45 protein-coding genes and 1 tRNA gene (1 of these 46 running past the window's edge) are annotated in these 57,671 nt (G+C 70.2%); 20 read left to right on the top strand and 26 right to left on the bottom strand.

What is annotated here, in order from left to right; all coding sequences use genetic code 11:
* The 5 genes in view from rbsK to ACIBJB_RS00210 are tightly spaced (at most 8 nt apart) and all read right to left on the bottom strand, a layout consistent with a single transcriptional unit that may run on beyond the window.
* Positions 1 to 547, bottom strand: partial view of a ribokinase gene (gene rbsK / locus ACIBJB_RS00230; protein WP_398924922.1) — the 5' portion only. It extends 347 nt beyond the left edge of the window; the window shows 547 of its 894 coding nt (coding positions 1-547); its start codon is at positions 545 to 547; its stop codon lies off the left edge, out of view.
* Entirely contained in the window at positions 544 to 1,902 is a 1,359-nt protein-coding gene (locus ACIBJB_RS00225; protein ID WP_398924920.1) for an ADP-ribosylglycohydrolase family protein, read from the bottom strand. Before ACIBJB_RS00225 ends, rbsK begins: the two co-directional genes overlap by 4 nt.
* Positions 1,890 to 3,056 carry an ADP-ribosylglycohydrolase family protein gene (locus ACIBJB_RS00220; RefSeq protein ID WP_398924918.1) on the bottom strand — a complete coding sequence of 389 codons (1,167 nt, stop codon included), beginning with the start codon at positions 3,054 to 3,056 and terminating at the stop codon, positions 1,890 to 1,892. The genes ACIBJB_RS00225 and ACIBJB_RS00220 overlap by 13 nt, the downstream gene beginning before the upstream one ends.
* Before the next feature lie 8 nt (positions 3,057 to 3,064).
* A complete protein-coding gene (locus ACIBJB_RS00215) occupies positions 3,065 to 4,615 on the bottom strand; it encodes an ADP-ribosylglycohydrolase family protein (RefSeq protein WP_398924916.1) in 1,551 nt (516 codons plus the stop codon).
* Entirely contained in the window at positions 4,612 to 5,712 is a 1,101-nt protein-coding gene (locus tag ACIBJB_RS00210) for an ADP-ribosylglycohydrolase family protein (RefSeq protein WP_398924914.1), read from the bottom strand. The genes ACIBJB_RS00215 and ACIBJB_RS00210 overlap by 4 nt, the downstream gene beginning before the upstream one ends.
* A 274-nt stretch (positions 5,713 to 5,986) precedes the next feature.
* Here ACIBJB_RS00210 and ACIBJB_RS00205 point away from each other — a divergent pair, with 274 nt between their 5' ends.
* The 3 genes from ACIBJB_RS00205 to ACIBJB_RS00195 all read left to right on the top strand — a co-directional run bounded on the left by ACIBJB_RS00205 (position 5,987) and on the right by ACIBJB_RS00195 (position 13,157).
* On the top strand, positions 5,987 to 6,718 hold the full coding sequence (locus ACIBJB_RS00205; protein ID WP_398924912.1) for a VIT1/CCC1 transporter family protein: 732 nt from the start codon (positions 5,987 to 5,989) through the stop codon (positions 6,716 to 6,718).
* A gap of 378 nt (positions 6,719 to 7,096) precedes the next feature.
* A complete protein-coding gene (gene gltB / locus ACIBJB_RS00200; protein ID WP_398924910.1) occupies positions 7,097 to 11,704 on the top strand; it encodes a glutamate synthase large subunit in 4,608 nt (1,535 codons plus the stop codon).
* On the top strand, positions 11,697 to 13,157 hold the full coding sequence (locus ACIBJB_RS00195; RefSeq protein ID WP_398924908.1) for a glutamate synthase subunit beta: 1,461 nt from the start codon (positions 11,697 to 11,699) through the stop codon (positions 13,155 to 13,157). The genes gltB and ACIBJB_RS00195 overlap by 8 nt, the downstream gene beginning before the upstream one ends.
* 103 nt (positions 13,158 to 13,260) lie before the next feature.
* Here the strand turns inward: ACIBJB_RS00195 and ACIBJB_RS00190 are convergent, their stop codons facing one another.
* Together ACIBJB_RS00190 and ACIBJB_RS00185 are read right to left on the bottom strand one after the other, a co-directional pair.
* Complete coding sequence (locus ACIBJB_RS00190) at positions 13,261 to 14,202, bottom strand: chitosanase (RefSeq protein ID WP_398924906.1); 942 nt, start codon at positions 14,200 to 14,202, stop codon at positions 13,261 to 13,263.
* Positions 14,199 to 15,116 (bottom strand): rhomboid family intramembrane serine protease, encoded by a 918-nt coding sequence (locus tag ACIBJB_RS00185; RefSeq protein ID WP_398924904.1) that lies wholly within the window; start codon positions 15,114 to 15,116, stop codon positions 14,199 to 14,201. Before ACIBJB_RS00185 ends, ACIBJB_RS00190 begins: the two co-directional genes overlap by 4 nt.
* 181 nt (positions 15,117 to 15,297) lie before the next feature.
* Here ACIBJB_RS00185 and ACIBJB_RS00180 point away from each other — a divergent pair, with 181 nt between their 5' ends.
* The gene (locus tag ACIBJB_RS00180; RefSeq protein ID WP_398924902.1) at positions 15,298 to 16,935 is read left to right on the top strand and encodes a cytochrome bc complex cytochrome b subunit; all 1,638 of its coding nucleotides are present in this window, start codon (positions 15,298 to 15,300) and stop codon (positions 16,933 to 16,935) included.
* On the opposite strand, the gene ACIBJB_RS00175 is transcribed toward ACIBJB_RS00180, so the two are convergent.
* Together ACIBJB_RS00175 and ACIBJB_RS00170 are read right to left on the bottom strand one after the other, a co-directional pair.
* Positions 16,913 to 17,911: an acyl-CoA dehydrogenase family protein gene (locus tag ACIBJB_RS00175; RefSeq protein ID WP_398924900.1), complete on the bottom strand. Its 999-nt coding sequence runs from the start codon at positions 17,909 to 17,911 to the stop codon at positions 16,913 to 16,915. The two genes, ACIBJB_RS00180 and ACIBJB_RS00175, sit on opposite strands and share 23 nt — an antisense overlap.
* On the bottom strand, positions 17,911 to 19,050 hold the full coding sequence (locus tag ACIBJB_RS00170) for an acyl-CoA dehydrogenase family protein (RefSeq protein ID WP_398924898.1): 1,140 nt from the start codon (positions 19,048 to 19,050) through the stop codon (positions 17,911 to 17,913). The genes ACIBJB_RS00175 and ACIBJB_RS00170 overlap by 1 nt, the downstream gene beginning before the upstream one ends.
* Before the next feature lie 47 nt (positions 19,051 to 19,097).
* Here ACIBJB_RS00170 and ACIBJB_RS00165 point away from each other — a divergent pair, with 47 nt between their 5' ends.
* Genes ACIBJB_RS00165 through ACIBJB_RS00155 form a run of 3 tightly spaced genes read left to right on the top strand, consistent with a single transcriptional unit; the run spans position 19,098 to position 21,686 of the window.
* The gene (locus ACIBJB_RS00165) at positions 19,098 to 19,883 is read left to right on the top strand and encodes an SDR family oxidoreductase (protein WP_398924896.1); all 786 of its coding nucleotides are present in this window, start codon (positions 19,098 to 19,100) and stop codon (positions 19,881 to 19,883) included.
* 13 nt (positions 19,884 to 19,896) lie between these two features.
* Positions 19,897 to 20,511, top strand: coding sequence for a TetR/AcrR family transcriptional regulator (locus ACIBJB_RS00160; RefSeq protein WP_028808079.1), 615 nt, complete (start codon positions 19,897 to 19,899; stop codon positions 20,509 to 20,511).
* 17 nt (positions 20,512 to 20,528) lie between these two features.
* Positions 20,529 to 21,686, top strand: coding sequence for an acetyl-CoA C-acetyltransferase (locus tag ACIBJB_RS00155; RefSeq protein WP_328975861.1), 1,158 nt, complete (start codon positions 20,529 to 20,531; stop codon positions 21,684 to 21,686).
* 141 nt (positions 21,687 to 21,827) lie between these two features.
* Here ACIBJB_RS00155 and ACIBJB_RS00150 read toward each other — a convergent pair whose 3' ends face one another.
* From ACIBJB_RS00150 to ACIBJB_RS00135, 4 genes are read right to left on the bottom strand one after another with little or no spacing between them, the layout of a single operon-like run.
* A complete protein-coding gene (locus ACIBJB_RS00150; protein ID WP_398924894.1) occupies positions 21,828 to 22,877 on the bottom strand; it encodes an NAD(P)H-dependent flavin oxidoreductase in 1,050 nt (349 codons plus the stop codon).
* Positions 22,877 to 23,593, bottom strand: coding sequence for a CoA-transferase subunit beta (locus tag ACIBJB_RS00145; protein WP_398924892.1), 717 nt, complete (start codon positions 23,591 to 23,593; stop codon positions 22,877 to 22,879). The genes ACIBJB_RS00150 and ACIBJB_RS00145 overlap by 1 nt, the downstream gene beginning before the upstream one ends.
* Positions 23,574 to 24,395, bottom strand: coding sequence for a CoA transferase subunit A (locus ACIBJB_RS00140; protein WP_398924890.1), 822 nt, complete (start codon positions 24,393 to 24,395; stop codon positions 23,574 to 23,576). Before ACIBJB_RS00140 ends, ACIBJB_RS00145 begins: the two co-directional genes overlap by 20 nt.
* Positions 24,392 to 25,135, bottom strand: a complete 744-nt coding sequence (locus ACIBJB_RS00135) for an enoyl-CoA hydratase family protein (RefSeq protein WP_398924888.1) — start codon at positions 25,133 to 25,135, stop codon at positions 24,392 to 24,394. The genes ACIBJB_RS00140 and ACIBJB_RS00135 overlap by 4 nt, the downstream gene beginning before the upstream one ends.
* A gap of 54 nt (positions 25,136 to 25,189) precedes the next feature.
* On the opposite strand from ACIBJB_RS00135, the gene ACIBJB_RS00130 reads away from it, so the two are divergent.
* The gene (locus tag ACIBJB_RS00130; RefSeq protein WP_398924886.1) at positions 25,190 to 25,939 is read left to right on the top strand and encodes an SDR family oxidoreductase; all 750 of its coding nucleotides are present in this window, start codon (positions 25,190 to 25,192) and stop codon (positions 25,937 to 25,939) included.
* 1 nt (position 25,940) lies between these two features.
* Positions 25,941 to 26,846 carry an SDR family oxidoreductase gene (locus ACIBJB_RS00125; RefSeq protein WP_398924884.1) on the top strand — a complete coding sequence of 302 codons (906 nt, stop codon included), beginning with the start codon at positions 25,941 to 25,943 and terminating at the stop codon, positions 26,844 to 26,846.
* An 18-nt stretch (positions 26,847 to 26,864) separates the two neighbouring features.
* Here ACIBJB_RS00125 and ACIBJB_RS00120 read toward each other — a convergent pair whose 3' ends face one another.
* Positions 26,865 to 27,746, bottom strand: coding sequence for a hypothetical protein (locus ACIBJB_RS00120; RefSeq protein WP_398924882.1), 882 nt, complete (start codon positions 27,744 to 27,746; stop codon positions 26,865 to 26,867).
* Positions 27,747 to 27,783: 37 nt separating this feature from the next.
* Positions 27,784 to 29,553: a beta-galactosidase family protein gene (locus ACIBJB_RS00115; RefSeq protein ID WP_398924880.1), complete on the bottom strand. Its 1,770-nt coding sequence runs from the start codon at positions 29,551 to 29,553 to the stop codon at positions 27,784 to 27,786.
* Between the two features lie 98 nt (positions 29,554 to 29,651).
* Between ACIBJB_RS00115 and ACIBJB_RS00110 the strand changes: the two genes are divergently transcribed.
* From ACIBJB_RS00110 to ACIBJB_RS00080, 7 genes are all read left to right on the top strand, one after another.
* Positions 29,652 to 30,524 carry a helix-turn-helix domain-containing protein gene (locus ACIBJB_RS00110; protein ID WP_398924878.1) on the top strand — a complete coding sequence of 291 codons (873 nt, stop codon included), beginning with the start codon at positions 29,652 to 29,654 and terminating at the stop codon, positions 30,522 to 30,524.
* Between the two features lie 844 nt (positions 30,525 to 31,368).
* Positions 31,369 to 31,719 carry a chorismate mutase gene (locus ACIBJB_RS00105; RefSeq protein ID WP_059206094.1) on the top strand — a complete coding sequence of 117 codons (351 nt, stop codon included), beginning with the start codon at positions 31,369 to 31,371 and terminating at the stop codon, positions 31,717 to 31,719.
* 138 nt (positions 31,720 to 31,857) lie between these two features.
* Entirely contained in the window at positions 31,858 to 32,412 is a 555-nt protein-coding gene (locus tag ACIBJB_RS00100) for a two-component system response regulator (protein ID WP_398924876.1), read from the top strand.
* Between the two features lie 56 nt (positions 32,413 to 32,468).
* Entirely contained in the window at positions 32,469 to 34,964 is a 2,496-nt protein-coding gene (gene pepN, locus ACIBJB_RS00095) for an aminopeptidase N (protein ID WP_398924874.1), read from the top strand.
* Positions 34,965 to 35,080: 116 nt separating this feature from the next.
* Positions 35,081 to 36,475 (top strand): pyridoxal phosphate-dependent decarboxylase family protein, encoded by a 1,395-nt coding sequence (locus tag ACIBJB_RS00090; protein ID WP_398924872.1) that lies wholly within the window; start codon positions 35,081 to 35,083, stop codon positions 36,473 to 36,475.
* A complete protein-coding gene (locus ACIBJB_RS00085) occupies positions 36,472 to 37,896 on the top strand; it encodes a lysine N(6)-hydroxylase/L-ornithine N(5)-oxygenase family protein (protein ID WP_398924870.1) in 1,425 nt (474 codons plus the stop codon). The genes ACIBJB_RS00090 and ACIBJB_RS00085 overlap by 4 nt, the downstream gene beginning before the upstream one ends.
* Before the next feature lie 50 nt (positions 37,897 to 37,946).
* Positions 37,947 to 39,107: a GDSL-type esterase/lipase family protein gene (locus ACIBJB_RS00080; protein ID WP_398924867.1), complete on the top strand. Its 1,161-nt coding sequence runs from the start codon at positions 37,947 to 37,949 to the stop codon at positions 39,105 to 39,107.
* Here the strand turns inward: ACIBJB_RS00080 and ACIBJB_RS00075 are convergent.
* Complete coding sequence (locus ACIBJB_RS00075; protein WP_398924865.1) at positions 39,104 to 40,903, bottom strand: bifunctional metallophosphatase/5'-nucleotidase; 1,800 nt, start codon at positions 40,901 to 40,903, stop codon at positions 39,104 to 39,106. The genes ACIBJB_RS00080 and ACIBJB_RS00075 overlap by 4 nt on opposite strands.
* A 127-nt stretch (positions 40,904 to 41,030) precedes the next feature.
* On the opposite strand from ACIBJB_RS00075, the gene ACIBJB_RS00070 reads away from it, so the two are divergent.
* Both ACIBJB_RS00070 and pyk read left to right on the top strand, forming a co-directional pair.
* Positions 41,031 to 41,726, top strand: coding sequence for an SIMPL domain-containing protein (locus ACIBJB_RS00070; RefSeq protein WP_398924863.1), 696 nt, complete (start codon positions 41,031 to 41,033; stop codon positions 41,724 to 41,726).
* A gap of 145 nt (positions 41,727 to 41,871) precedes the next feature.
* A complete protein-coding gene (pyk, locus tag ACIBJB_RS00065) occupies positions 41,872 to 43,308 on the top strand; it encodes a pyruvate kinase (protein WP_398924861.1) in 1,437 nt (478 codons plus the stop codon).
* 6 nt (positions 43,309 to 43,314) lie between these two features.
* On the opposite strand, the gene ACIBJB_RS00060 is transcribed toward pyk, so the two are convergent.
* Both ACIBJB_RS00060 and ACIBJB_RS00055 read right to left on the bottom strand, forming a co-directional pair.
* Complete coding sequence (locus ACIBJB_RS00060) at positions 43,315 to 44,100, bottom strand: helix-turn-helix domain-containing protein (protein WP_398924859.1); 786 nt, start codon at positions 44,098 to 44,100, stop codon at positions 43,315 to 43,317.
* 86 nt (positions 44,101 to 44,186) lie between these two features.
* Positions 44,187 to 44,269, bottom strand: a tRNA-Leu gene (locus ACIBJB_RS00055).
* Positions 44,270 to 44,363: 94 nt separating this feature from the next.
* On the opposite strand from ACIBJB_RS00055, the gene ACIBJB_RS00050 reads away from it, so the two are divergent.
* Entirely contained in the window at positions 44,364 to 45,020 is a 657-nt protein-coding gene (locus ACIBJB_RS00050; protein ID WP_031041938.1) for an ANTAR domain-containing response regulator, read from the top strand.
* Positions 45,021 to 45,095: 75 nt separating this feature from the next.
* Here ACIBJB_RS00050 and ACIBJB_RS00045 read toward each other — a convergent pair whose 3' ends face one another.
* The 8 genes from ACIBJB_RS00045 to ACIBJB_RS00010 form a co-directional block, all read right to left on the bottom strand.
* Positions 45,096 to 45,812 carry an ABC transporter ATP-binding protein gene (locus ACIBJB_RS00045; RefSeq protein WP_062038154.1) on the bottom strand — a complete coding sequence of 239 codons (717 nt, stop codon included), beginning with the start codon at positions 45,810 to 45,812 and terminating at the stop codon, positions 45,096 to 45,098.
* Positions 45,809 to 46,633 carry an ABC transporter ATP-binding protein gene (locus tag ACIBJB_RS00040; RefSeq protein WP_398924856.1) on the bottom strand — a complete coding sequence of 275 codons (825 nt, stop codon included), beginning with the start codon at positions 46,631 to 46,633 and terminating at the stop codon, positions 45,809 to 45,811. The genes ACIBJB_RS00045 and ACIBJB_RS00040 overlap by 4 nt, the downstream gene beginning before the upstream one ends.
* Before the next feature lie 5 nt (positions 46,634 to 46,638).
* Positions 46,639 to 48,408 (bottom strand): branched-chain amino acid ABC transporter permease, encoded by a 1,770-nt coding sequence (locus tag ACIBJB_RS00035; RefSeq protein WP_398924854.1) that lies wholly within the window; start codon positions 48,406 to 48,408, stop codon positions 46,639 to 46,641.
* A gap of 5 nt (positions 48,409 to 48,413) precedes the next feature.
* Positions 48,414 to 49,343 carry a branched-chain amino acid ABC transporter permease gene (locus ACIBJB_RS00030; RefSeq protein WP_266380431.1) on the bottom strand — a complete coding sequence of 310 codons (930 nt, stop codon included), beginning with the start codon at positions 49,341 to 49,343 and terminating at the stop codon, positions 48,414 to 48,416.
* Between the two features lie 133 nt (positions 49,344 to 49,476).
* Positions 49,477 to 50,703 carry a branched-chain amino acid ABC transporter substrate-binding protein gene (locus tag ACIBJB_RS00025; RefSeq protein WP_398924852.1) on the bottom strand — a complete coding sequence of 409 codons (1,227 nt, stop codon included), beginning with the start codon at positions 50,701 to 50,703 and terminating at the stop codon, positions 49,477 to 49,479.
* Between the two features lie 227 nt (positions 50,704 to 50,930).
* Positions 50,931 to 51,617 (bottom strand): hypothetical protein, encoded by a 687-nt coding sequence (locus tag ACIBJB_RS00020; protein ID WP_398924850.1) that lies wholly within the window; start codon positions 51,615 to 51,617, stop codon positions 50,931 to 50,933.
* Between the two features lie 151 nt (positions 51,618 to 51,768).
* Positions 51,769 to 52,230, bottom strand: a complete 462-nt coding sequence (locus tag ACIBJB_RS00015; protein ID WP_398924848.1) for a PaaI family thioesterase — start codon at positions 52,228 to 52,230, stop codon at positions 51,769 to 51,771.
* A gap of 53 nt (positions 52,231 to 52,283) precedes the next feature.
* Entirely contained in the window at positions 52,284 to 54,563 is a 2,280-nt protein-coding gene (locus ACIBJB_RS00010) for an FdhF/YdeP family oxidoreductase (protein ID WP_398924846.1), read from the bottom strand.
* 168 nt (positions 54,564 to 54,731) lie between these two features.
* Here ACIBJB_RS00010 and polA point away from each other — a divergent pair, with 168 nt between their 5' ends.
* Positions 54,732 to 57,458, top strand: coding sequence for a DNA polymerase I (gene polA, locus ACIBJB_RS00005; RefSeq protein WP_398924844.1), 2,727 nt, complete (start codon positions 54,732 to 54,734; stop codon positions 57,456 to 57,458).
* The last annotated feature ends 213 nt before the right edge of the window (positions 57,459 to 57,671 follow it).

Below are 57,671 nucleotides of genomic sequence, written 5' to 3'. Positions count from 1 at the left end.
CGTTGGGGACCAACAGGTCGGTGGCGGCGAGGAGTTCGGGTGGGAGGGGCTGGGCGGGGGCGGGTGTGAGGATCGTGCGGACGCCGTGGGCCCGGGCCGTCTGCGCGCCGGCGAGGACCGCGGCCAGGGGGATCTCCAGCTGGAGGAGCAGGGCGTCGGCGGAGGCGATCAGGCCCTCGTCGCCGGGGACGAGGTGGTCGACGGTGCCGTTCGCGCCGGGGATGACGACGATCGCGTTGCCGCCCGCGTCGTCCACGACGATGTGCGCGGTGCCGGAGGGGCCCTCGACGGTGCGCAGGTGGTCGGTGGTCACGCCGGAGTGCTCCAGGGTGGAGCGCAGCCGGGCGCCGAAGCCGTCGTTGCCGACCGCGCCGATCATCGAGACGGTGGCGCCGGCGCGGGCCGCTGCGATCGCCTGGTTGGCGCCCTTGCCGCCGGGGATCGTACGGAACTCTCTGCCGGTGACGGTCTCTCCTCGCCGGGGTGCCTTGTCGACGTAGGTGACCAGGTCCATGTTCGTGCTGCCGAGCACGGCGATGTGGGTCATGGGCGAGCAGCCTCCCGGTGGGTGAGGTGGGCCAGGGTGTCGAAGCCGGTGCCGTTGAAGTCGGCGACGGAGGTGGCCAGACGGTTCTTGAGGGGGGTGGTCCAGCGGTCGGGGAGGTGGGCGGGGTTACCGGCCAGGAGTCCGGCGATGCTGCCGGTGGTGGCGCCGTTGGAGTCGGTGTCCCAGCCGCCGCTGACCGCTCTGCAGATCGAGCCGGTGAAGTCGCCGTTCGCGTGGGTGAGGGCGGCGGCGATCAGCGCGGTGTTGGGGATCGAGTGGACCCAGTGGTGGGTTGCGGCGTGGATGGCGTGGAGTTCGTCCACGACGTGGTCGAAGTCGTCGTGCCGCTCGGCCAGTTGGACGGCGTGGGTGATCGCCTTCGCCAGCCGGGAGTGCGGGGGGATCACGGTGAGGCCGGCGCGCAGGCAGGTGTGCATGTCGGGGGTCGTCGTCGCCCGGGCGATCACCGCTGCGATGAACATGGCCGCGTAGACGCCGTTCGCCGTGTGGGTGAGGGTGGCGTCCCGGTGGGCCTGTTCGGCCGCGGCGGCCGGGTCACCGGGGTTGGTCCAGCCGTGCACGTCCGCGCGGATGAGGGCGCCGATCCATTCGCGGAAGGGGTTGCGGTGGCGGGCCGTTCTCGGGGGTTCCAGGCCCTGGAGGAGGTTGCGGTAGGCGAGGCGTTCGGCGGTGAAGGTGCGGCCGGCGGGGAGCTCGGCCAGCCAGAGTCCGGCGACGTCCGTGGTGGTGAAGCGTCTGCCGTGGCGTTGCAGCAACAGGAGGTTCAGAAGGGGGTAGTTGAGGTCGTCGTCCTCGGGCATGCCGTCGATGTTCTCGGCGAGGGAGGTGGTGGCCGAGCGGCGGTTCCAGGGATGGGCGGCGAGGAGGTCCGCCGGGACACCCTTGGCCGTGAAGTAGGTGTCGAGGGGCCAGTTACCGGTCGATCGGGCGAGTTGGCGGATGGCTTCCAGGGGGAGCTTCTCCACCGGTTTGCCCAGGAGGCAGCCAACCGCCCGGCCCAGCCAGGCCGCTTCCAGACCGGCCCGTGTGGGGGGTGCCGCGGGGGTGGGCGACGGCCACTCCCTGCAGCGGGCCTTGATCGCCGTGAGGTCGGTGGGTTCGTGGTCCGCCAACGCGCTGGGCAGATCCGCCAGTTCGTCCAGCAGGTCTTCCGCCAGTTGCCGCAGGTACCTGGACGCGGGCTCCGCGGAGGCGCCCGCCCGGGTCGGCGCCCCCTTGCCGCCCGCCGCTCTCCATCTCGCCGCGATCGCCGACGGCTCCCGGCCGTCCTGGGCCGCCTGGCGGAGTTCGTGGCCGATGAGGTCCTCGGGCTGGACCCAGGTCAGTCGGAGCATCTCGGGCCTCCGAGTTCCGCGAAGGCCGCCTCGTGGGTCCTGCGGTGGGTCACGTCCCTGTCGAAGATCTCCCGGGTCACGGCCGTCAGCGTTGTTGCCGGTTCCCACAGGTCCAGGCGGCTCGCTTCCGAGACCGTCTTGGACCAGTCGTCCGGAACCGGGGAGCCCAGGGCCCCGGCGAGGGCGCCGGCCATCGTGGCGATCGAGTCGCAGTCCCTGCCGTAGTTCACCGCGCCGAGGACCGCTCGGCGGTAGTCGCCCGCGGCCACGAGCACCATGGCGAGGGCGATGGGGAGTTCCTCGATCGTGTGGAGGCGGGAGGGGCGGCGGGCGCCGAGGGAGGGGGTGCGGTAGTCGGGGCCGACCGTGTCGTAGGGCGCGACCGCCTTCCGCAGCGGGAGCAGTGCCGACTCGAAGTCCGTGTGCTGGGTGGCCACTTCGCAGACCTGCTCGATCGCGGTACGGGTGCCGTCCTTCGCCACGGAGAGGCAGGTCGTCACCACCGAGTCCGGTGTCGCGCCCGGTGCCGCCGCCGCCGCGACGGCCGCCGCGAAGACTCCCGCCGCCTCTCGGCCGTACGACGACTGGTGGGCGCCCGCGATGTCCAGGGCCTCGGTGTAGGCGGCCTGCGGGTTGGCCGCGTTGACCAGGCCGACAGGTGCCATGTACATCGCCGCGCCGCAGTTGACGATGTTGCCGACGCCTGCCTCGCGGGGGTCGACATGGCCGTAGTGGAGACGGGCGACCAGCCATTTCTCGGCGAGGAAGATCCGCTGGAGGGGGAGGGCCGTTGCCTCCAGTTCCGGGATCCAGCGCGGGTTCGTCATCAGGTCGGGGACCAGGTGGTCGGCGATCGCGTAGGCGTCGAGGTGGTCGCGGACCCGGTCGTAGACCCTGATCAGGGCGTGGGTCATCAAGGTGTCGTCGGTGACGTGGCCGTCGCCCTTGTGGTACGGCGCGATGGGGCGGGCGGTGCGCCAGGCGTCGCCGTTCCAGGGACCGACGATGCCGTGGACGCGACCGGCGTGACGTTCGAGGATCTGCTCGGGGGAGTAGCCCTCGACGGGACCGCCGAGGGCGTCGCCCACCGCCGCGCCCACGAGGGCTCCGGTGATCCGGTCCTCGAGGCTGATTTCTGAGTTTTTGGGCGTCATGCCCGGAATCATCCTCCTGGGAGGGGCGGTTGTGCGGCTACCAGGAGTTCGGCGAGTTCTACGAGGTCCGTGCCGGTGAGGCGGGGGAGGGCGCAGCCGGAGAGTGTCCGGCAGGTGTTCCGCCAGGTGTCGGGGATCGCGCCGGCGCCGCCCAGCGCCCCGGTGAGCGCGCCCACCAGGGCGGGGGCCGAGTCGGCGACCCGGGAGAGACAGGCCGCGGCGGGGATCGCCTCGGCGATACGGCCCTGTGCGGCACTGGCCAGGGCCAGGGCCACGGGGACGGTTTCGGCGGCCGCGATGCCGTAGCTGTAGACGTGGTCGACGATCTCGTGTTCCAGGGCGGGGATCAGGGCGAAGGCGGTGTCCGCGGACCGGGCGAGGTGCAGGGCGTGGCGGGCGTTGCGGCCGATCTCCGTCTCCTCGGGGAGTTCGGTGAGGGCGGCTGTCACGCAGGCCTCGAGGGGGGTGCCCGTCAGGGCCAGGGAGACGGCCGCGGCCATCGCCCGTGCTCCGTGGACGCCGTCTCCGTCCTGGGTGTAGCGGGCGTCGAACTCGGCCAGGTCCGCGGCGAGTCGGGGGTCGCCGGGGTGGGCGACGGCGAGGACACAGGCTCTGATACAGGCCGCGTCGTCGAAGTAGTGCGGGTTGTCGTGGCCGGTGGCGGGTGGACGCAGTCCGGTGGCGAGGTTGCCGAGCCCCGCTCTGACGGAGATACGGGCGCGGAGGGGGAGGACGGCGGACTCGATCTCGGGGGCGCGGTGCGCCGCGGCGGCCACTTCGGCGGCGAGGGCGTTCCAGGTGAGGTCGATGGCGGCTCTCGTACGGCGATCTCTGGTCAGGTCGCCGTGGGCGGTGCCGTCGCCTGCCCTGAGGAGGGCTTCCGCGGTGAAGGCCGCCCATTCGGCGTCGTCGGAGGGGCCGAGGCGGAGGGGTTCGGGGGGTTGGTTGAGGGCGATGGGGACGGGGAGGGTGGTGGTGGCGTTCTGTTCGGCGAAGGTGTCGAGTTCGCGGGTGAGGCGGCGGGTCCAGTCGGGCATGCGGGCGGCTCTGTGGCGGGCGGCTGGCCAGCCGGCGGCGTCGCCTGCGGCGAGGCCGAGGAGGAGTCCCTGGACTCTTTGTCCGGCCTCGGCTTCGCGGGTCGCCTGCGGCAGCTGCGGTGCGTGGGTGGCCTCGGCTTCGCGGGTCGCCTGCGGCAGCTGTGGTGCGTGGGTGGCCTCGGCTTCGCCTTCGGCCTTTTTGTCGTTCCCACCCGCACCGCCCGTGCGGCTTTCGTGGTCGGGTGCGGGTGGCCCCTGTGGGGCGAACTCGCCGTCGGCGTCCGCGGGTTGGAGCGGCTTCGCCGGGGGCGCGGGTTCGGCGGGGCCGGTGGTGGTCGGCGGGGCCGTGGTGCTGGGGGCGGTCGGCGCGGTCGTGGGGCTGCAGGCGGTTGGCCGGGTGGTGGTTTCCGAGGCGGTCGGGAGGGTTGTGGTGTCGGAGGTGGTCGGGCGGGCTGTCGAAGTGGGGGCGGTTCGTGTGGGAGTGGGCCCCGGGGCCTCCGCCCAGGGTTCCGGCGGCCTCAATGGTCCGCTCCTGCGTTGACGTCCGCCGCCAGGGTGAAGGTGTCCGGGTCCGGAGGTGGCCATGGGGGCCGGGTGAGGCCGGTCGTGGCCCACTTCTTGTCCTCGCCCGGTACCAGCAACTCCGCCACGTCCAGTACGTGATGGCCTGCCATGGAGGGAAGGCAGCTGCCGCTCGCCGGGCCGATCGCCGAGGCCCAGTCCGCCGGGATCGCCGACGCTCCCCTCGTCGCTCCCGCCAGGGCCCCCGCCACCGCCGCCGTCGTGTCCGCGTCCCTCCCCATGTTCACCGCCGTCAGGACCGCCTCGCGGAAGTCGCCGTCGGCCGCCGCGTACGCGCCGAAGGCCAGGGCCACCGCCTCCGGGGCCAGGTCGGTCCACGGGTAGCCGCCGATCACCACCGCGGAGCGGACTGCCCTTTCGCCCCGGTGCGCCACGGCCACGGCCCGGCGCAGGGACCGGGCCGTCCAGCTGTCGTCCGGGATCACCGCCAGCGCGGTCGCGACGACCACGACGGTGGGGGCGCCCGTCATCGCCGCCGCGACTCCCGCCGCCACCGCCTGGCCGCCGTAGATGCCCTCGCCGTCGTGGCTCACCGAGCCGTCGATCGCCACCAGGCGGGCCGCCTCCGCGGGGCGGCCCGCCGCGAAGACGCCGAAGGGGGCCGCCCGCATGGCCAGGCCGTCACTCCAGGCGTGGCGGTGCTGCGCCGAGATGGGGGCCGCCAGGCCACGGCGCAGGTTCTCCAGCGTGCCGCGCTCGCTGAAGCCCGCACCCCGGAACGGGCCCTCGTCGCGGTCCGCGATCCACTCGTGCCAGGCCGCCTCCACGTGGGAGGGGGTGAGGGCCGAGCCATGGCGGGCCAGCAGCAGGCCGGAGAAGATCGCGTACTGGGTGTCGTCCGTGCCGGCCGGCTCGTCCAGCACATAGCCCTCGATACGGCCCCAGCGGGCGCGGATCTCCGACGGCTTCATGTTCTCGGCGGGGGCTCCCAGGGCGTCCCCGACCGCCAGGCCGAGCAGGGCGCCGCGGGCCCGCTCGCGGAGTTCCGTGGCGTCCTCGGGCGCGGGGACCGAGGGAATGCAGGCGATCGATGCCATACGCGGCCTCTCCCGGAGGGGGTTCCACATGGGGCGCGGAACCCTTTGCGCATGTGTCCCACCATCGGCGGTTGACCTGAGCCTCCGAAGCCCCAGCATCACCCGGTCGACATCTGAGCGGTGAACCGATCGTCTGCGCATTCGAAGGCAAAGCCGCTGGTTAGCCCAGCCTTTCCTTGCTGGCGGGCGGGAATGGGCCGTCGTACTGTGAGCGTTGTTAAGAATTAGAACGTGTCCAAAGTTAGCTTTGGCTTAGCTTCCCTGGGGGACCGGAATGGCCATCATCGACATCGAGGCGCCACTGCACGAGGCGCACCGGGACAACCACACGCACCGGGACGTGAACGGCGGCTGGCTCAGGCCCGCCGTTTTCGGTGCCATGGACGGACTGGTCTCCAACCTCGCGCTGATGACCGGTGTCGCCGGCGGGGCCGTCGGCCAGCACACCATCGTGCTGACCGGACTCGCGGGACTCGCGGCCGGCGCCTTCTCCATGGCTGCCGGTGAGTACACCTCCGTCGCCTCCCAGCGCGAGCTCGTCGAGGCCGAGCTGGACGTGGAGCGCCGGGAGTTGCGGAAGCACCCCCAGGACGAGGAGGCCGAACTCGCCGCCCTGTACGAGGGGCGGGGCGTCGAGCCCGAGCTGGCGCGCGAGGTGGCCCGGCAGTTGTCGAGGGATCCCGAGCAGGCTCTGGAGATCCATGCCCGTGAGGAGCTGGGGATCGACCCGGGTGACCTGCCCTCGCCGCTCGTCGCCGCCGTGTCCAGCTTCGGGTCCTTCGCCCTGGGTGCCCTGCTGCCCGTCCTGCCGTATCTGCTCGGGGCGACCACCCTGTGGCCCGCCCTGCTGCTCGCTCTGGTCGGGCTGTTCGGTTGCGGCGCCGTCGTGGCCAGGGTGACCGCGCGGACCTGGTGGTACAGCGGACTCCGGCAGCTCGCTCTGGGGGGCGCGGCGGCCGGTGTGACGTACGCCCTGGGCAGTTTGTTCGGAACGGCCGTAGGATAGATCGGCTGCTACTTATGCGAGGGACCGCATAAGTAGCCGTTACTCGCTGGTTTCGAATGCTTAACCACTGGGCATGAGCCGTAAGCGCTGCGGGCAATGATGCTTGCGGCGCACTCGCGGGGTCGGCGACGACGCCTTCGCCGCCCCTGGGCCGACGGACGACGATCTGACCGATCGGTCCGGCTCGGTCCCCACATACTTCAAGCCACGTGTGCGACACCCCCCTCGCATGCCGTGGCGTCCGCATGTTGGAACGGAGTATCCGGTTCCCGAGATCCGCTCCATCATGTAACCTGCACGAAATTTTGCACTTACGCAGAGGGCCAACGTCGTCCCTCGGCAAGCTGAATATGCCAATTGACGACGACGGGAGAGCCGATGCGTACGCCGCGCCAGCCGTCCCAGCACTCCACGAGTGGCCAGAAGTGGTCGTTCATGGATGCTCGCCCTGCTGCGCAGGGTATGTACGACCCCCGCAACGAGCGCGACGCCTGTGGCGTCGGCTTCGTGGCCACCCTCACCGGCGAGGCGAGCCATGCGCTGGTCGAGCAGGCGCTCACCGTTCTGCGCAACCTGGAGCACCGCGGTGCCACCGGCGCCGAGCCCGACTCGGGTGACGGCGCGGGCATCCTGTCCCAGGTTCCGGACGCCTTCTTCCGCGAGGTGGCCGGCTTCGAGCTGCCCGCGGCCGGTGCGTACGCCGTCGGTACCGCCTTCCTGCCGGAGGACGGCGTCGAGGACGCCGTCTCGCGCATCGAGACGATCGCCGCCGAAGAGGGCCTCACCGTCCTCGGCTGGCGCGAGGTCCCGGTCGCCCCCGAGCTGCTCGGCGCCACCGCCCGCTCGACGATGCCGGCGTTCCACCAGATCTTCGTCGCCGACGGCTCGGCCGTCCCCGCCACGGACATCGACCTCGACCGCAAGGCCTTCGTGCTGCGCAAGCGCGCCGAGCGCGAGGTCGACGTCTACTTCCCCTCGCTGTCCGCGCGGACCATCGTCTACAAGGGCATGCTGACCACCGGCCAGCTGGAGCCCTTCTTCCCGGACCTGTCCGACCGCCGCTTCGCCTCCGCGATCGCGCTCGTGCACTCCCGGTTCTCCACGAACACCTTCCCGTCCTGGCCGCTCGCGCACCCGTACCGCTTCGTCGCGCACAACGGTGAGATCAACACCGTCAAGGGCAACCGCAACTGGATGGCGGCCCGCGAGTCCCAGCTGGTCTCGGACCTGTTCGGCAACGACGACAAGACCCTCGAGCGCGTCTTCCCGATCTGTACGCCGGACGCCTCCGACTCGGCGTCCTTCGACGAGGTCCTCGAACTCCTGCACCTGGGCGGCCGTTCGCTGCCGCACTCCGTGCTCATGATGATCCCGGAGGCGTGGGAGAACCACGACTCCATGGAGTCGGCCCGCCGCGCCTTCTACCAGTTCCACTCCAACCTGATGGAGCCCTGGGACGGCCCGGCCTGTGTCACCTTCACCGACGGCAAGCAGGTCGGCGCGGTCCTCGACCGCAACGGCCTTCGACCCGGCCGCTACTGGGTCACCGACGACGGCCTCGTCGTCCTCGGCTCCGAGGTCGGCGTCCTCGACATCGACCCCGCCAAGGTCGTCCGCAAGGGCCGCCTGCAGCCCGGCCGGATGTTCCTCGTCGACACCGTCGAGCACCGCATCATCGAGGACGACGAGATCAAGGCCGGCCTGGCCACCGAGCAGCCGTACGCGGAGTGGCTGGAGGCCGGCGAGATCGAGCTCGGCGACCTGCCCGAGCGCGAGCACATCGTGCACACCCACGCCTCGGTCACCCGCCGCCAGCAGACCTTCGGCTACACCGAGGAAGAGCTGCGCGTCCTCCTCGCGCCGATGGCCAAGGCCGGTGCCGAGCCCATCGGTTCGATGGGTACGGACTCGCCGATCGCCGCGCTGAGCGAGCGACCGCGTCTGCTCTTCGACTACTTCACCCAGCTGTTCGCGCAGGTCACCAACCCGCCGCTGGACGCGATCCGCGAGGAGCTCGTCACCTCGCTGCGCTCGGCCCTCGGCCCGCAGGGCAACCTGCTCGACCCGAGCGCCGCCTCCTGCCGTTCCGTCGTGCTGCCCTTCCCGGTGATCGACAACGACGAGCTCGCCAAGCTCATCCACATCAACGCCGACGGCGACATGCCCGGCTTCAAGGCCGCGACCCTCTCCGGCCTGTACCGGGTCTCCGGCGGCGGCGACTCCCTCGCCGCGCGCATCGAGGAGATCTGCACCGAGGCGGACGCCGCCATCGACAACGGCGCCCGGCTGATCGTCCTCTCCGACCGCCACTCGGACGCCGAGCACGCGCCGATCCCGTCGCTGCTGCTCACCGCGGCCGTCCACCACCACCTCATCCGCACCAAGCAGCGCACCCAGGTGGGCCTGCTGGTCGAGGCCGGTGACGTCCGCGAGGTCCACCACGTCGCCCTGCTGATCGGCTTCGGCGCCGCGGCCGTGAACCCGTACCTCGCCATGGAGTCCGTCGAGGACCTCCTGCGCGCGGGCACCTTCCTGAACGGCCTGGAGCCCGAGCAGGCCATCCGCAACCTGATCTACGCCCTGGGCAAGGGCGTCCTCAAGGTCATGTCGAAGATGGGCATCTCGACCGTCGCCTCCTACCGGGGCGCCCAGGTCTTCGAGGCCGTCGGTCTCGAAGAGAGCTTCGTGCAGAAGTACTTCAGCGGTACGGCGTCCAAGATCGGCGGCGTCGGCATCGACGTCATCGCCAAGGAGGTCGCCGCCCGGCACGCCAAGGCGTACCCCGCCTCCGGCATCGCGCCCGCGCACCGCGCCCTCGAGATAGGCGGCGAGTACCAGTGGCGCCGCGAGGGCGAGCCGCACCTGTTCGACCCGGAGACGGTCTTCCGCCTCCAGCACTCGACGCGCGCGAACCGCTACGACATCTTCAAGAAGTACACGGACCGTGTGAACGAGCAGTCCGAGCGCCTGATGACGCTGCGCGGCCTGTTCGGCTTCAAGTCGGACCGTCAGCCGATCTCCGTCGACGAGGTCGAGCCGGTCTCCGAGATCGTCAAGCGTTTCTCCACCGGCGCCATGTCGTACGGCTCCATCTCCAAGGAGGCGCACGAGACCCTCGCCATCGCCATGAACCAGCTGGGCGGCAAGTCCAACACCGGTGAGGGCGGCGAGGACGCGGACCGGCTGTACGACCCGGCGCGGCGTTCGTCGATCAAGCAGGTCGCCTCCGGCCGCTTCGGCGTGACCTCCGAGTACCTGGTCAACGCGGACGACATCCAGATCAAGATGGCCCAGGGCGCCAAGCCCGGCGAGGGCGGCCAGCTGCCCGGCCACAAGGTCTACCCGTGGGTCGCCAGGACCCGGCACAGCACCCCGGGCGTGGGCCTGATCTCCCCGCCGCCGCACCACGACATCTACTCCATCGAGGACCTGGCCCAGCTGATCCACGACCTGAAGAACGCGAACCCGCAGGCGCGGATTCACGTGAAGCTGGTCTCCGAGGTCGGCGTCGGCACGGTCGCGGCGGGTGTGTCCAAGGCGCACGCGGACGTCGTCCTGATCTCCGGTCACGACGGTGGTACCGGTGCCTCCCCGCTGACCTCCCTCAAGCACGCGGGCGGTCCCTGGGAGCTCGGTCTCGCCGAGACCCAGCAGACCCTGCTGCTCAACGGCCTGCGCGACCGGATCGTCGTCCAGACCGACGGTCAGCTCAAGACCGGCCGTGACGTGGTCATCGCCGCGCTGCTCGGCGCCGAGGAGTTCGGTTTCGCGACCGCGCCGCTCGTCGTGTCGGGCTGCGTCATGATGCGCGTCTGCCACCTGGACACCTGCCCGGTCGGCATCGCCACCCAGAACCCGGTGCTCCGCGACCGGTTCACCGGCAAGGCCGAGTACGTCGTGAACTTCTTCAGGTTCATCGCCGAAGAGGTCCGCGAGCTCCTCGCCGAGCTGGGTTTCCGCTCCATCGAGGAGGCCGTCGGTCACGCGGAGGCGCTCGACGTCGAGCGGGCCGTCAACCACTGGAAGGCGCAGGGCCTGGACCTGTCCCCGCTCTTCTACGTGCCCGAGCTGCCCGACGGTGCCGCGCTGCACCAGGTCATCGAGCAGGACCACGGCCTGGAGAAGGCGCTCGACAACGAGCTCATCAAGCTCGCCGCCGACGCCCTGGCCGCCGACTCGGCGACCGACGCCCAGCCGGTGCGCGCCCAGGTCGCCATCCGCAACATCAACCGCACGGTCGGCACCATGCTCGGCCACGAGGTGACGAAGAAGTTCGGCGGCGCGGGCCTGCCCGACGACACCATCGACATCACCTTCACGGGCTCCGCCGGCCAGTCCTTCGGCGCCTTCCTCCCGCGCGGTGTCACGCTGCGCCTGGAGGGCGACGCCAACGACTACGTCGGCAAGGGCCTCTCCGGTGGCCGGGTGATCGTGCGCCCGGACCGGGGTGCCGACCACCTCGCCGAGTTCTCGACGATCGCCGGCAACACCATCGCCTACGGCGCGACCGGTGGCGAGCTGTTCCTGCGCGGTCGTTCAGGCGAGCGGTTCTGCGTCCGCAACTCCGGTGCGCTGGTCGTCTCGGAGGGCGTGGGCGACCACGGCTGCGAGTACATGACCGGCGGTCACGCGGTGGTCCTCGGCGAGACCGGCCGCAACTTCGCGGCCGGCATGTCCGGCGGTATCGCCTACGTGATCGACCTCGACCCCGACAACGTCAACGTCGGCAACGCGGGCGCCGTCGAAGCGCTCGACGACGCCGACAAGCAGTGGCTGCACGACGTGGTGCGCCGCCACCAGGAGGAGACCGCCTCCACGGTCGCCGAGAAGCTGCTCGCCGACTGGGACACCGCGGTCGAACGCTTCAGCAAGATCATCCCCAGCACGTACAAGGCAGTGCTCGCCGCCAAGGACGCCGCCGAGCAGGCGGGACTCTCCGAGTCCGAGATCACCGAGAAGATGATGGAGGCGGCGATCAATGGCTGACCCGAAGGGCTTCCTGAACCACGGCCGTGAGGTCGCCAAGTCCCGCCCGGTCGACGTACGTCTGAAGGACTGGAACGAGGTCTACGTCCCCGGCTCCCTGCTGCCGATCATCAGCAAGCAGGCCAGCCGCTGCATGGACTGCGGCATCCCGTTCTGTCACAACGGCTGTCCGCTCGGGAACCTCATCCCCGAGTGGAACGACTTCGCCTACCGCGAGGACTGGTCCGCCGCCTCCGAGCGGCTGCACGCGACCAACAACTTCCCGGAGTTCACCGGTCGCCTGTGCCCCGCTCCCTGCGAGTCGGCGTGTGTGCTCGGCATCAACCAGCCGCCGGTCACCATCAAGAACGTCGAGGTCTCGATCATCGACAAGGCGTGGGACAGCGGTGACGTCGAGCCGCAGGCCCCCGAGCGCCTGTCCGGCAAGACCGTCGCGGTCATCGGGTCGGGACCCGCCGGTCTCGCCGCCGCGCAGCAGCTCACCCGGGCCGGTCACACCGTCGCCGTCTACGAGCGCGCGGACCGCATCGGAGGCCTTCTCCGGTACGGCATCCCCGAGTTCAAGATGGAGAAGCGGCACATCAACCGCCGTATCGAGCAGATGCGCGCGGAGGGCACCCGCTTCCGTACCGGCATCGAGATCGGCCGCGACCTCAGGGCGACCGACCTGAAGAAGCGCTACGACGCGATCGTCATCGCCGCCGGCGCCACGACCGCCCGTGACCTGCCGGTCCCCGGCCGCGAGCTCAAGGGCATCCACCAGGCCATGGAGTACCTGCCGCTGGCCAACAAGGTGCAGGAGGGCGACTACGTGGCGCCCCCCATCACGGCCGAGGGCAAGCACGTCATCGTCATCGGCGGCGGCGACACCGGCGCCGACTGCGTGGGCACCGCCCACCGCCAGGGCGCGGCCTCGGTCACCCAGCTGGAGATCATGCCGAGGCCCGGCGAGGACCGTGCCCCGCACCAGCCGTGGCCGACCTTCCCGATGCTCTACAAGGTCACGTCCGCGCACGAGGAGGGCGGCGAGCGGGTCTACTCCGTCTCGACGACCCACTTCGAGGGCGACGAGGACGGCAACGTCCAGTGGCTGCACCTCACCGAGGTCGAGTTCATCGACGGCAAGCTGACCCCGAAGCCGGGCACGGAGCGCAAGATCCCCGCCCAGCTGGTCACGCTGGCCATGGGTTTCACGGGCACGGACCGCGAGAACGGTCTCGTGGACCAGTTCGGCCTGGAGCTCGACGAGCGCGGCAACATCGCCCGCGACGACGACTTCCAGACCAACGTGCCGGGCGTCTTCGTCGCCGGTGACGCGGGCCGCGGCCAGTCGCTCATCGTGTGGGCGATCGCGGAGGGCCGCTCGGCCGCCCGCGGCTGCGACCGCTTCCTGACCGGTGCGAGTGAACTGCCCGCGCCGATCCGGCCGACGGACCGCTCCCTGATGGTCTGACGGTCGGTCAAGAAACGTCCCGTACAACGGCGTACGGAACGCTGACGGTGTCCGCCCTCCCAGTCCCCGACCGGACGAGGGGCGGGCACCGTCGCATGTTCTCCTACGGCACCCGGAACGTCTCCCCGTACACCTGCCACTCCAGCGGCGTCCTCAGGTCCAGGTTCCCGTCGTCAAGGAAGCGTCGTTGCGCGGTGTCGACGCGGGTGGTGTCGATGTCCGCGTCGCGGGTGCGCATGGCGTCCTCGCGGAGGTCGAGGAAGGTGTCGAGGTAGGCCTTCTCCGAGCCGCCCTCGGTCGGGCTGTCGGACTTCTGGACGGCGCGTTCGCGCAGGCCGTAGAAGCTGGTGGGGTCGGTGCCGGGGCCGTGGAAGACCATGGCGTCGTAGTAGACGAACTGGCCGAGGGCGCCGAGGCCGTCGAGCTTGGCGAGGCGCACCGCTGGGTCGAAGTAGACGCGGTCACGTGCCGTGTCCTGGGCCTTCTGGAAGGCCGGGACCCGCGCTTCCGCCTTCCAGGCGGCCGTGAAGCCCGGGTCCAGGCCCTCGTGGGAGTCCGTGCCGTCGACCGCGCGCAGCGCGGGGAGGTACCTCGCGAGACCGTTGCCGGGGTGGGCCTTCGTGTAGCCCTCGACGAGGGCGAGCAGGTCGCTGGTGCCGGTGCAGAAGCCGATGATGCCGGCCGTGTAGCCCTGGCCGTCGCCGATGTCCTCGATGTAGGCGTAGGCGCTGCGCCAGTCGAGGGTGGAGTTCTCGGCGCTGGCCACGAGCTGCTGGGCGAGCTCCTTCTCGGCGGGCGCGGCCAGGCCCGGCGGCAGGTCGGCGATGACCGCCTTGTCCTCCGCGCTCCTCGCCCCCTCTGACCGCTCGGCCCAGGCCTTGGCACCCTGGGCGCCCTCGGCGTCCTGGGCCGCCTGCGAACGGTAGGCCGAGGAGAGGTCCGGGCCGGCCCCTCCCGCGCCGGGGTCCTCGGGCGCGAGGAGGTAGACCGACGCCGTGGCGACCACGGGGACGGCCGCGAGGAGCAGCAGGCGGGCGCCTTTCACTGCGCTCCCGTCAGTTCGGCGACCTTGGCCCAGGCAGACACCAGGAGCACCACCAGCAGTACGGCACATGCTCCAGCCTGCACCAGGGCGCGACGGCTGTCCCGGGGCGCGTAGGCGTAGGCGAGGGTGACGACGGCTCCGGCGAGCAGGCCGCCGAGGTGGCCCTGCCAGGAGGTCAGTCCCGCGGAGATCACCAGCCACAGCAGCAGGCCCGCCATGAAGCGGTTCACCTGGGCCATGTCGGCGCCGAGGCGGCGGGCCATCACGTAGTACGCGGCGCCGAGCCCGAAGATCGCACCGGAGGCGCCGAGCGTGGCCTCGGTGGGCGCGACCAGCAGGACGAGGACCGAGCCGCCGAGCGCGGACAGCAGATAGAGGACGACGTACCTCAGACGGCCGAGCTGGACCTCCACCACCCGGCCGATGTTCCACAGCGACACCATGTTCATCACGATGTGCAGGATCCCGAACGTGCCCCCGGTGGGCGGCAGATGGAGGAACGCGCCGGTCAGCAGCCGGTACCACTCGCCGTCGACGACACCCTCGACGTGGAAGTCGGCGGGATAGATGGCCTGCCACGCGTAGTGGCCGCCGTCCGGGCCGCGCAGGCCGATGCCCAGCATCTCGAACCGGTCCACGATCGCCGGGCGCACGAGCTCGCCGACATAGGCGAGCACGTTGAGGCCGATCAGGACGTACGTCACCAGGGGGACGGCCGTGATCCGCCCGCCGAACGCGGTCCGGGCCTGCCGTATCGACCGTGCCCCCTCCCGCACGCACTCCGGGCACTGGTGGCCGACCGCCGCCTCCCGCATGCAGTCCGGGCAGATGTAGCGCTCGCAGCGGGTGCAGCGGACGTGGGACTCCACCTTGGGATGGCGATAGCAGGTGGTGACGGCGGACTCGGGTTCCACGGCCGGCTCTCCTCGGTGTGACAGGGGTGATCTTGAGCCGGTGGGGTCGGCGGCGAACAAAATAGCGAACGCCGGTGCGGTAGCAGAGCGGCGGGGCCGGATTCAGGAGGCTGCCCGCCCCGTTGGCATCATCCACGCGTCGTGCCACCCTGAAGTTGATCCGACGGGGAGGCGACGACTCATGGACGGCGCACGATCGGTGAACCAGGGCACGCGTGGCGGAGCGGCCGGAAAGGGCGAGAAGCTCGCCGACTGGGCCGACGGACGGCTGGGCCTGTACGCGCTGGCCAAGGCCAACATGCGCAAGGTCTTTCCGGACCACTGGTCGTTCATGCTGGGCGAGATCTGTCTCTACAGCTTCCTCATCCTGATCCTCACGGGCGTCTATCTCACCCTGTTCTTCGAGCCCAGCGGGGTCGAGGTCGTCTACCACGGCTCCTACGAGCCCCTCAACGGCGTGGTGATGACCAGGGCCTACGAGTCCACGCTCGACATCAGTTTCGATGTGCGCGGCGGACTGCTGATCCGGCAGATCCACCACTGGGCGGCGCTGGTCTTCGTCACCGGCATGCTCGTGCACATGATGCGGGTGTTCTTCACCGGCGCCTTCCGCAAGCCGCGCGAGCTCAACTGGGTGTTCGGCTGGACCCTGCTGTTCCTCGGCATCATCACCGGTCTGACCGGCTACTCCCTCCCCGACGACCTGCTCTCCGGCACCGGCATCCGGTTCGCCGACGGGGCGATCCTGTCCGTCCCGATCGTCGGGACGTATCTGTCGTTCTTCCTGTTCGGCGGGGAGTTCCCGGGGCACGACATCATCCCCAGGCTCTTCCCGATCCATGTGCTGGTGCTGCCCGGGATCATGCTCGGCCTGGTGGTCGCCCATCTGATCCTGGTCTTCTACCACAAGCACACCCAGTACCCGGGGCCCGGCCGCGACAACAAGTCCGTGGTCGGCATGCCCTTCCTGCCGGTCTACATGGCCAAGGCGGGCGGCTTCTTCTTCCTGACCTTCGGCGTGCTGGCGCTCATGGGCGGCCTCGCCCAGATCAACCCCGTGTGGGCGTTCGGACCGTACAGCCCGCACCTGGTGACCACCGGCGCCCAGCCCGACTGGTACCTGGGCTTCTCCGAGGGCCTGATCCGGGTGATGCCGGGATGGGAGATCAACTTCTGGGGCCACACCCTGGAGCCCGGTGTCTTCATCCCCTTCTCCCTCTTCCCGCTGATCCTGCTCGCGCTCGGGGTCTATCCCTTCGTCGAGGCGTGGATCACCGGCGACAAACGCGAGCACCACATCCTGGACCGGCCGCGCAACGTGCCCGTCCGCACGGGTCTTGGGGTCGCCTGGCTGAGCCTGTACGTGGTGCTGCTGATCGGCGGCGGCAACGACATCGTGGCCACGCATCTGCATCTGTCGATCAACGCGATCACCTGGTTCGTGCGGGTGTCCGTGTTCGTGGTGCCGGTGCTCGCCTTCGTCGTCACCAAGCGGGTCTGTCTCGGGCTGCAGCGCCGGGACCGTGAGAAAGTGCTGCACGGCCGCGAGACCGGCACGATACGGCGGCTCCCGCACGGCGAGTACGTCGAGGTCCACGAACCCCTCGCGCAGGAGGCGCTGCACACCCTCACGCAGCACGAGCAGGAACGGCCGTACGAGATCGGGCCGCTCGTGGACGCGAACGGGGTGCGGCGGCCGGTCAGGCGTTCCCAGCGGGTGCGGGCCGGGCTCGCGCGGGCGATGTTCGGGCCCGACACGCGGATCGAGAAGCCGACGGTGGAGGAGTACCGGGAGCTCACCAGCGGCGACCACCACTGAGGACGGTGTCGCGGCACTCGTCGGGGCTGCCCCAGGCGGTGCGCAGGGCGCGGGCCTTGGTGAGCCACAGGGACAGGTCGTACTCCGCCGTGTACCCGATCGCGCCGTGGAGCTGGAGCGCGGTGCGGGCGGTGGCGTACGCGGCCTCGCACGCGGTGACCTTGGCGGCGGCGACGTCTTCCGCGGTCATCGTCAGGGCGGCGCCGAGGACGAGGGGGCGGGCGAACTCCAACGCGATCCTGGCGTCGGCGAGTTGGTGTTTGACGGCCTGGAACGAGCCGATGGGGACGCCGAACTGGATGCGCCGCTTGACGTGGGCGACGGTTCTGTCGAGCAGTGCGAGACCGACGCCCAGGGCTTGGGCGGCGGTGGTGAGGCGGGCGATGAGGAGGGCGGGGGTCAGGGGTGGGTCGGTGGCGAGGAGTGCGCCGCCGGGGAGGGTCGGGAAGAGGCGGCGGGCGGGGTCGAGGGACGCGGCCGGAGGGCCGGGTGGGGGGGAGAGGCGGAGCTCGGTGGGGGCGGGCGTGGGGCTGGAATCGCCCCCGCCGCGGGCTGAGAGTGCCAACCGTACGTTCGCCATGTCCGCGTCCAGCGTGTACGTCCCCATCGCCACGGTCGCCGCGGACTCACCCGAGGCCAGAGCGGGCAGCAGCCGCTTCGCCGGGCCCGTGTCGTCCAGTGAGGCGAGCAGTGTCGCCGCCGTGACCGTCTCCACCAACGGGCCGGGTACCGCATGCCGCCCCAACTCCACGAAAGCCACAGCGAGTTCCACGGGACGCGGGCCCAGTCCCTCGTACGCCTCCGGTACCGCCAGCGCGAACACCCCCGCCTCGGCGATACGGCGCCACAGCGCGCGCCCGCTCGCGTGGTCCCCGCGGCTCCAGTCCCGTACCACCGACGGGGTGTCCGCGGCCGTCAGCATCGCGTTCAGGGAGGCGGCGAACTCCCGCTGCTCGGCGTCGAGAAGGAAGCGCATCACCGGCGTCCCTTCGGCAGGCCCAGCAGGCGCTCGGCGATGATGTCCCGCTGGATCTCGTTCGTGCCCGCGTAAATGGGGCCGGCCAGCGCGAAGACGTACCGCTCGGACCAGTCGGTGTCCGCCAACTCGCCCTCCTCGCCGAGCAGATCGAGGGCCGTCTCGGTGAGGGCGATGTCGTACTCGGACCAGAAGACCTTGTTCAGGCTGGACTCGGGGCCCAGCGTCTCGCCCTCCAGGAAGCGGGAGGCGGCCGCGTAGGTGAAGAGCTGGTAGGCGCGGGCGCCGATCAGGGAGTCCGCGACACGGGTCCGAGCCGCATGGGGGCTGCCCTGCGCCTGCCACCTCGCGAACAGCCGGTCGGCGGCCGCCAGGAAACGGCCCGGTGAGCGCAGCATCAGGCCCCGTTCGTTGCCCGCCGTGGACATCGCGATCCGCCAGCCCCGGCCGGGCTCGCCGATGACGTCCTCGTCCGGCACGAACACCTCGTCCAGGAAGAGCTCGGCGAAGGCCGGTTTCCCGTCGAGGCGGCGGATCGGACGGACGGTGACCCCGGGGGCGCGCAGGTCGAACATCAGGTAGGTCAGGCCCTGGTGGGGTTTCGGGGCGTCGGGGTCGGTGCGGAAGAGTCCGAAGGCGCGGTCCGCGAAGGCGGCCCGGGAGGACCAGGTCTTCTGACCGCTGAGCAGCCAGCCGCCGTCCGTGCGCACCCCCTTCGCCCTCAGCGAGGCCAGATCCGAGCCCGCCTCCGGCTCCGACCAGGCCTGCGCCCACACCGTCGCCCCGGTGGCCATGGACGGCAGGACACGGTCCCGCTGCTCCTGTGTGCCGTGGTCGAAGAGGGTCGGGGCGAGGAGGCTGATGCCGTTCTGGTTGACGCGTCCGGGGGCCCCGGCCGCGTAGTACTCCTCCTCGAAGACCAGCCAGCGGACGATCCCCGCGTCCCGGCCGCCGTACGCCGTCGGCCAGTTGACCACCGACCAGCGGTCCGCGGCGAGTTCCGCCTCCCACGCGCGATGGGCCGCGAAGCCCTCCTCGGTCTCCAGGGAGGGCAGCGGGGAGGCGGGCACATGCGCGTGCAGCCATGAGCGGGCCTCGGCGCGGAAGGCCTCGTCGGCCGGAGAGTGCGTGAGGTCCACGGTCGCCATCCTTCCCTAACAAGTGTTTGGTAGGTTAGCGTGGCGCTATGACAGGCGTCGAGAGTCCGGTGTACGAACCGGGGCACGGGCTGCTGAAGGGACGCACCGCCGTCATCACCGCCGCCGCCGGCGCGGGCATCGGCGGGGCGACCGCGCGCCGCTTCCTGGAGGAGGGCGCGCGCGTCCTGATCAGCGACGCGCACGCGAGGCGGTTGAAGGAGCACGAGGCCGAGCTGGGGCGGGAGTTCCCGGGAGCGGTGACCGCCGTACCCTGTGACGTCACCGACGAGGCACAGGTGCGCGCGTTGTTCGACGCGGCCGTGGAAGAGCACGGTCGGCTGGACGTCGTCGTCAACAACGCGGGCCTCGGCGGCACTTCCTCACTCGCCGACATGACCGACGAGCAGTGGACCCGCGTCCTGGACGTCACGTTGAACGGCACATTCCGGTGCACCAGAGCTGCCCTACGGCTGATGCGCGACGCACGCGCGGGCGTGATCGTCAACAACGCCTCCGTCGTCGGCTGGCGCGCCCAGGCCGGGCAGGCGCACTACGCCGCCGCGAAGGCCGGCGTGATGGCGCTGACCCGCTGCGCGGCGCTGGAGGCCGCCGAGTACGGCGTACGCGTCAACGCGGTCTCCCCGAGCCTCGCCATGCATCCGCACCTGGTGAAGGTGACCTCGGCGGAGCTGCTGGAGGAACTGACCGCGCGGGAGGCCTTCGGGCGGTACGCCGAGCCCTGGGAGGTGGCCAACGTGATCGTGTTCCTGGCGTCCGGATACTCCTCGTACATGACGGGCGAGGTCGTCGCCGTCAGCAGCCAGCACGCCTAGGACAATGGACGATGTGCCGACCAAGAAGAAGCCCCAGGTGAGCGCCGCCGCCCCGGCCCGCCGCCGCGAACTCCTCGACACCGCCGCCGAGGTCTTCGCCGAGCAGGGCTACAACGCCACGACCGTACGCAAGATCGCGGACCACGCGGGCATGCTCGCGGGCAGCCTCTACTACCACTTCGACTCCAAGGAATCGATGCTGGAGGAGATCCTGCGGACCTTCCTCGACGAGCTCTGGGGCGGCTACGACGCCGTCCTGGGCGCCGAACTCGGCCCGCGCGAGACGCTGGAGGCCCTGGTCACCGAGTCGTTCCGGGAGATCGACCGGCACCGCGCGGCCGTCGCGATCTACCAGAAGGAGAGCAAGCAGCTGGTGGCGCAGGAGCGGTTCGCGTTCCTCGCCGAGTCGCAGCGCAGGTTCGAGAAGGCCTGGCTGTCCACGCTGGAGCGCGGGGTCGCGGCCGAGGTGTTCCGGGCCGACCTCGACGTACGGCTGACCTACCGGTTCGTGCGCGACACCGTGTGGGTCGCCGCGTCCTGGTACCGGCCCGGCGGACAGCACAGTCCGGAGGAGATCGCCCGGCAGTACCTGTCGATGGTGCTGGACGGGATCGCCGTACGTACGTAACTCACTGGGGAGTTGCCATGGCCGAGGCCTACATCGTCGAAGCGGTCCGTACGCCCGTCGGGCGGCGCGGGGGAGGACTGAGCGCCGTCCACCCGGCCGATCTGGGTGCGCGGGTGCTGGTCGCGCTGGTGGAGCGGGCGGGGGTCGATCCGGCCGCCGTGGAGGACGTCGTCTTCGGCTGCCTGGACGCGGTCGGGCCGCAGGCCGGGGACATCGCGCGGACCGCGTGGCTCGCTGCCGGGCTGCCGGAGGAGGTGCCAGGGGTGACCGTGGACCGGCAGTGCGGGTCCTCGCAGCAGGCCGTGCACTTCGCCGCGCAGGGCGTGCTGTCCGGGACGCAGGACCTGGTGGTGGCCGGCGGGGTGCAGAACATGTCGATGATCCCGATCGCCTTCGCGACCCGGCAGGCCGCCGAGCCGCTCGGGCTGACCCAGGGGCCCTTCGCGGGCAGCGAGGGGTGGCGGGCGCGGTACGGGGACCGGGCGGTGAACCAGTTCGTCGGCGCCGAGATGATCGCCGGGAAGTGGGGGATCAGCCGCGAGGACCAGGAAGAGTTCGCGCTCCGGTCCCACCGGCGGGCCCTGCGGGCCATCGACGAGGGGCGATTCGAGCGCGAGACGGTGGCCTACGGCGAGGTCGCGGTCGACGAGGGCCCGCGCCGGGACACCTCGCTGGAGAAAATGGCCGGCCTGAAGCCGGTGATCGAGGGCGGCACCATCACCGCGGCCTGCTCCTCGCAGGTCTCCGACGGGGCGGCGGCCATGCTGCTGGCCTCGGAGCGGGCGGTGCGCGAACACGGCCTCACGCCACGCGCGCGCGTGCACCACCTCTCCGTGCGCGGCGAGGACCCCATCCGTATGCTCACCGCCCCCATACCGGCCACCGCCCACGCCCTGAAGAAGACCGGCCTCACCATCGACGACATCGACCTCGTCGAGATCAACGAGGCCTTCGCCCCGGTCGTCCTGGCCTGGCTGAAGGAGACGGGCGCGGACCCGCAGAAGGTCAACGTCAACGGCGGCGCGATCGCCCTCGGGCACCCCCTGGGGGCGACGGGAGTGAAGCTGATGACGACCCTGCTGCACGAACTGGAGCGCACCGGCGGCCGGTTCGGCCTCCAGACCATGTGTGAGGGCGGGGGGCAGGCGAACGTGACGATCATCGAGAGGCTGTGACGACGGCAGGCCACCCGCTTCGGCGGACGGAGTCCGGCGCAGGCTCCAGAAGCCCGTGAGGCCCCCGGGGGCCGAGCGGTGCGAGGGGGCCGTCGGGGATGGTGCCGATGTGCGAGGGCGGGGGGCAGGCGAACGTGACGATCATCGAACGTCTTTGAGGCCCTCCAGGATCTCCTCCGCCTCCTTCATGATCCGCTCCACCAGCTCCGTGCACGACGGCAGGTCGTCGATCACCCCGGCGACCTGCCCGGAGGCCATGACGCCGAGGTCCGTACGGCCGTCCACCATCGCGGACCTCAGCAGCATGGGGGTGTTGGCAGCGAGCAGGACCTGGCTCCACGTGAGGTCCTTGCCGTGGCGCATCGCGAGGCCGTCGTGGAGCAGTTGCCGCCAGGTCAGGCCGGACAGCCCGCGGAAGGCGGCGGCGTGCCGGGCCGCGCGCAGCAGGGTGCGAGCACGGCCCGTGTTCTCCAGGGACTCCACCAGGTCCGTGCGGAGCATGCGGTGCGGGAGGCCGTCGACCGCACGGGTCACCGTCACGTCCTTGACCGTCGCCGCCAGATAGCGCGCCTTCACCGCGTCCGGCACCGTCGAGTCCGAGGTGAGCAGGAAACGGGTGCCCATGGCGACGCCCGCCGCCCCGTACGCCAGCGCCGCGACCAGACCCCGCCCGTCGAAGAAGCCCCCCGCCGCCACGACGGGGATGTCCACCGCGTCCACCACCTGCGGCAGCAGGACCGTCGTCGCCACCTCCCCGGTGTGCCCACCGCCCTCGCCGCCCTGCACGATCACCGCGTCCGCGCCCCAGGCCGCGACCTTCTCGGCATGCCGCCGGGCCCCGACGGACGGGACGACGACCACCCCCGCCTCCTTGAGCGCGCCGATCAGCTCGGCGGAGGGCGCGAGGGCGAAGGACGCCACCCGCACCCCTTCCTCGACGATCACGCGCACCCGGTCGCCGGCATCCGCCGCGTCGGCCCGCAGATTGACCCCGAAGGGGGCGTCCGTACGGGACTTCACCTCCCGCACGGCGTCCCGGAGTTGGTCGATGGTCATGGTCGCGGAGGCCAGGATGCCCAGCGCGCCCGCGTTCGCCGTCGCGGAGACCAGGCGCGGCCCCGCCACCCACCCCATCCCGGTCTGCACGATCGGATGGCGGACCCCGACCAGCCGGGTGAGCGCGGTCTCCATCAGGCGCCGACCTCCCTGGACCGGGTGTCCTGCGGATCGATCACCTCACGGATCAACCGCAGCTCCCGCGCGGTCGGTTCGCGCGTGTACGGCACCTCGTCCGGGACCACCAGCTCGAACCCGGTGGCCTCCCGCACCTGTGCCACCGTGACCCCCGGATGCACCGACGCCAGCCGCATCGAGTGGTCCGGCGTCGCGAAGTCGAAGACGCCCAGGTCGGAGACGACCCGGGGGATACGGTGATGGCGGGCGCCGTCCGCGTGGTCGTACCCCACCCCGCACACCATGTCGACCTTCTCGACGAAGACCCGCCGGGAGTGTTTCGGCACCCAGTAACTGGTCGGGTTGTTGAGGGTGTTGACCGGTGCTCCCCGCACCCCGAGCAACTGCCGCTTCGGCCGTGCCCAGTCGCCGATGCACGAGATGTTCTGGTTGCCGTACCGGTCGATCTGGCTCGCGCCCATCATCACGTGCCGTCGGCCGCCGGTGACCAGGGCCAGGTGCTGCCGGTAGGGCAGCCAGCCCTCGGGCGTGCCGTCCGGGCGGACCAGCAGGGCCTCGCCGTCGGTCAGCAGCAGGTCGGGGGAGAAGGTGAGGCGGGCGAGCCGGGCACCGACCGAGGGGATCAGGCCCATGGGGCTCGCCAGGATCTCGCCCGCGTCCCGCCAGGCCTCGGCGCAGGCGATCACGCAGTACTCACTCCGGGTCGCGGTCATGAAGTCCTCCCCCGAGATACCGTGCGGCGAACTCGGGCCAGGGCGTGGTCGCGTACTCCCGCTGTACGGCCTCGTCCCGGCCGTAGTCGGGAACGCAGGAGGTGAAGTGGGCGCCACCCGGAGCCTCGACCACACCGGTGACCGTGTGCCGTTTGAGCAGCAGCGACTGGGGCGGCGCCTCCTTCGTCAACTCCGCGGTGTCCACGATCCGTTCGCAGGAGACATACGCGGTGTCGGCCGCCTCGCAGAACAGGTCGTCGAAGTACGGGTCGGGTCCGAGGTACTGGCCGTTGCCCAGCCGGTCGGCGCGGTTCACGTGCACCAGGGCGGCATCCATGCCGAGCGCGGGCATGGCCACGAACGTCTCCTGGTCGTCGTACGGCGACGTCACCGTCCGCAGACCCGGATTGACCCGCATGACGTCCGAACCGATGCCGGCCCGCACCGGCAGGAACGGCAGCCGGTTCGCGGCCGCGTGCAGGCCCCACATGAACATCGCCTCGTCGATCTCCATGAGCTCGAAGGCACCGGCCTCACGGGCCGCCCGGTAGTGCGGTTCCAGGGGGATCGAGTCGAGGGTGACGAAGGCGGTGACGAGCTTGCGGATGCGTCCGGCGGCGGCGAGCATGCCGACGTCCGGGCCACCGTACGAGACGATCGTGAGGTCGGTGACCGTGGATCGCAGCAACGCTCTGACCAGGGCCATCGGCTTACGGCGCGAGCCCCAGCCGCCGATGCCGAGCGTCATGCCGCTGTGCAGCCGGGAGACGACCTCGTCGGCCGTCATGGTCTTGTCGCTCACTCGGCCTCCCTGCCGAACCTGTCACGGACCCGGTCCGCGACCCCGCTGACGCTCGCCTCGTAGGTGAAGCCCTGCTCGTAGCGGTAGCTGCGGCGGACGTCGACCGGGTCGATGCCGTTGATGGCGGCCTTGGCGAGGCGCAGCAGTTCCCCGTCCTTGGCGGCGATCTCGCGGGCCGACTCCAGGGCCGTGGCGGCGAGTTCCTCCCTCGGCACGACCTTCCACACCGCGCCGTGCCGGTGCAGTTCGGCGGCGGTGACCGTGCGGGAGGTGAAGTACAGGGCGCGCATGAGGTGCTGGGGAACCAGGCGGGCCAGGTGCGTGGCCGCGCCGAGCGCCCCGCGGTCCAGTTCGGGCAGGCCGAACGTGGCGTCCTCGCTCGCCACGATCACATCCGCGTTGCCCACCAGGCCGATGCCTCCGCCCAGGCAGAACCCCTGCACGGCCGCCACTACGGGCACCTCGCAGTCGTACACCGCCGAAAAGGCCTCGAAGCACCCGCGGTTGGCACCGACGAGGGCGGCCGAGCCGCGCGTCTGGATCTCCTTGATGTCCACGCCCGCGTTGAAGCCGCGCCCCTCGGCCGCCAGGACCACACACCTGACCGCCGGATCCCGGCCCGCCGCGCGCACGGCGTCGGCCAGGGCGAACCAGCCGTCCGCCGGAAGGGCGTTCACCGGCGGGAAGTCGACCCCGACCAGGACGATCCCCTTTTCCGGGGACGAGGTGGAGACACCCATGGCCGCATCAGCTACCTTTCCACCAAACGTTTGTTAGGTGAAGGGTAGCGGTGAATGGAGCTGAACGGGAGGGTCGTGGCCGTCACCGGCGGGACGCGTGGAGTCGGCGCCGGGATCGCCCGCTCCTTCGCGGAAGCGGGCGCCGAGGTCGTCGTCTGTGCGCGCAGACCGCCCGAAGTCCCGCTGCCGAAGACGCGGTTCGCGAGCTTGGACGTCCGGGACGCGGACGCCGTACGGGAGTTCTTCGCCGAACTGCCGCGCCTGGACGTACTCGTCAACAACGCGGGCGGCGCGCCCTACAGCCTGCTCGCCGACGCCGGCCCCGAACGGCACCTCCGGGTCCTGGAGTTGAACCTCCTCGCCCCGCTGACGGTGTCGCTGGCCGCGTACGAACACCTGAAACGGACCCGCGGCTCGATCGTCATGATCGGGAGCGTCAGCGGCGGTCGGCCCTCGCCCGGCACGGCCGCGTACGGGGCGGCCAAGGCGGGCCTGGAGAACCTCGCCCGCTCGATGGCCGTGGAATGGGCGCCGGACGTGCGCGTCAACACCCTGGTCGTCGGCATGGTCCGCACCGAGCGGTCGCATCTGCACTACGGCGACGAGGACGGCATCGCCGCCGTCTCCCGCACGGTCCCGCTCGGGCGCCTCGCCGAGCCGTCGGACGTCGGGGCGGCGGCCGTGTTCCTCGCCTCGGACGCCGCCGCGTACATCAGCGGGGCCGCACTGCTGGTGCACGGCGGCGGGGAACGGCCCGCCTTCCTCGACGCCGCCAACGCCTCAACTACTCACAAGGAGACGTGAGATGACCGGAATCTGCGACGGCCGGGTCGTCGTCGTCACCGGCGCGGGCCGCGGTCTCGGCCGCGCTCACGCCCTCGCCTTCGCCGCCGAGGGAGCACGGCTCGTCGTCAACGACCTCGGCGTCGGCCTCGACGGAACCCCGGGCCCCGACAGCCCGGCCTCTCTCGTGGCCGAGGAGATCCGCGCGGCGGGCGGCGAGGCGGTCGCCCACGGCGGCGACATCGCCACGGCCGACGGTGCCGCGTCCCTCGTCCGGGCGGCCCTGGAGACGTACGGCCGCCTCGACACCCTCGTCAACAACGCCGGCTTCCTGCGCGACCGGATGCTGGTGAACCTCGACGAGGACGACTGGGACGCGGTGACGCGGGTCCACCTGAAGGGCCACTTCCTGCCGCTGAAGCACGCGGCGGCACACTGGCGGACGGAGGCGAAAGCCGGACGCACGCCGACCGCCCGCATCATCAACACCAGCAGCGGAGCAGGCCTGCTGGGCTCGGTCGGACAGGGCAACTACAGCGCCGCGAAGGCCGGAATCGTCGGCCTCACCCTGGTCGCCGCGGCCGAGCTCGCCCGCTACGGCGTCCAGGTCAACGCGATCGCCCCCGCCGCCCGGACGAGGATGACGGAGCAGACGTTCGCCGACACGATGACCGCCCCGACCGACGGCTTCGACGCGATGGCCCCGGAGAACGTGTCCCCCCTGGTGGTCTGGTTGGGCTCCGAAGCGAGCGCGGGAGTGACGGGCCGGGTCTTCGAGGCGGAGGGCGGCCGGATCACGGTGATGGAGGGCTGGCGGCCCGGCCCGACGGCCGACAGGGGCGCTAGGTGGACGCCGGCGGAGGCAGGAGAGACGGCACGGAAGCTGTTGGAGGATGCCGGAACACCCAGGCCGGTGTACGGCACGTGAGTGCATCCCCATGCATCCCTACGTGTCGCACTCCAGAACCGTCCGGCACAGAGCACACCGCGCCCGCACTCGTCCCCGCACCGGCACCCGAATCCGCTGATGACAGGTAGGACACGGGAACGACACCCGCAGACGCCCGGGGCCGTCCGGCGTGAAGGTGTAGGGGACCCCCGGCTGAGGGCCGGGCGCGTGGCGCCGGTCCCGTGCGTAGCGGCGCCGGCCCGCCCAGCCCGCCGAGGTGAGGGGCGGTTGCTCGGAGTCCTGGCGGGCCTGCGCCATCCCCTTCACATACGCCGTGTACGCCTGTGCGCTGGTGAACCACACCGAGGGATCCTCCCCGAACACCAGCGACCGCTTCGCCAGTACGTACCCGAACTCCTCCGGCGTGAGATACCCCAGCTTCTGCGACGACGCCGCGTCCTCCCGGTACGCGTCCAGCAGGAGCCACCCGGCCCCCAGATACGTCGCCGCCGTGTCCGTGAGGATCTCGTTCTCCCGCACCCCCGGGAAGGAGAGGTCCAGCCGGTGCAGATACACGTGCATGACCTCGTGGGCCAGCGCCGCGCCGATGTCCCGCCGATGCGTGCGGAAACGGTCGTTCAGCTCGACGAAGTACTCGGGGCCCGCGGTGAGTTCGACGTTCGCCGCGTGGGTCATCTCCCGGAAGCTGACCACGAGCCGGGCGTCCGGCAGCCGGTAGTGCCGCACCAGCTCCCGGGCCACCCGCTGCGCGCCGAGATAGAGATCGTCGGTGTCGCAGAACGCCACGTCCACCGGCGCCACACTCGTCGCGAACGTCTGGACGGTGTCGTAGGAGAGCCGTTTGTAGAGCGCGTTGATCGAGGCCCGCACCGTCTCCAGGTGCGGGTAGCCGTGCTGGACCGGTCCGTCGTTCGTCACGCCCGTACCCCCAAGACGCCCTGAACCCGATTCCACTCTACGAGGTCGTGAGCGGATTCTCGTGGGCCGGACCGGGCGCACGGAGCCGGAGCACGCTCCCGCTCGCCGGTGCCTCCTCCAGCTCCAGCACCCACACGTCGTTGCCGCCCTCCCGCAGCACGGGACCGGGCACGTACAGCGCCCGCTGCGGGCCCGCCGACCAGTACCGGCCGAGGTTGAAACCGTTGACCCACACGAACCCCCGGGTCCAGCCCGGCAGCTCCAGCACCGCGTCCCCGGCGCCCCGCACGGACACCGCACCCCGGTACAGCCCCGGCGAGCCGTCCCCGGGGACCGCCCCGAAGCCGATCCCCGTCACCGAGTCCAGCGCGTCGAGCCGCAGCCCCCGCGCCCGCACCCCGTGCAGGAACTGCCGCTCGTGCAGCAGCCCCCCGGTGATCCCCTTGGCCTCCCCGCTCCGGGGCCCGTAGTTGACCCGCCCCAGCGACTCCACCCACAGCTCCACGCGCGCGTGCCCCGCGACCGGCTCCTTGAGCTCGACGTCCTCCTCGGTGAGCACCCCGGCCCGCTCCCCGTCGACGTACACCACCGCGAGATCCCTGAGCCCCCGCGCGGTCAGCGGATACGGCTGCCGCGGTCCCGGCACGGTCACCTCGTACCGCACGAGCCCCCGGTCGACGTCCAGCTCCTCGAAGGAAGGCGGGACGGGGCCCTCGTGGGGCGGCCCGCCGCGCTCCTCCAGTACGGCGGACAGGGACGCCCACTCGGACAGGTCCATGTCGGCGTCCGCCTCCAGCACCGCGGGCGCGGGCGGCAGGTCGGCCACCGGACCGTACTCGGCCAGCACCTCACGGAAACGCCAGAACTTCTCCGTCGGCCTGCCGTACTCGTCGATCGGCGCGTCGTAGTCGTACGACGTCACGTCCGGCTCCAGCGGACCGTCGTGCAGCGCACCCCCGCCCCGGTTGGCGCCCGCCCAGCCGGCGAAGTTCGTGCCCCCGTGCGCCATGTAGAGGTTCACCGACGCGCCGCACTCCAGGATCTCCCGCAGCGCCGCGGCCGCGTCTTCGGCGTCCCGTACGACGTGCTCGCCGCCCCAGTGCTCGAACCAGCCGCACCAGAACTCCATGCACATCAGCGGGCCGTCCGGGCGGTACCGGCGCAGCGTCTCGAAGGCCGTCCGCGCGTCGGAGCCGAAGTTGACCGTGGCGAGGACACCGGGAACCGAGCCGCCGGTGAGCATGTGGTCCTCAGGGCCGTCCGAGGTGAACAGCGGCACCGTGACGCCCTCCGCGCGCAGCAGCTCGGTCAGCCGCAGCAGATACGCGGCGTCCGAGCCGTAGCTGCCGTACTCGTTCTCCGCCTGCACCATGATCACCGGCCCGCCGCGGTCGATCTGCCGCTCCACGACCTGCGGCAGCAGCCGCCGGAACCAGCGCTCCACCTGCCCCAGGTACACCGCGTCGCTCGTGCGCGCGTGACCCTTCAGCCAGTGCGGCAGACCGCCGTTCTCCCACTCCGCGCAGATATAGGGACCCGGGCGGACGATCGCCCACAGCCCCGCCTCCCGGGCCGCGTCCAGGAACCGGCCCAGCGCCTCCACGTCCCGGAACCCGCCCGGGTGCGGCTCGTGCAGGTTCCACGGCACGTACGTCTCCACGCAGTTGAGGCCCATCGCCCGCAGCATCGCCAGCCGGTGCCCCCACTGGGCCTCGTGCACACGGAAGTAGTGCAGCGCGCCGGACAGCAGCCGCACCGGCCGTCCGTCCAGCAGGAAATCGGTTTCACCCACCGTGAACTCGCTCATAGGCTCCACCCTCACCACTGGCGGCGGCCAGGTCCATGGACAAAGATCGTCGCTGCTTGGACCGAAGCGCAGGCTAGGAAGCACGGGCAAGGAGCGCGATGTACCACACGTGGATGCGGTTCTTCAGCCCCAGCCCCGTCCACCACCGCCTGGGCATGGTCTGCCTCGGAGTCGGACTCCAGTACGGCCCGCTGCCCACCGTCGGTCCCCGCACCCTCGACAGCCACGTCGCCGTCGTCATCAGCACCGGCACCGGGTGGTACGAGACCCCCGACGGCCGCCGTACGACGGTCACCGCGCCCTCCCTGCTGTGGCTCACCCCCGGCATCCCCCACCACTACGCGCCCGACCCGGGGGCAGGCTGGGACGAGGGGTTCGTCGGCTTCACCGGGCCCGCCACCGCCACGTACACCGAACTCGGCTACATCGAACCCGACCGCCCCGTCGTGCCCCTGTCCGACGCCACAGGCCCCCGCGCGGTGATCGCCCGCATCGCACGCGCCGCCCGCCGCGACAACCCCCTCCTGGAAGTGGAGACCGGCGCCGCCGTCCACGAACTCCTCGTCGCCCTGCGCCGCGCCCGCGCCGACCTCGCCCCCGACGGCGACCCCGTCCTCAAGGCCCTCGCCCGCGACGCCTTCAAACCCATGTCGGTCGCCGACCACGCCACCCGGCACGGCATGACCCTCGCCGAACTGCGCACCGCCGTCCGCCGCGGCGCCGGCTGCAGCCCCAAGGACTACCTCCTCGGCATCCGCCTGGGCCGCGCCAAGGAACTCCTCGCCGCCACCGAACTCCCCGTCGCCTCGATCGCCCGCCGCGTCGGCTACGACGACCCCGCCTACTTCTCCCGCCTGTTCACCCGCCGCGTCGGCATGGCCCCGGTCCGCTTCCGCGCCCAGGAGAGCCGGACGGTCCCCGGCGGCTGGAGCAACCAGGTACCGGATCCGGACGACCCGCCGAGGATCTGACCGGCCGTGCCGCCGGGGAGGCCGGTCCGCCGGGAATCTGCGGCCCTGGACGGGCCGGCCCGCGGAGGTCTGCTCGGCTGCCGGTTGGGTTGGTCCGCTGGGGAGGCGGTCGCCCGCGCTGCCGGTGGGGCGGTCTGGCTGGGACGTGACCGGCCGCGGTGCCGGTCGGGCCGGTCCCGCCGGGGGTGTGACCGGCGGTGTTGCCGGTCGGGTTGGTGCGCTGAGGGTCTGATCGCCCGCGCTGTCGGTCGGGCCGGTGCGCCGGGGAGGGGCCGGCGGTGTTGCCGGTTGGGCCGGCCCGCTGAGGGGCTGATCGCCCGCGCTGCCGGTTGCGCCGGTCTGGAGGGGATGAGACCACCCACGCGCCCGGTTCCGCCGGTCCGCCGGGGGCCTGACCAACCACGCCCCCGGTCGGGTTGGTCCGCCGGGGATCTGATCGCCCGCGCTGCCGCGCGGTCGGTCCGGTTCGCCCACCGGTGCTCCGGGTCGGCCGATCCACCGAGGGCCTGACCGCCCACGCTGCCGTTCGGGCCGGTTCGCCCACTCGTGCTGGGGGTCGGGCCGGTCCGCCCACTCGTGCTGGGGGTCGGGCCGGTCCGCCCACCGGTGCTGTGGGTCGGCCGATCCGCCGGGATCTGGTCGCCCGCGCTGTCGGTCGGGCGGTCGGGCCACCGGTGCTCCGGGTCGGCCGATCCACCGAGGACCGGACCGCCCCCGCTGCCGCGCGGCCGGTCCGCCCACCCGTGCTCCGGGTCGGCCGAACCACCGAGGGCCTGACCACCCCGCTGCCGTTCGGCCGGTCCGCCTGCGATTCGCCGGTCCCGCGCCCGTAGGGTTGTCGCTCATGACCACCAGCAACACCGGATCCGGTGACGTCGACCCCGCCGTCCGCGAGGAGCTCGCCCGTCTGCGGGACAGCATCGACAACATCGACGCGGCCGTCGTCCACATGCTCGCCGAGCGCTTCAAGGCCACCCAGCAGGTCGGCCACCTCAAGGCCCGCCACCAGCTGCCGCCCGCCGACCCGGCCCGCGAGGCGCGCCAGATCGAGCGGCTGCGCACCCTCGCCGAGAACGCCAAACTCGACCCGGCCTTCGCTGAGAAGTTCCTGAATTTCATCATCGCCGAGGTGATCAGACACCACGAGCGCATCGCCGAGGACACCGTGAACGGCTCCACCCCCCTGGCCAATTGACCTCGGCTGACGCCCCGGGGAGGTGACACGGCGCCCCGCACGCGGCATGCTGCGCTGTGCACTCCTTGTCAGCCCGCGAGCACTCCGCGTCAGGACACGGGCGTAGGCTGGCTGTCCGCGAGGGAGGGACGTCGGGCCATGCCTTCGGATGCCAAGATCCTCATCGTCGACGACCACGAGGACACCCTCTACGCCCTGGAGAGTGCCCTCGCCCCGCTGGGCTACCGGCTCGTCCGCGCCACCAGCGGGGACGAGGCCCTCAAGCAGGTACTCCGGGGCCAGGTCGGCCTCCTGCTCCTCGACGTGCGGATGCCCGGCGTCAGCGGCCTGGACGTGGTCCGCTACATGCGGCGCCTGGAGCAGACCCAGCACATCCCCGTCATCCTGCTCACCGGCTTCGGCGCCGACCACGAACTGACCTCCACCGCCTTCGCCCTCGGCGTCGCCGACCTCGTGATGAAACCCATCGACCCCTGGGCCCTGCGCACCAAGGTCCGCTACCTCTTCGACGCCCACCGCCGCCACCTCGCCCTCGAACACGAGGTGCGGGAGTTACGCGCTCTCGTCAAGGACCACGGCGAGCACGCCGAGGAGAACGCCGCCCGCAGGCCCCTGCCCCACCCGGACGCCCGCGTACCGGTGCAGCGCGCACAAGGGGCGCACACCGGGGAGCTCGAACAGGACCGGACATAAGGCATGTACCGATCCGCCTCTGTGAGTTACCCCTGCCATCAGGCAGCATGTCCTGCATGTCCGTACTGACGCGCGACGAAGCGCAGACCCGTGCCAAGCTCCTCGACGTTCACCGTTACACCATCGCGCTCGACCTCACCACCGGCGACGAGACCTTCGAGTCCCAGACCGTCGTCCGGTTCACGGCGCGCGCCGAAGCGGACACCTTCGTCGAGCTCAAGCCGGCCGAACTGCGGGAGGCCACCCTCGATGGCCGCCCCCTCGACCCGGAAACCCTCGAGGACAACCGGCTGCCCCTCAAGGCCCTGACCGCCGGCGAGCACGAACTGCGCATCGACGCCGTCATGCGGTACTCCCGCACCGGCGAGGGCATGCACCGCTTCACCGACCCCACCGACGGCGAGACCTACGTCTACACCCAGCTGTTCATGGACGACGTCCAGCGCGTCTTCGCCGCCTTCGACCAACCCGACCTCAAGGCCGTCTTCGACCTGTCCGTGAAGGCCCCCGAGGACTGGACCGTCCTCGCCAACGGCATCACCACCGACCTCGGCGAGGGCCTCTGGCAGGCCACCCCCACCCCCCTGATCTCCACCTACCTCGTCGCCGTCGCCGCCGGCCCCTGGCACTCCGTACGCACCGAACACCGCGGCCTGCCCTTCGGCATCCACTGCCGCCGTTCCCTCGCCCCCCACCTCGACACGGACACCGACGAACTCTTCGAGATCACCCGGCAGTGCTACGACCGCTACCACGAGAAGTTCGAGGAGCCCTACCCCTTCGACTCCTACGACCAGGCGTTCGTCCCCGAGTTCAACGCCGGCGCCATGGAGAACCCCGGCCTCGTCACCTTCCGCGACGAGTTCGTCTACCGCTCCGCCGTCACCGACACCGAACGCCAGACCCGCGCCATGGTCATCGCCCACGAGATGGCTCACATGTGGTTCGGCGACCTCGTCACCCTGCGCTGGTGGGACGACATCTGGCTGAACGAGTCCTTCGCCGAGTACATGGGCTACCAGACCCTCACCGAAGCCACCCGCTTCACCGACACCTGGGTCGACTTCGGCGTCATGCGCAAGGGCTGGGGCTACGACGCCGACCAGCGCCCCTCCACCCACCCCGTCGCCCCCGACGAAGTCGACGACACCGCCTCCGCCCTCCTCAACTTCGACGGCATCTCCTACGCCAAGGGCGCCTCCGCACTCCGTCAACTGGTGACCTGGCTCGGCGAGAAGGACTTCCTCGCCGGCATCAACACCCACTTCGCCCGCCACAAGTTCGCCAACGCCACCCTCGCCGACTTCATCGACTCCCTCGCCTCCGCCACCGAACGCGACGTCCACGCCTGGGCCGACGCCTGGCTGCGCACCACCGGCGTCGACACACTCCGGCCGACCGTCACCCGCGCCGAGGAAGGCACCTACACCCTCCACGTCGAGCACAAGGGCAGCCGCCCCCACCGCATCGCCGTCGGCCTCTACGACCAGGACGTCGCCGACGAGGGCCGCCACCTCGTCCTGCGCGAACGCCTCGACCTCGACGTCCCCCAGACCGATGCCCAGGACCCACTGCCCATCGGCAAACGCCCCGCCCTCCTCCTCCTCAACGACGGCGACCTCACCTACGCCAAGGTCCGCTTCGACAACGACTCCTTCAAAGCAGTCACCCAGAGCCTCTCCGGCCTGCCCTCCCCGCTGACCCGCGCGGTCGTCTGGAACGCCCTGCGCGACGCGGTCCGCGACGGCGAACTCCCGCCCACCGCCTACCTGGAGGCAGCCCGCGCCCACCTCCCGCACGAGACCGACCTCGCCCTCGTCCAGGGCGTCCTCGCCTTCGCCTCCACCCACGTCGCCGACCGCTACGTCACCCCCGAACAGCGCCCCGCCGCCCTCGCCACCCTCTCCTCCCTGTGCCGCGACCTCATCCGCCGCACCGAGGACGGCGACAACCCCGGCCTGCGCCTGATCGCCGTCCGCCACTGCATCAACGTCACCTCCCAGCCCGACACCATCGCCGCCTGGCTCGCCGACGGCACCGTCCCCGGCGGCCCCGAACTCGACCCCGAACTGCGCTGGCGCGTCCTCGCCCGCCTCGCCGTCCTCGGCGCCACCGACGAGACCGCCATCGCCGCCGAACTGGCACGCGACCCCTCCGCCACCGGCCAGGAAGGCGCCGCCCGCTGCCGCGCCGCCCTCCCCACCGAGGACGCCAAAGCACAGGCCTGGGAGGCGATGTTCACCCACGACGACCTCTCCAACTACCTGTTCACCGCCACCGCCCAAGGCTTCTGGCAACCCGAACAGACCGAACTCGTACGGCAGTACGTGCCCCGCTACTACCAGGACGCCGTCGCCCTCGCCGCCCGCCGGGGCCCCGCGATCGCCGACGCCGCCGGCCGCTGGGCCTTCCCCGACTACGCCATCGACGAGGACAACCAGGCCCTCGGCCAGGCCTGCCTGCGCGACGCCGACCCCATCCCCGCCCTGCGCCGCAAACTGACCGACCAACTCGACGACCTGGCACGCGCCTTGCGGGTGAGGCAGGCGTAGAGCGGATTTTCCCCGTACGGGAGTACCCCCTTTCGGGTCAGGATCGTTGAACTCTCCGGGCGCGCCCAAGCAACCGCGTCCAAGCTGGAAGCCCCCAGCGCCCCCGGAGGTCGACGATGAACACGCCGCCCCTGGCCTCGGGCCCCGAAGGCCCCGACGCACTGCGCCCGCTGCTCGACACGGTCCTGGAAGCGCTGGGGGAGGGAGCACGGGCGCGCGGAGGCCCACTCCCGGCGGGCGGCCCGACCGAGGTGGCAGCACGCGTACGGGCCGCCCTGGGAGACGTACTCCCGGCCGAGGGCGACCCGGAGGCCCTACGGCACCTGGTGCGCGCCTTGGCGGAAGGCGCGGCGGACCCGGCGGACCCGCTCTGCGCGGCCCACCTGCACTGCCCGCCCCTTGCTGTCGCCACCGCCGCAGACCTGGCCGCCTCAGCTCTGAATCCATCTCTCGACTCCTGGGACCAGGCTCCGGCGGGGTCAGAGCTGGAGGCACTGGTGACGCGGCGCCTTGCGAGTGAGGTGTACGGCAACCCACCCAGGGGCGCGGGGAACTGCGCGACCAGCCCCCACCGGCTCGATGCTTTGGTGACTACCGGTGGAACCGAATCCAACCAACTCGCCCTCCTCCTGGCCCGAGAGGCCCTGGGCCCGGGCGTTCGACTGGTCTGCGGCGAAAACGCCCACCACTCTCTCCCAAGTGCCGCCTGGCTCCTGGGCATGCCCGCCCCGTTCATCGTCCCCACCCCCGACGGCACCCTCGATCCCGCAGCCCTCGACACGACCCTGCATGGACCGTTGGTCATCGCCGCGACAGCGGGAACCACCGACGCCGGTCTGATCGACCCGCTGCCCGAGATCGCCGACTGGTGCGCGCAGCGCGGCGCACGGCTCCACGTTGACGCTGCCTACGGCGGCGGTCTCCTCTTCAGCACCCGGCACCGAGACAAGCTCACCGGCATCGAAACCGCCGACACAGTAACCCTCGACCTGCACAAACTCGGCTGGCAGCCAGTCGCCGCAGGACTCCTCGCCGTCCGCAACGCCAACGATCTCACCGCCCTCCACCAGCACGCCGACTACCTCAACGCCGACGACGACACCGAAGCCGGCCTCCCCGACCTCCTCGGCCGCTCCCTGCGCACCACTCGCCGCCCCGACATCCTCAAGATCGCCGTCACCCTGAAAACCCTGGGACGCACAGGACTCGGCGCACTGGTCGACCAAGTCTGCGCGCGGGCCCGGGAGTTCGCGCAGCTCGTCCACGACCACCCCGGCTTCGAACTCCACCAACCCCCCACCATCAGCACGGTCCTGTTCCGCCCCGCAGGCGCCACCGACGACGCCGTAGCCGCCGTACGCCGAAAACTCCTCACCGACGGCCACGCCGTCCTCGGCCGAGCCCGCGCAGCGAACCGGCTCTGGCTCAAGGTCACCCTCCTCAACCCCACCACCCGGCCGACCGACCTCGCCGGACTCCTGAAACTCGTGGAAGGAACCACCCCCCGATGAACCCCCACCCCCCACACCACGAGCCCGACGCACCCCGCGACCTCGTCGGCATCGGCATCGGACCCTTCAACCTCTCCCTCGCCGCCCTCGCCCAACCCCTCACCACACTCGACACCGTCTTCTACGAACAACGCCCCGCCTTCGGCTGGCACCCCGGACTGCTCATCGACGGCGCCACCATCCAAGTCCCCTTCCTCGCCGACCTGGTGACCCTCGCCGACCCCGCCAGCCACTGGACCTTCCTCAACTACCTCAAGACCCGCGAGCGCCTCTTCCCCTTCTACTTCGCCGAACGCTTCCACATCCAGCGCGCCGAATACGACGCCTACTGCCGCTGGGTCGCCGAGAACCTCCCCGGCCTCCACTTCCACCACCAGGTCGACGCCGTCCGCTTCAACCCCGAACGCGACGTCTTCGAAGTCGACTTCACCCAGCTCGACACCGACGGCGAAGCCGAAGCACTGGGACGGACCTACACGAAGAACATCGTCCTCGGCATCGGCACCGAACCCTACGTACCCGAACCCCTCAAACCCCTCGTCGAAGCCCCCGGCGTGCCCGTCATCCACGCCACCGACTACCTCACCCACCGGCAGACCCTCCTCGCCGCCGACCACATCACCGTCGTCGGCTCTGGACAGTCCGGCGCCGAGATCTTCCTCGACCTGCTCCGCAACCGCCCCACCGGCCATGAAGGACTCCACTGGCTCGGCCGCACCGAAGCCTTCGCCCCCATGGAGTACTCAAAACTCGGCCTCGAACACTTCACCCCCGACTACACCCGCTACTTCCACGCCCTCCCGGAAAGCGTCCGCGACCGACTCGGCACCACCCAGTGGCAGCTCCACCGCGGCATCGACACCGACACCATCGCCGCCATCCACGACGAGCTCTACCGCCGCACCCTGCACGGCGGCTGGCCCGACGCCGTCCTCACCCCCGGCGTCCGCGTCCGCACCGCCGGCAGAATCGCCACCACAAAGCTCGAACTCCACCTCGAACACATCCAGCAGGGCACCCGCTCCCGCCTCACCACCGACGCCGTCGTCCTCGCCACCGGCCACCGCGAACGCCCCCTCGACCGCATCCTCGCCGGACTCGACCCCTACCTGCGCCGCGACAGCCGCGAACGCCCCCGCGTCGACGAACACTTCCGCCTCGTCCTCGACCCGTCCATCACCGGCGCCGACTGCCACGTCTACGTCCAGAACGCCGAACGCCACACCCACGGCGTCGGCACCCCCGACCTCGGACTCGCCGCCTGGCGCAGCGCCACCATCCTCAACACCATCACCGGCAAGGACGCCTACCCCCTCCCCAACCGCACCGCCTTCACCACCTTTGGCCTCGAAGACCGGCTCCCCCAGATCCCACCCGCCCGCACAGCCCCCGTCCTCACCCCCCTCGTCGAAGGACGGTAAAGAACCGGCGGCGGCGGAAGAACCCGGACACCGACCCGGTTGGCTCCCACATGACGACCACCTGGACCGCCGCCCACCGCGCCGCCGCCATCAACCCCCGCGAAAACCTCGCCCTCTTCGACTCCCGCGGCTTCACCGACCAGACCGTCCGCCAGTCCCTGCGCCTCGCCGGCGGCGGCGAGGCCGTCCGCATCCACCTCACCAACCGCTACGGCACCACACCCCTGGAGATCGGCGGCGCCCACCTCGCCCTGCGCACCAAAGGCAGCGGCATCGACCCCGGCAGCGACACCCCCCTCCGCTTCTCCGGCACCCCCACCGTCACCATCCCCGCCGGCCAGGAGACGACCAGCGACCCCGTCGAACTCCCCGTGAGCGCCGGCGAGGAACTCACCCTCAGCCTCTACCTGCCCGGCGACACCGGACCGACCACCTTCACCGCCATGCCCTACGACACCGGACACGCCGTCCCCGGCAACCAACTGTCCGCCCCCACACTCGAAGACCCCGAGGAGTTCGCCACCGGCCACCTCCTCGCCGGCGCAGACGTCCTCGCCCCGGTCGGCACCCGCATCGCCGTCGCCTTCGGAGACTCCTGGATCGAAGGCGCCGCCACCACCCCCGGCACCGACAACAGCTTCCCCGGACAGCTCAACCGCCGCCTGAAACACGGCTGGATCGTCAACGCGGGCACCTCCGGCAACCGGCTCCTCACCGACGAGATCGGCGAACACCTCCTCGCCCGCATCGACCACGACGTCCTCGCCGTCCCCGGCGTCAGCCACGTCATCATCCACATCGGGCTCAACGACCTCGGCCTGCCCGGCCACTTCGCCCACCCAGAACCCGCAGAAGGCCCCACCGCAGCCGAGTTCAAAGCCGGCCTCACCACCCTCGCCGACCGCCTCCACACCGCCGGACTCACCGCCATCGGCTCCACGATCGGCCCCTACAAGGGCACCGTCCACGACGGCTACGACACCCCGCGCGGCCAAGCCGTACGCGCCGAGGTCAACGCCTGGCTCCTCGGCGACGACCACCCCTTCGACGGAATCGTCGACGTGGCCGCCGCCGTCGCCGACCCTGACCAACCCGACCGGATCCGCGCCGAGTTCAACGCCGGCGACGGCCTCCACGTCAACGACGCCGGCGCGAAAGCCATCGCCGACGCCGTGGACGTAACCCTGCTGGACCTCCAGCCGGACCTTTAGAACACAGGCGTCCCGTCGCGCGTGAGCCTCCAGTCCACCGACGCGAAGTCCTTCGGATCCAGCACACCCTTCGCGGTCACCCACTCCGCGATCCGCGTCCGGATCTCCGTCGACTCCGACCACACCTCGGTGGCCGAGGCCACGTGCGGGAAGGCGCCGCCACCGTTCGCCCGGTAGTTGTTCACCGCGAACACGAACTTCTCAGCGTCGTCCAGCGCGGCACCGTTGTACGTCAGGTTCTTGATCCGCGAACCGGCCGCCTGCGCGATGTCGATGTCGTACGACAGCCCCGACACGTAGTCGTAGTTGTAGTCCGGACGGTTGTTCGCGTTCGTCAGCTTCTCCACGTCGACCACCGCACCCGCCGCCGTCTGCACGAAATACTCCGCCGAGTACTCCAGGTACGCCCGCAGCTGCGCACCCGTCAGCAGCTTCGCCACCAGCGTGTTGTCGTACACGTACAGGCTCGACAGATCCCGGATCGTCACGTTGCCCGCCGGGATCTCCGAGGTCCGCGAGAACGGCGACGCCTGCGCGATCACCGGCAGCGAGGCGTACTCCGTTCCCACCAACGCCGCCCGGACCACGTCCTCCTGGACCTTCGTGATCAGGTCGATGATCGGAGCGTCCTTGTAACGCGCCTCGACCGTCGTCAGCGTCTGCGTCGCCGTACCGACGACCTGGTTGACGTACTTCACGACCACGTCATGATCGGCCTTCAACAGCTTGGAGATCTTCGGATCGTCCGCCACCGAGTTCGAGTTCAGCACCTTGGACGACACCGACTCGACCGCCCAACGGCCCTTCGCGAAAACCAGCTCGATGTCGAACAGCGACAACCGCTCCGCATACGCCAACGGCTCCGACAACACGACCGTCTTCCCGGACTTCGCGTTGGTGACCTTCAGCTCCGGAATCTCCACATGCGCATGCCCCACCAGAATCGCGTCGATCCCCGGCACCTGCTGCGCCACCAGCGCCGCCGAATTCTCCACATACGGCAACTGGTCACCGTACGAAGAAGTACCCGAAGAGCCCGAGTGCGCCGACACGACGACCACATCCGCACCCATCGACCGCAGCTTCGGCACCCACTTCGCCGCCTGCTCCTCAAGCCCCGGGAACGTCAACTTCCCCTGCACATAGGCCTTGTCCCAGATCGCGATACCCGGATTGGTCAGACCCAGCACCGCGACCTTCACCGGCGGCGCGCCCTTCACATGGAACTTCTTGATGAAGTACGGCGGGAAAGCGGGCTTCTGCGTCTTAGCGTCCAGCGCGTTCGCACCCAGCAGCGGGAAGTCGCACTGCTCCTCGAACTTCCGCAGCGTCTCGATGCCGTAATTGAACTCGTGATTGCCCAGCGCCACGGCGTCGTACCCGATGGCGTTCATGGCCGCGGCCATCGGGTGGACGGGACCGCCCTTGGCCGTGATCGGGTCGACCTTCGCGTAGTAGTACGTCAGCGGCGTCCCCTGGATCGTGTCGCCCGCGTCGAGCAGCAGCGTGTTGCAGCGGCCCTTCTCCGCACGCACCTGGTTCACCAGCGTCGAGATCCGGGACAGACCCTGCGCGTTGCCCGCCGAGTCCTTGTACTCCGCGTCCTTGAAGTAGTCCCAGTTGAAGACATGACCGTGCAGATCGGTCGTGCCCATCACCGTCAGGGAGTACCGCTTCTCGTGTCCCCTCTTCGCCTCCGCGGCCTCAGCCGCCGGAGCGCCCACGGCACCCGCCAGCGCGACACCCGCACCGGTCACGGCGGACTTCTTCAGGAACTTCCTGCGGTTCAAGGGCATGTCTTGATCTCCTCGGGGAACGGTCAACAACGCGCGTAGATTCTGACCCGGTCATGCCCAACGGCAACAGGCCCCGCAGGTTTCGATCTGATGACCCCACCCGTGAAAACTGACAGAGTGGGGCGTTATGGCCACCGACTCCGTCCCCTACGGCACCCCCGACGCCCCCCGCATCGCCGTCCGCGGCGAAGCCCACCTCGAAGTCGACCCCGAGATCGCCCGCATCGGCGTCACCGTCGCCGCCCGCGGCAAAGACCGCCGCACCGCCCTCGACGACCTCACCCGCCGCAACGCGACCGTCCTTGACCTGCTCAAGTCCTACGGAGACGCCGTCGAACGCCTGGAAACCGGCTCCTTCTCGGTCACCCCGGAATTGAAAGAACACAGCCGCGGCGAACGCGTCCACGCCCACCACGGCCGCGTCCACATCACCGCGGAACTGACCGACTTCACCGCACTGGGTGAACTCACCACCAGACTGGCCGACCAGGAGTTGACGACGGTCGACGGCCCCTGGTGGGCCCTGCGCCGCGACTCACCCGCCTACCGGGAAGCCCGGCAACAGGCGGTACGGGAAGCGGTCCAGCGGGCGAGGGAATACGCGGAAGCGCTGGGCACATCACTGGCCGCCCTCGTCGAACTCGCCGACATCGGCGCCGAAGACCCCGAACCCCGCTTCGTCGGCAAGGCCAGCCGCGCACGCTCCATCGCCTACGAAGCCGCAGCGGACACCTCAGCCGCCCCCCTCGACCTCGAACCCCAACGCCAACACGTCCACGCCCAGGTCAACGCACGCTTCACCATGGCACCACCGAGACTGTGAGCGGCCGATGGAATTTGCACACGGAATGCTCATCAGAGCGGAGCGGCGCACACTTCAACGCTTGTCAACAGCCCTTCACCCAAAGGTTGTTGAGTGGACATGCCTCCCCAATTCCCTACCCGCCGGTAAGGTCTAGGCTCGAAACATGCGCCGAGCAAAGATCGTCTGCACCCTGGGCCCCGCCACCCACTCGTACGACCAGATCAAAGCCCTGGTCGACGCCGGAATGGACGTAGCCCGCTTCAACCTCAGCCACGGCAACTACGCCGAGCACGAGGAGCGCTACCACCACGTCCGCAAGGCCGCCGACGAAACCGGCCGCAGCGTAGGCCTCCTCGCCGACCTTCAAGGCCCGAAGATCCGACTCGGCCACTTCACCGAAGGACCCGTACTCCTTGAACGCGGCGACACCTTCACCATCACGGTGGAGGAGGGCGCGGAAGGAGACCAGCGGTCCTGCGGGACGACGTACGCCGGACTCGCCGAGGATGTCACCGTGGGTGAGCGCATCCTCGTCGACGACGGCAAGGTCTGCCTCGAGGTCACGTCAGTGGACGGCCCCCGCGTCCACACCAGGGTCGTCGAGGGCGGCATGGTCTCCGACCACAAGGGCCTCAACCTCCCCGGCGTGGCGGTCTCGGTCCCGGCGCTCTCGAAGAAGGACGAGGAAGACCTCCGCTGGGCCCTGCGCACGGGCTTCGACGTGATCGCCCTGTCCTTCGTGCGCTCGGGCCGCGACATCAAGGCCGTCCACCGGATCATGGACGAGTCCGGGCGCCGGCTGCCGGTGATCGCCAAAGTGGAGAAGCCGCAGGCGGTCGAGGCGATCGACGACATCGTCGCGGCCTTCGACGGGATCATGGTGGCCCGGGGCGACCTCGGCGTGGAGATGCCGCTGGAGCAGGTGCCGCTCGTCCAGAAGCGCGCGATCAAACTGGCCAAGCGGAACGCCAAGCCGGTGATCGTGGCGACGCAAATGCTGGACTCGATGATCGAGAACTCCCGTCCGACGCGTGCGGAGGCCTCTGACGTGGCCAACGCGGTGATCGACGGCACGGACGCGGTGATGCTGTCGGGCGAGACGAGCGTCGGCAAGTACGCGGTCGAGACGGTTCGGACGATGGCGAAGATCGTCGAGGCGGCGGAGGAGGACATCCTCGCGAAGGGGCTGCCGCCGCTGACGGAACGCAACAAGCCCCGTACGCAAGGGGGCGCTGTCGCCCGGGCGGCGGCGGAGATGGGCGACTTCCTGGGCGCGAAGTTCCTGGTCGCGTTCACGCAGAGCGGGGACACGGTTCGGCGGCTGTCGCGCTACCGCTCCCCGATCCCGCTGCTGGCCTTCACCCCGGAGCCGGCGACTCGGTCGCAGCTGAGTCTGACCTGGGGTGTGGAGACGTTCCTCGGCCCGCATGTCGATTCCACGGACGCGATGGTGGACCAGGTGGACGAGCTGCTGCTGCGGTACGGGCGGTGCGAGAAGGGCGACGTGGTCGTGATCACGGCCGGTTCGCCGCCCGGGGTGTCCGGGTCGACGAACCTGGTCCGGGTGCATCACATCGGCGAGGACGACAGTCCCAAGTAGTCGGGGTCAGTGTTTGGGGCCTACGTGGGTGTCCATGAGGGCGACTGAGGATTTGCGGGCGATCGAGATGTTGAAAGGGTCGCTGCCGCGAGCGAGGGTGGTCCACTCGACACCGACCGTGTCGAGGGTGTCGGTGAAGAGCCGCCGGATGTCGTCGGACTTGTTGGAGAAGAAGTACCGGGGGTATTCGTAGCGCTTGCGTTCACCGGCCACCAGGCGAGTGGTCCAGTTGGTGATGCGGCATCCATCGGAGTGGATGAGGCCACGGATGAACTCCCAGGGGTGGGCGTCGACGATGGCCTGCTGCCAAGGGGCCAGGATGATCGCACGCTCGTGCTTCTTGCCGGGGCCGTGCTGGGGGAACAGACACCACAGGTGCATGGAGGACAGCTTCATCTCGCGACACCCCTTGCGGCGGACGCGGCAGACCGAGTTCTGAGGGAACACCGACCGCATCGCCTTCTCGCACTCGTCCATGAGCCCCGGATACGTCTCGTCGCAGGTGATGGACAGGCTGGGCGAGCGCATCGCGCGGTTCTGAACGATGTAGCCATCGCCCAGATACAAGCCGAGCAAGTAAGCGTATGCCCCTGAGTCCAGTGTGAGATCGCAACGGGGGCAGGGTGGAGGCATGCGCCCTGGGCACTCGCCGCGTTTCGCGCGGTCCAAGTGCTTCCAGTGGCCGATCGTGCCCGCCGGGACGTTAAGTTTCCTGGCGACGTCCGCATTCCTCGCGCCGTCACGCAGCAAGGTGAGCGCCTTCTGTCGAACCTCAGTGCCGTGAAAGTTCATACGGATACTCTGAGTGAGTGATCGTGACGGTGCGCAGCAAAAAGCGGATGTTCACGAGAACGTGGACATCCGCTTCAGTGTCAGAGTGCCGGGTGCGGGATTCGAACCCGCACGCCCTTTCAGGCAATCGCTTTTGAGGCGATCATGTCTGCCCTTCCATCAACCCGGCTGGCCAACCCAGAGGAGTGTACCGGGTGACCTTACCTAGTCGCAGCTAGGTAGGCTGCTGAGGAGCAGTACCCGCCCCTGAACGAGGAGCCCCCGTGACCGCCCCCGAGTCGCCCCAGCCCGTAGACGCGCCCGACGACGACAAGTCGCACGTGCCTCCGCTGACGACCCGTGTCGTCATTGCCGAGGACGAGGCCCTGATCCGGCTCGATCTCAAAGAGATGCTGGAGGAAGAGGGCTACAGCGTCGTCGGCGAGGCCGGTGACGGTGAGCAGGCCGTCGAGCTCGCCCGTGAGCACAAGCCGGACCTCGTCATCCTCGATGTGAAGATGCCGAAGCTGGACGGGATCTCCGCGGCCGAGAAGATCGCCGAGGAGCGGATCGCCCCGGTGCTGATGCTCACCGCCTTCTCGCAGCGGGACCTGGTGGAGCGGGCCCGTGACGCCGGTGCCATGGCCTACCTGGTGAAGCCCTTCAGTAAGAGTGATGTCGTGCCGGCGATCGAGATGGCTGTTTCTCGGTTCACGGAGCTTCGGGAGCTGGAGAACGAGGTCGCGGACCTGACCCTGCGCCTGGAGACCCGCAAGCTTGTGGACCGGGCGAAGTCGATTCTGCAGACGTCGTACGGGCTGACGGAGCCTGCCGCGTTCCGGTGGATTCAGAAGACGTCGATGGATCGGCGTATGTCGATGCAGCAGGTCGCGGAGGCCGTGATTCAGGACGCGGACGAGAAGAAGGCGAACAAGGGCTGAGCCCCGGCGGCCGCACAAAGACAAGGGCCCGAGTCCCCAGCAGGGGGCGCGGGCCCTTGTCGTATGGCCGAAAGATCAGTCTTCGCCGAGGTACGCCTTGCGGACCGACTCGTCGTGGAGAAGGTCCTGTCCGGTGCCGGACAGGACGATGCTGCCGACTTCCATGACGTGTCCCTGGTCGGCGAGGGAGAGCGCCGCCTGGGCGTTCTGTTCGACGAGGAGGATCGTCATGCCTTGGGACTTCAGTTCGACGATGGTCGACATGATCTTCTGCATCATGATCGGCGAGAGGCCCATGGAGGGTTCGTCGAGCATGAGGAGCTTGGGCTGGGACATGAGCGCGCGGCCCATGGCCAGCATCTGCTGCTCGCCGCCGGACAGGGTGCCTGCCGCCTGGTTGCGGCGTTCGCCGAGGATGGGGAAGAGCTCGTAGGCGCGCTGTACGTCCTTCTCGATGCCCTCCTTGTCCTTCCTGAGGAATGCTCCGAGCTGGAGGTTCTCGAAGATCGTCAGGCGGGGGAAGATGTGTCGGCCTTCGGGGGAGTGGGCGAGTCCGAAGGAGACGATCTTGTGGGCGGGGACGCTGCTGAGGGGCTTGCCGTCGAAGAGGATTTTGCCGGCCGTGGGCTTCAGCAGTCCCGAGAGTGTGCGCAGCGTGGTGGTCTTGCCGGCGCCGTTGGTGCCGATGAGGGTGACGACCTGGCCGGCTTCGACGCTGAAGGAGATGCCTTTGACGGCTTCGATCTTGCCGTAGGAGACCCGGAGGTCCTCGACTTCGAGGAGTGCGGTCACTGGGCTTCTCCCTTGGTGCTGGTGGTGCTCTGCGCTTCCGTCGCGCCGGGGTCGCCGTCGAAGGGTTCGCCGAGGTAGGCGGCGATGACGCGTTCGTCGGCCTGGACGACGTCGGAGGTGCCTTCGACGAGTTTTTCGCCCTGGACGAGGACGGCGACGCGGTCGGAGAGGTTGAAGACGAAGCGCATGTCGTGCTCGATGAGCAGGACGGCCACGCCCTGGTCGCGGATGGCGAAGACCAACTCTTCGGTGGCGCGCGTCTCTTGGGGGTTCATGCCGGCTGTGGGTTCGTCCAACAGCAGCAATCCCGGCTCGGAGGCGAGGGCGCGGGCGATCTCGAGCTTGCGTTGTTCGCCGTAGGGGAGGTTGCGGGCGAGGTGGTCGCGTTTGGCTTCCAGGCCGATGAACTCGAGGAGTTCCATGGCGCGTTCCTCGCTGGCCTTCTCGGCTTTCTTGAAGCCGGGGCCGCGGAGCAGTGCCGACCAGAGGCCTTCCTTCGTTCGCGTGTGGCGGCCGACGAGGACGTTCTCGAGGACTGTCATGTTGGCGAAGAGGCGGATGTTCTGGAAGGTGCGGGCGATGCCGGCCTGGGTTACGAGGTGGGGCTTGGGCGGGAGGATGGTGCCTTTGTAGGAGACCGTGCCTTCCGTGGGGACGTACAGGCCGGTGAGGCAGTTGAAGAAGGTGGTCTTGCCGGCGCCGTTGGGGCCGATCAGGCCGACGATCTCGCCCGCGTTGACGGTGAAGTCGACCGAGCGCACCGCGGTCAGGCCGCCGAAGCGCATGGTGACGTTGCGGGCTTCGAGTACAGGTGTCGTCATGGTGCTCACGCCCCCGCCTTGGTGACGGCGGCCGGTTCGCCGGACAGCGTCGTTGTTTCTGGTACGTCGAGTTGGCCGGTCTCGTGGAATTCGAGTTGGTTGCGGCGGTTGGCGATGATGCCTTCGGGGCGGAAGCGCATCAGCAGGATGAGGGCGATGCCGAAGGCGAGGAGTGACTTGTCCTGGAGGAAGACGAGTTTCTCCGGGAGGAGGTACAGGAGTGCCGCGCCGAGGATGGGTCCTGCGACCGTGCCCATGCCGCCGAGGACGACCGCGGCGAGCAGGAAGGCGGAGTTGGGGGGCGTCGAACCCGCGAACTGGTACGGCGTCGGGACGACGCTGTAGGTGACGTGGGCGCTGACGGTGCCGGCGAGGCCGGCGAGGGTGGCGCCGAGGGCGAAGGCGATGAGTTTGACGCGGAAGCCGTTGATGCCCATGGCGGTGGCGGCGGTTTCGTCTTCGCGGATGGCGATCCAGGAGCGGCCGATGCGGGAGTCGGCGGCGCGGGTGTAGACCAGGACCACGAGGGCCATGATCAGCACCATGAGGAGGTAGTAGTTGGCGAAGCGGCCGAGGGTGAAGCCGCCGATGTCGTGGGCTTGGCCGAGGTTGAACCCGAGGAGGTTGAGGTCGGGGATGGCCGGGATGCCGTTGGGTCCGTTGGTGAGGTCGGGGCCGGACTGGCCGTCCATGTTGTTGACGGAGATGCGGAAGATCTCTCCGAATCCGAGGGTGACGATGGCGAGGTAGTCGCCGCGCAGTCGGAGGGTGGGGGCGCCGATGAGGACGCCGAAGACGAGGGATGCGGCGGCGCCGGTGAGGGCGGCGGCCCAGAAGGGGAAGTGGACGCCGGAGAAGCGGGAGAACTCGGAGCCGGAGACGAGGGCGGCGGTGTAGGCGCCGACGCCGAGGAAGGCGACGTATCCGAGGTCGAGGAGGCCCGCGAGGCCGACGACGATGTTGAGGCCCAGGGCGACGGTCCCGAAGATCAGGATGTTGACGCCGATGTTGGCGTAGTGGTCGTTGGTCTGGGTGAAGGGGAACGCGATGGCCGCGGCGAAGCCCATGGCGAGGGTGAAGCTGCGGTTGCGGGCGACGATGCGGGAGAAGCGGTCGTTGAGGCCGGCGGTGTGCAGGGCCCAGACGGCGAAGACGACGACGATGAGGAATCCGACGAAGAGTTCGCCGTATTCGGTGTCGATGCCGTAGGTGAAGACGGCCAGGCCGACGATGGTGACGAGGGTGATGATCGCGCGCTCGACCCAGGGGCTGAGGGGCTGGGCGGGGGGGATGCCGTCGGGCTTGGCGAGGTACGCCTTGAGGTTCTCCTTGGCGCTCGCGGTGCGGGGCTCGGGGAGGGCGAAGGCGCCGATGACGGGCAGGAGGGAGGCGATGGCCGCGACCCAGCCGCCTGGTTCGAGGTTGGCGAGTCCGCCGAGTTCGGCGGCGATCGAGACGACCGTGTACCAGGTGACGCCGAAGCCGCCGAGGGCGGTGAGCGCCAGGGGTGCGTTGTTGCGGGCGGGTATGAGGCCGCGCAGGGGTCGGATGTCGTATGCCGCGAGGGCGAACACCGTGATGAGGAGGCCGGCGATGAAGGTCAGCCACTGGAGGCCGCCGGGGTAGCCGGTGATGGTGAGGTCGCCGGGGAACTCGCTGGTCCAGGTCCAGGCGAGGAAGGCGGAGGCGGCGGTGGCGATGCCTCCGGCGAGGAGGAGTGCGCGGGCCGCGGGGAGGGGGAGCGGGATGAGGCCGCGTGTGGTGGTGTCGGTCATCGTGATCACGCCCTGTCCGCTACGCGTTCGCCGAGGAGGCCTTGTGGCCTGACGAGGAGGACGATGATGAGCAGGCAGAAGGCCCAGACGTCCTTCCAGGAGCCGCCGCCGAAGAGGTGCATGCCGGGGATGTCGTCGATGTAGGCGGAGGCGAGGGTTTCGGCGACGCCGAGGACGAGTCCGCCGAGCATGGCGCCGTAGATGTTGCCGATGCCGCCGAGGACGGCTGCGGTGAAGGCCTTGAGGCCCATTAGGAAGCCCATGCGGTAGTCGATGCTGCCGTATTTGAGGCCGTAGGCGACGGCGGCGACGGCGGCGAAGAATCCGCCGATGGCGAAGGCGATGACGATGATGCGGTTGGTGTCGATGCCCATGAGCTGTGCGGTGTCCGGGTCCTGGGCGGTGGCCTGCATGGCGCGGCCGGTGCGGGACTTGCGGACGAAGAAGGCGAGGGCGGACATGCAGACGATGGCGGCGACCACGAGGAAGATGTCGGCGTCCTTGATGGTGACGGAGCCTATGTCGTGGGTGGCGTCGAGGCCGGGGAAGGCGACGGCGCGGTCGGCGCGGGGGTAGAAGTTGCGGACGACTTCCTGGAGGGCCAGGGAGAGACCGATCGCGGTGATGAGCGGTGCGAGCCGTGGGGCTCCGCGCAGGGGCCGGTAGGCGAACCGTTCCGCTCCGACGGCGATGAGGATGGCGACTATTCCGCCGCCTATCAGCATCAGGGGGACGGCGAGGGCCATAGAGGTGCCGTCGGGCAAGAGGTAGAAGTAGACCGTGAAGGCGCCGAAGGCGCCGGTCATGAAGATCTCGCCGTGCGCGAAGTTGATGAGCTGGACGATGCCGTACACCATCGTGTAGCCGATGGCGATCAGCCCGTACATCGAGCCCAGAAGCAGCCCGTTGGCCAGCTGCTGCGGCAGGGTGTTCACCGCGTGGCCTCCATTGTCGCTGGTGGTCGTGTGCACATATCGCGTGCTGGGGTGGGGTGTGGCGAGGGCCGCGCGGTCGGGGTCCCCTCCCGCGCGGCCCGTGGTGGTGTTGCTGTGTGCTGCTGGGCCTGGCCTAGCCGAGGTCGGCGGTGCCGGTCTTCACAGCCTTCCACGCACCCTTGGTGACCTGGTAGACGGTCAGCTGCTTGTTGGTGGTGTCGCCGTACTGGTCGAAGGCGACCTTGCCGGAGATGCCTTCGAAGTCGGACTTCTGGACGGCGTCGACGACGGAGGAGCGCAGGGCGTTGATGTCGCTGGGGACCTTGCCGCTGTTGGCGTCGACGGCGGCCTTCACGGCCTTGATGATGGCGGTGGTGGCGTCGTAGGAGTACGCGCCGTAGGCGCCGTAGTCACCCTTGTAGCCCTTGGACTTGTACGTCTCGATGAACGTCTTGGCGGCGGGCAGGGTGTCGGCGGGGACGCCGACGGCGGTGGCGAGGTCGCCCTCGGAGGCGGTGCCCGCGGTCTCGATGTAGGTGGAGGCGAACATGCCGTCACCGCCGAAGAGCGGGATCTTGACTCCGCCGCCCTTGAGCTGCTTGGTGATCAGGGAGGACTCGTCGTACTGGCCGCCGTAGTAGAGCAGGTCGGCGCCGGAGTTCTTGACCTTGGTGACGAGGGACCCGAAGTCCTTGTCGCCGGTGTTGACGTGGTCGGTGCCGGCGACGGTGCCGCCGAGCTTCTTGAACTGCTCGTTGAAGATCTTCGCGAGGCCGGCGCCGTAGGTCTGCTTGTCGTCGACGACGAAGACCTTCTTCTTCTTGAGGCCGTTGTACGCGTAGTCGGCGGCGAAGCTGCCCTGGAGCTCGTCGGTGGTGGCGGTGCGGAAGTACGTCTTGTACGGCCGCTTCTTGTCCGTCTGCCAGTTCTTGCCCTGGGTCAGCTCGGGGTTGGTGTTCGAGGGGGAGATCTGGACCATGTTGGCCGAGGCGAACACCTGCTGCATGGTCTGGGCGACGCCGGAGTTCAGCGGGCCGACGGCGCCGACGGCGGTCTTGTCGCCCGTGATGGTGGTGGCGTTGGACTGGCCGGTGGCGGGCTGCGCCTTGTCGTCGTAGGCCTTCAGTTTGAAGGTGACGCCGGGGACGAGTTTGTTCTTGTTGGCGTCGTCGACGGCGATCTGGGCGCCGTACTGGATGCCGAGACCCGTGGTGGAGTTCTCGCCGGAGAGCGGGGCGTCCACGCCGATCGTCAGGGTGGTGCCACCTCCGCCTTCACTGTCGCCGCCACTGTCGTCTCGGGAGCCGCAGGCGGTGAGCGTCAGAGCTCCGGTCGCGAAGACGGAGGTCAGTATCACCATGGAACGTCGCACAATCAGTCCTTTCCGCAGGCACACGCGCCCTCGTGGGTGCGGCCTTGTGCCGCGCTGGTACCGAACTCCCGATGGAGCGGTGACTGGCCGTGACTCTAAGCCCGGTTTGCAGGCAGGGGCATCGCTGTGCGCTGGCTTGTGACTTTCTTGTTATGACGGGGTGGATGGCGCGCTTCCACGGTGGGGGCTCTCAGCCGGTTTGGCGGAATTTCCCCTCAGTCCGCATTTTGAGAACCTGCACTTCCGGTTGGCCGTCCGGCCTGTGATGCCGTGGTAGTGGCGCAGGCGCCTCGAAGGAGCTCGAAAAGGTCGTGGGAGTAGGCCTGGCCGAAGATGAAACTGTGATGCTGTATTGCGCGCGTGTTACGGAGCGTTACGTCAAGAAATGGTAGGTCGGCATTCAGCGGGAGACCCGAACAGTCGGAAACCGATATCTCCACGGTGATCCTGCGGGTGGTGCCGGCGTGCACGGTGAAGGTCTTGGGCAGGGCGTGGGCGGTGAGGCCGGTGAAGGCGGCGCCGGTGACCTGGAGGGTGACGGGGGGTCCGCTGCGGATGTCGACGGCGAAGCGGAAGCGGCCGCTGGTGGGGTGGGTGCCGGTGGTTTCGGGGAGTCCGGCGGGTCCGAGGTATCGCCAGGCGGTGACGTTGGCGGGCCAGGGGACGGGGGTGTCCGGGACTTCGGTGCGGTGTTCGTCGGCCAGGACGCGGGGGAGGAGGATGCCGGCCGTAAGGAGGGTGAGCGCGGCCGTCCCCACAGCTGTTCTGCGGGCCCTGGGCGACAGCTTCTCCCACCGCGCTGCCCAACGGTCGGTCAGGCGTGCCTCGTCGGCGCCGATGATGTCAGGATTCTCTCCCGTCTCCGGTGAGTTGACGGGCTCGACGGGGCCGATACCGGTCATGGGAGAACGGTAGGGGTGCCGGGGGCCCGTGCCCAGTCGGTGTGCGCTTCAGGGCCTGTCCTGCGGATCGTGCCGACGCCGCGGGGTCTGGCACGCACTCCCCCGGAGGGGCTGCCCCCGGCCGTGCGAACAACCCCGCGGGTCAATACGCCTAGCGGCCGGGGGCGTCCCGGAGGAGGCAGGTGAGTCGGGCGGTGCAGACGCGTTGGCCGTCCTCGTCGCTGATGACGATCTCGTAGGTCGCGGTGGAGCGTCCCCGGTGCACTGGTGTGGCGACTCCGGTGACCAGCCCGGAGCGGGCTCCGCGGTGGTGTGTGCAGTTCAGGTCCACTCCGACCGCGATCTTCGAGCTTCCGGCGTGCAGCATGGAGCCGACGGAGCCCAGGGTTTCGGCGAGGACGGCCGAGGCGCCTCCGTGCAGCAGGCCGTACGGCTGGGTGTTGCCCTCGACGGGCATGGTGCCGACGACCCGTTCCGCCGAGGCCTCGACGATCTGCACGCCCATGCGGGTGCCCAGGTGGCCGGCCGAGAACATGGCGACGAGGTCGACGCCGAGCGCCGCGTACTCGTCGATGACCTCTTGGGGAAACGTGGCGTGCTGCTGCTCACCCATGGGGCGGGCTCCGTTCGTCCTGGTCGCTACGACTGCCTGCGCTGAGCAAACGCTCAGTCGGTTGCCGATTGTTCCAGACGTACGACGACGGACTTGCTGGCCGGGGTGTTGCTGGTGTCGGCGGTGGCGTCCAGCGGCACCAGGACGTTGGTCTCGGGGTAGTAGGCGGCCGCGCAGCCCCGGGCGGTCGGGTAGTGCACGACCCGGAACCCGGGTGCCCGCCGCTCCACGCCGTCCTTCCACTCGCTGACGAGGTCGACGTAGGAGCCGTCGGCGAGCCGGAGCCGGTCGGCGTCCTCGGGGTTGACCAGGACGACCCGGCGGCCGTTCTTGATGCCCCGGTAGCGGTCGTCGAGGCCGTAGATCGTGGTGTTGTACTGGTCGTGCGAGCGGAGCGTCTGCAGCAGCAGCCGTCCCTCGGGCAGTTCGGGGTACTCGACGGGGGCGGCGGTGAAGTTGGCCTTGCCGGTGGCGGTGGGGAAGCGGCGCTCGTCGCGCGGGGCGTGCGGGAGGGTGAAGCCGCCGGGGTGGGACACGCGCGTGTTGAAGTCCTCGAAGCCGGGGATCACTCGGGCGATGCGGTCGCGGATGGTGGCGTAGTCCTTCTCGAACTCCTCCCACGGCACCCGGCTCTTCTCGCCGAGCACGCGGCGGGCCAGCCGGCACACGATGGCGGGCTCGGACAGCAGCTGTCGGCTCGCGGGCTCCAGGCGGCCGCGGGAGGCGTGCACCATGCCCATGGAGTCCTCGACGGTCACGAACTGCTCGCCGCTGCCCTGGAGGTCGCGCTCGGTGCGGCCGAGGGTGGGCAGGATCAGGGCACGCGCGCCCGTGACCGCGTGCGAGCGGTTGAGCTTGGTCGACACGTGCACGGTCAGCCGGGCACGCCGCATGGCGGCTTCGGTGACGTCGGTGTCGGGGGAGGCGGAGACGAAGTTGCCGCCCATGGCGAAGAAGACCTTGGCCTCGCCGTCGCGCAGGGCGCGGATGGCGCGGACGACGTCGAAGCCGTGCTCGCGCGGCGGGGCGAAGCCGAACTCCTTCTCCAGGGCGTCCAGGAAGGCGGGCGCGGGGCGCTCGAAGATGCCCATGGTGCGGTCGCCCTGGACGTTGGAGTGGCCGCGGACCGGGCAGACGCCGGCGCCGGGGCGGCCGATGTTGCCGCGCAGGAGGAGGAAGTTGACGACCTCGCGGATGGTCGGCACGGAGTGCTTGTGCTGGGTGAGGCCCATGGCCCAGCAGACGATGGTCCGTTCGGAGGCGAGGACCATGGAGAGGGTTTCCTCGATCTCCTTGCGGGACAGACCGGTCGCGGTGAGCGTGTCGTCCCAGTCGGCGGCGCGGGCGGCCTCGGCGAACTCCTCGTAGCCGTGGGTGTGTTCGCGGACGAAGGCCTCGTCGACGGCGCCTTCGGTCTCGAGGATCAGCTTGTTGAGGAGGCGGAAGAGGGCCTGGTCGCCGCCGATGCGGATCTGCAGGAACAGGTCGGTGAGGGCGGCGCCCTTGAGCATGCCCTGGGGGGTCTGCGGGTTCTTGAAGCGCTCCAGGCCGGCCTCGGGCAGCGGGTTGACGCTGATGATCCTCGCGCCGTTCGCCTTGGCCTTCTCCAGGGCGGAGAGCATGCGGGGGTGGTTGGTCCCGGGGTTCTGGCCGGCGACGATGATCAGGTCGGCCTGGTAGAGGTCCTCGAGCAGGACGCTGCCCTTGCCGATGCCGATGGTCTCGCTGAGCGCCGAACCGGACGACTCGTGGCACATGTTGGAGCAGTCCGGCAGGTTGTTCGTGCCGAGCTCGCGGGCGAAGAGCTGGTAGAGGAACGCGGCCTCGTTGCTGGTGCGGCCCGAGGTGTAGAAGACGGACTCGTCGGGGGAGTCGAGGGCGGCGATCTCCTCGGCGATGATGTCGAAGGCGCGCTCCCACGTCACCGGTTCGTAGTGGGTGCCGCCCTCGGGGACGTACATGGGGTGGGTGAGCCGCCCCTGCTGGCCCAGCCAGTAGCCGCTCCTGGTCGCGAGGTCGGCGACGGGGTGCGCGGCGAAGAACTCCGGGGTGATCCGGCGCAGGGTGGCTTCCTCGGCGACCGCCTTCGCGCCGTTCTCGCAGAATTCCGCCGCGTGCCGGTGGTCGGGCTCGGGCCAGGCGCAGCCGGGGCAGTCGAAGCCGTCCTTCTGGTTGACGCGCAGCAGGGTCAGGGCGGTGCGCTTCACGCCCATCTGCTGCTGGGCGATCCGCAGGGTGTGGCCGATGGCCGGGAGGCCGGCCGCCGCGTGCTTCGGTTCGGTGACCTGAGGAGCGTCCTGAACCGGATCACCCTTGGGCGGCTTCGTGGCCATCGGACTCTCTCCTTCGCACACACATGTGAGGTACGTCTCCGATCCTCGCACGCGCCGGTGACAACGGTGTTTGCCGGGCCTGCGGGAAGCGGCGGCGGGGCTTGCCCCTTCCGCGCCGTCGGCGGCGGGCGGGTCGGACTGTCAGTGGGGCGTGGCAGGATCGGGGGCGTGGCAGAGACAGCAGCGAAGAAGACCGACACCAGCCCCGGCGGCAGCCGCCCGCGTCTGATGCTCATGGACGGGCACTCGCTGGCCTATCGCGCGTTCTTCGCGCTGCCCGCGGAGAACTTCACCACCGCGACCGGCCAGCCGACGAACGCGATCTACGGCTTCGCGTCGATGCTGGCCAACACCCTGCGCGACGAGGCCCCCACCCACTTCGCGGTGGCCTTCGACGTGTCCCGCAAGACGTGGCGGTCCGAGGAGTTCACGGAGTACAAGGCCAACCGCTCCAAGACCCCGGACGAGTTCAAGGGCCAGGTCGAGCTGATCGGCGAGCTCCTCGACGCGATGCACGTCTCGCGCTTCGCGATCGACGGCTTCGAGGCCGACGACGTCATCGCCACGCTCGCCACACAGGCCGAGGCCGAGGGCTTCGATGTGCTGATCGTCACCGGCGACCGCGACTCCTTCCAGCTGGTCAGCGAGCGCACCACCGTGCTGTACCCGACGAAGGGCGTCTCGGAGCTGACCCGGTTCACTCCGGAGAAGGTCTTCGAGAAGTACGGCTTGACGCCCGCCCAGTACCCCGACTTCGCGGCCCTGCGCGGCGACCCGTCCGACAACCTCCCCGGCATTCCCGGCGTCGGCGAGAAGACCGCGGCGAAGTGGATCAACCAGTTCGGTTCGTTCGCGGAGCTGGTCGAGCGGGTCGAGGAGGTCAAGGGCAAGGCCGGACAGAACCTCCGCGACCACCTGGAGGCCGTCAAGCTCAACCGCCGCCTCACCGAGATGGTGCGCACGGTGGAGCTGCCGAAGGCGGTCACCGACCTGGAGCGCGCTCCGTACGACCGCAAGACCCTCGCGATGATCCTCGACACCCTGGAGATCAGGAACCCCTCCCTGCGGGAGCGGCTCCTGGCCGTCGACCCGGGCGCCGAGGAGGCCGAGGGCACCCCGGTCGTCGCGCCCGGTGTGGAAGTGGACGGCAAGGTGCTCGGCACCGGCGATCTGGCGGGCTGGCTCGCCGAGCACGGCGCACAGCCCCTGGGTCTGGCCACCGTCGACACCTGGGCCCTCGGCACCGGCTCGGTCGCCGAGGTCGCGCTCGCCGCGTCCGGCGGTGCGGCCGCCTGGTTCGACCCGTCCCAGCTGGACGAGGCCGACGAGCGGGCCTGGGTCGCCTGGCTCGCCGACGCCGACCGGCCCAAGGTCCTGCACAACGCCAAGGGCGCCATGCGGGTCTTCGCCGAGCACGACTGGAGCATCGCCGGTGTCGGCATGGACACCGCGCTCGCCGCGTACCTGGTCAAGCCGGGGCGCCGGTCCTTCGACCTGGACGCGCTGTCCCTTGAGTACCTGGGCCGGGAGCTGGCCCCCGCGGCGACGGCCGACGGACAGCTCGCCTTCGGCACGGACGACGGTGCCGAGGCCGAGGCGCTGATGATCCAGGCCCGGGCCGTCCTCGATCTGGGCACGGCCTTCGAAAGCCGCCTGGCGGAGGTCGGGGCCGCGGATCTGCTGCGGGACATGGAGCTGCCCACCTCCGCCCTGCTGGCCCGTATGGAGCGGCACGGCATCGCGGCCGACCGGGCCCACCTCGAGGCCATGGAGCAGATGTTCGCGGGCGCGGTCCAGCAGGCCGTGAAGGAGGCGCACGCGGCGGCCGGGCACGAGTTCAACCTCGGCTCGCCCAAGCAGCTCCAGGAAGTCCTCTTCGGTGAGCTGGGCCTGCCGAAGACGAAGAAGACGAAGACCGGCTACACGACGGACGCGGACGCGCTGGCCTGGCTGGCGACCCAGACGGACAACGAACTGCCGGTGATCATGCTCCGGCACCGTGAGCAGGCCAAGCTCCGGGTGACCGTCGAGGGGCTGATCAAGACGATCGCCGCGGACGGGCGTATCCATACGTCGTTCAACCAGACGGTCGCGGCGACGGGCCGTCTGTCGTCGACGGATCCGAACCTCCAGAACATTCCGGTCCGCACCGACGAGGGGCGGGCGATCCGGCGGGGGTTCGTAGTGGGGGACGGCTTCGAGTCCCTCATGACCGCGGACTACAGCCAGATCGAGCTGCGGGTGATGGCCCACCTCTCCGAGGACGAGGGGCTCATCGAGGCGTTCACGTCTGGGGAGGACCTGCACACGACCGCCGCCTCGCAGGTGTTCGCCGTGGAGCCCGGTGGGGTCGACGCGGAGATGCGGCGGAAGATCAAGGCGATGTCGTACGGGCTGGCGTACGGGCTGTCCGCGTTCGGGCTCTCGCAGCAGCTGAACATCGACGCGGGGGAGGCGCGGGCCCTGATGGACGCGTACTTCGAGCGGTTCGGCGGGGTGCGGGACTATCTGCGGCGGGCGGTCGACGAGGCCCGGGCGACGGGGTACACGGCGACGCTGTTCGGGCGCCGGCGGTATCTGCCCGACCTCAACAGCGACAACCGTCAGCGGCGTGAGGCGGCCGAGCGGATGGCTCTCAACGCGCCGATCCAGGGGACCGCGGCGGACATCGTCAAGATCGCGATGCTCAAGGTGGACGGTGCGCTGCGGGATGCGGGTCTGGAGTCCCGGATGCTGCTCCAGGTTCACGACGAAATCGTGCTGGAGATCGCGCCGGGGGAGCGGGAGGCGGCGGAGTCGATCGTCCGCCGGGAGATGTCCGACGCGGTGCGTCTGAATGTGCCGCTGGGGGTTTCGGTGGGGGATGGGGCGGACTGGGAGTCTGCCGCGCACTAGCCTCCGGCGGTTTGACGGTTGAGTGCGGGTGGGGTGGGGGCGGGCGTTTTTTGCGCAGTTCCCCGCGCCCCTCTGTGCCTGCGGCGGCCCGTTTCGGTCCGGTGGGGGCGGGTGTGATGTGGGTCGGGGCCGGGGGGGGGGGGGGGGGGGGGGGGGGGGGGGGGGGGGGGGGGGGGGGGGGGGGGGGGGGGGGGGGGGGGGGGGGGGGGGGGG

The organism is Streptomyces sp. NPDC050759, assembly GCF_044456945.1.
In the GTDB taxonomy this organism is placed as follows: Bacteria; Actinomycetota; Actinomycetes; order Streptomycetales; family Streptomycetaceae; genus Streptomyces.
This window is presented reverse-complemented; position numbering and strand designations above follow the sequence as displayed.

Bases quoted from the DNA above. Each gene is read 5' to 3' on its own strand.
- ACIBJB_RS00125 (WP_398924884.1), top strand. From the start codon at position 25,941: ATGACCGGAATCTGCGACGGCCGGGTCGTCGTCGTCACCGGCGCGGGC.
- ACIBJB_RS00130 (WP_398924886.1), top strand. From the start codon at position 25,190: ATGGAGCTGAACGGGAGGGTCGTGGCCGTCACCGGCGGGACGCGTGGA.
- ACIBJB_RS00085 (WP_398924870.1), top strand. From the start codon at position 36,472: ATGAACCCCCACCCCCCACACCACGAGCCCGACGCACCCCGCGACCTC.
- ACIBJB_RS00225 (WP_398924920.1), bottom strand. From the start codon at position 1,902: ATGCTCCGACTGACCTGGGTCCAGCCCGAGGACCTCATCGGCCACGAA.
- ACIBJB_RS00090 (WP_398924872.1), top strand. From the start codon at position 35,081: ATGAACACGCCGCCCCTGGCCTCGGGCCCCGAAGGCCCCGACGCACTG.
- ACIBJB_RS00165 (WP_398924896.1), top strand. From the start codon at position 19,098: ATGACAGGCGTCGAGAGTCCGGTGTACGAACCGGGGCACGGGCTGCTG.
- ACIBJB_RS00020 (WP_398924850.1), bottom strand. From the start codon at position 51,617: ATGACCGGTATCGGCCCCGTCGAGCCCGTCAACTCACCGGAGACGGGA.
- ACIBJB_RS00010 (WP_398924846.1), bottom strand. From the start codon at position 54,563: ATGGCCACGAAGCCGCCCAAGGGTGATCCGGTTCAGGACGCTCCTCAG.
- ACIBJB_RS00145 (WP_398924892.1), bottom strand. From the start codon at position 23,593: ATGACCGCGACCCGGAGTGAGTACTGCGTGATCGCCTGCGCCGAGGCC.
- ACIBJB_RS00025 (WP_398924852.1), bottom strand. From the start codon at position 50,703: ATGGTGATACTGACCTCCGTCTTCGCGACCGGAGCTCTGACGCTCACC.
- ACIBJB_RS00040 (WP_398924856.1), bottom strand. From the start codon at position 46,633: ATGACGACACCTGTACTCGAAGCCCGCAACGTCACCATGCGCTTCGGC.
- ACIBJB_RS00205 (WP_398924912.1), top strand. From the start codon at position 5,987: ATGGCCATCATCGACATCGAGGCGCCACTGCACGAGGCGCACCGGGAC.
- ACIBJB_RS00105 (WP_059206094.1), top strand. From the start codon at position 31,369: ATGACCACCAGCAACACCGGATCCGGTGACGTCGACCCCGCCGTCCGC.
- pepN (WP_398924874.1), top strand. From the start codon at position 32,469: ATGTCCGTACTGACGCGCGACGAAGCGCAGACCCGTGCCAAGCTCCTC.
- ACIBJB_RS00115 (WP_398924880.1), bottom strand. From the start codon at position 29,553: ATGAGCGAGTTCACGGTGGGTGAAACCGATTTCCTGCTGGACGGACGG.
- ACIBJB_RS00175 (WP_398924900.1), bottom strand. From the start codon at position 17,911: ATGCGCTTCCTTCTCGACGCCGAGCAGCGGGAGTTCGCCGCCTCCCTG.
- ACIBJB_RS00015 (WP_398924848.1), bottom strand. From the start codon at position 52,230: ATGGGTGAGCAGCAGCACGCCACGTTTCCCCAAGAGGTCATCGACGAG.
- pyk (WP_398924861.1), top strand. From the start codon at position 41,872: ATGCGCCGAGCAAAGATCGTCTGCACCCTGGGCCCCGCCACCCACTCG.
- ACIBJB_RS00080 (WP_398924867.1), top strand. From the start codon at position 37,947: ATGACGACCACCTGGACCGCCGCCCACCGCGCCGCCGCCATCAACCCC.
- ACIBJB_RS00060 (WP_398924859.1), bottom strand. From the start codon at position 44,100: ATGAACTTTCACGGCACTGAGGTTCGACAGAAGGCGCTCACCTTGCTG.
- ACIBJB_RS00155 (WP_328975861.1), top strand. From the start codon at position 20,529: ATGGCCGAGGCCTACATCGTCGAAGCGGTCCGTACGCCCGTCGGGCGG.
- ACIBJB_RS00220 (WP_398924918.1), bottom strand. From the start codon at position 3,056: ATGACGCCCAAAAACTCAGAAATCAGCCTCGAGGACCGGATCACCGGA.
- ACIBJB_RS00210 (WP_398924914.1), bottom strand. From the start codon at position 5,712: ATGGCATCGATCGCCTGCATTCCCTCGGTCCCCGCGCCCGAGGACGCC.
- ACIBJB_RS00100 (WP_398924876.1), top strand. From the start codon at position 31,858: ATGCCTTCGGATGCCAAGATCCTCATCGTCGACGACCACGAGGACACC.
- ACIBJB_RS00150 (WP_398924894.1), bottom strand. From the start codon at position 22,877: ATGGAGACCGCGCTCACCCGGCTGGTCGGGGTCCGCCATCCGATCGTG.
- ACIBJB_RS00070 (WP_398924863.1), top strand. From the start codon at position 41,031: ATGGCCACCGACTCCGTCCCCTACGGCACCCCCGACGCCCCCCGCATC.
- gltB (WP_398924910.1), top strand. From the start codon at position 7,097: ATGCGTACGCCGCGCCAGCCGTCCCAGCACTCCACGAGTGGCCAGAAG.
- ACIBJB_RS00135 (WP_398924888.1), bottom strand. From the start codon at position 25,135: ATGGGTGTCTCCACCTCGTCCCCGGAAAAGGGGATCGTCCTGGTCGGG.
- ACIBJB_RS00075 (WP_398924865.1), bottom strand. From the start codon at position 40,903: ATGCCCTTGAACCGCAGGAAGTTCCTGAAGAAGTCCGCCGTGACCGGT.
- ACIBJB_RS00180 (WP_398924902.1), top strand. From the start codon at position 15,298: ATGGACGGCGCACGATCGGTGAACCAGGGCACGCGTGGCGGAGCGGCC.
- ACIBJB_RS00195 (WP_398924908.1), top strand. From the start codon at position 11,697: ATGGCTGACCCGAAGGGCTTCCTGAACCACGGCCGTGAGGTCGCCAAG.
- ACIBJB_RS00110 (WP_398924878.1), top strand. From the start codon at position 29,652: ATGTACCACACGTGGATGCGGTTCTTCAGCCCCAGCCCCGTCCACCAC.
- ACIBJB_RS00035 (WP_398924854.1), bottom strand. From the start codon at position 48,408: ATGACCGACACCACCACACGCGGCCTCATCCCGCTCCCCCTCCCCGCG.